A 53,942-nucleotide genomic window follows, 5' to 3' on the forward strand; every position below is an offset into this window, starting at 1 on the left:
GCACGGCGCGGCAAGAGCGGAGTCGTTCTGGAGCCCTCGACGAACACCGATAGCTTTGGCCCAACTCCCGACCCCGAGCCGCCCGCGCTGTATTCGGTCCGTTGCTGAAGGTGACGGAGACGCGCAGCGGCGGCGGGTGTCCGGCGCACTGCGCCGGCGCGCAAAGGTGTCTGAGCATCGCGAAAGCGATGTGAGTTTTTTGCGCGTGCCGTCGACGTGAGCATCGGAGTGCACCCGCGAAGCGGGCGCCGAGGACGGTGTCTTTTGTTTTGGCTACTTTTATTTGGACAAGCAAATAAAAGTGGCTCGCACATCAGTGCGAAAACGCCCGGTTAAAGCTGCTCGTAGACGTTTCAACTCAGAAACTTAGCGCCCCTCGACGAGCTAGAAGACAATCCTTGTAAGGCTGTCGACGGACATGAACACGGGTAACGCTTCGGAATAAAGCTGACTAACCTCGTATTCGGCGACTCGCGCGGTAGGGCCAAACTGGCATCTAATCCATTCTCGAAAGCCGCCCGAGCCACAAACAACAAGCACAAAAAAGGCGGCCCGAAGGCCGCCTCTTCAATCAAGCAAAGCTGATGAATCAGCTGCCATCGGGCACGGTCTGTGCCTCGACGAATTCCATCAGGCCTTCTTCGCCGCCTTCACGGCCGACGCCAGAGTGCAGCATGCCGCCGAACGGGGCGTGGGCGGCAGGGCCGGTGCCGGTGTTGTAACCGCAGTGGCCGAAGTGGAGGTTGCTGATGATTTTGTGGGCGCGTTTTTCGTCCTTGCCGAAGATGTAGGACGCCAGGCCGAAGACGGTGTCGTTGCCCATTTTGAGGGCGTCTTCGTCGGTCTCGAACTTGATCATCGGGACGAGCGGGCCGAAGGTTTCTTCCTGGCAGCACTTCATGTCGTGCGTGACGCCGGTGATGACGGTCGGCGGGTAGAAGAGGTTCTTGTCGGAATCCAGCTCGTCCGGATGCTTGCCGGCAACGAGTTCGGCGCCCTTGGACAAGGCATCCTTGACGTGGTCGTGGACCTTGTCAAAGCCGGCCTTGTTGATCAGCGGGCCGACGTCGATGTCTTCGTCCATGCCGTCGCCGACTTTCAGCGCCTTGACCTTGTCCACGACCATCTTCGAGAACTTGTCGTAGATCTTGGACTGCACGAAGATCCGGTTGGCACAGACACAGGTCTGGCCGCCGCCGCGGAACTTGTTGGCGATGAGGTTTTCGGCCGCGGATTCCAGATCGGCGTCGTCCAGCACGATGAACGGCGCGTTGCCGCCGAGCTCGAGGCTGAGTTTCTTGACGTGGTCCTTGGACTGCTCGACGAGTAGCTGGCCGACGCCGGTGGAGCCGGTGAACGAGATCACGGGCACGTCGAAGTTGGACATGAGCTCGCCGCCGATGTCCTTGGAGCTGCCCATGACCAGGTTGATCATGCCCTTGGGCAGGTCCAGGCGCTCGTGCATGATCTGGAACATGGCGATCATGGTCAGCGGCGTTTCCGTGGCCGGTTTGATGACCACGGGGCAGCCGGCCGCAAGTGCGGGGGCGATCTTCTTGGCGATCATGCCGATCGGGAAGTTCCAGGGCGTGATCAACCCGGCCACGCCGATGGAGCGCTTGTAGATCGTCCACTTGCAGTTCTTGGCTTCTTCTTCGAGCTTCTGCGGGGCCAGCGCGTCTTCCATCGTCTCGGCGTAGTAGCGGAAGAAGCTGGCGGCGTAGTCGACCTCGCCCTGGGCTTCTTTCCACGGCTTGCCGTGCTCCAGGCAGAGGATACGGCCGATTTCCTCTTTTTCTTCCGTCAGTGCTTCAACACAGTCTTCGAGCCATTCGCGGCGGGTCTTGACGTCCGGCACGTTAGCGCGCGCGGCCTTGGCGGCGTCGATGGCACGACGGGTTTCGTCGGCGGCCATATAGGGGATTTCGGCGAGTGTCTTGCCGTTGGCCGGGTTGAACACCTCGGTGGTTTCGCCGGAATCGGCCTTGTCGACCCATTGACCGTCGATATAACCGGCAATGTTCTTGAGCAGATATGATTCGATCATGAGATGCGGGTCCTTTCGACGCGATGCACGCTCGGGCTCAGGCGTCTTTCAAATGACATGCGTAGAGCATCGAGGCACATGGCGCGGGTTTCAAATCAAACAGACGATGCAGATAACGAGACAGCTTTACCTTACTGCGAACTCGGTGCATAGCCGAAACGCTTGCTGACCGGGTTGAACAGCGTCTCGCCGCGCTGCCAGCGCGCCAGATTGGCGGCGAACTGCTCGATGAGCGCATCGCGCCAGCCGACGAAATCCCCGGCCATGTGGGCCGAGATCAAGACATTGTCGTAACCCCACAGGGCATGGTCGGCCGGCAGCGGCTCGGTTTCGAAGACATCGAGTGCCGCGCCCGCGATTTCGCCGGCGTCCAGGGCCGCGACCAGATCATCGGTGACGACGATCGGCCCGCGACCGATATTGATCAGGCGCGCATGGGGCGACATGGCCTTGAAGCGGCCCGCGTCGAACAAGCCTTGTGTGTCGTCGGTCAGCGGGGCGGCGATGATCACGTAGTCGGCCGCCGGGAGCAGGGTGTCGAGATCGCTCTGGGCGTGGATGGCTGAAAACGTCTCGTCGCCCGGTTTTTCGCGTCGGGCCACGCCGACGACATCCATGCCTACCGCGCGACACAGCGTGCCGATACGCCGGCCGATGGAGCCTGCGCCCACCACCAACGCCTGTTTGTGTTCGATGGTTTCGGTATCGCGATGCACCCAGCGCCTGTCCTGCTGGTAGCGCACGTTTTGTTTCGTGTCCTTGGCAAAGGCCAGAATCATGCCCAGCACGTACTCGGCGATATTACGATCAAAAATGCCCTGGGCGTTGGTGACCGGGATATCGGATTCAACAAGTGCATCGAACATGAGCTGATCCACGCCCGCACTGGCGGCATGAATCCAGGCCAGCGAATCCGCGGCATCCCAGGCGGCTTCGAGCGCGGCGGTACGAAAATCGGTGACCAGTAGCACCTGGCTGCCGGGCAGCGCCTTGCGCAGGCTGGCCTCGTCGTGGGCCAGCACGACATCAGCCTCGGCTTCGATACGTTCCAGGCCCGGCGGCCGGGTGTCGCCGTCGGTGAGTACGGTGATGCGCAGGGGCTGCGACGGGGCGTCTGGCCCGGGTTGGGACATCGATCCTCGATTGGCGCGTGGGGTGCGCGGTGACGAATGATCAGACGACGTTATCCGCCCGTCTGACAAGGCGTCAACACGGATCGTGCGATCGCGGCGCGCGGATGCTTGACCGGCGCGATCCGCGGTGCCTACGCTCGCCAGAATGAGCCCGTGGCCGGTGTCCGGCTGCCCGCTCGTTGTCCCCGCCTATCGATGAGAAGAGGTCAGCCATGGCTGTGAATATGGATGCCAGCGCCAACGTGCTGCCGCCGGAGCCGGACAAGCGCTATGTGCGCGACAAGATGGTCTGGAACCCGGCGATGCACGCGATCCCGATTTCGGGGATTCGTCGCATGGTCAACCGCGCGGCCGAGCTCGATGATGTGGTGCATCTGTCGATCGGCCAGCCGGATTTCGGCACGCCCAAGCACATCATCGATGCGCATATCCATGCGCTACAGGCCGGCCAGACCGGCTACACCATGGATGCGGGCCTGCCGGAGCTGCTGACCGCGCTCAAGGAGTACTACAACGCCAAGTACCGCTCCACGCTGGATGAAGACAACTTTCTGGTCACCACGGGCGCGACCGAGGGCATCTATCTGTTGCTCACCGCCATGGCCGCCCCCGGGCGCGAGTTCATCATCGCCGACCCGACGTTTTTGCTCTATGCGCCGCTGATCCGCATGAACGGCGGCCAGGTGCGCACCGTGCCGACCAAGGCCAGCGAAGGTCATCAGATTGATGCCGAGCGCATCATCAACATGATCGGGCCGAACACGCATTGCATTGTGCTCAACTCGCCCTCCAACCCGACCGGCACGGTCTATCCGCGCGAGACCATCGAATGGCTGTGCCAGGAAGCGGCTTATCGCGGCGTCGAGATTCTGTCGGACGAGGTTTATGACAACCTCATCCTTGACGATATCGATTTTCCCAGCGTGCTGTCCTGTGCCACGGATATGGACGGGATCTCGGTCGTTTCGAGTTTTTCCAAGACCTATGCCATGCCGGGCCTGCGCGTGGGCTGGATCGTGGCCGACCAGAACACGATTCGCACGTTGCGCCGTTATCACATGTTCACGACCACGGTCGCCAGCACGCCGGCGCAGTGGGCCGGTGTGGCCGCACTCTACGGCGACCAGTCGTGTATCACCGACATGGTCACCGAATATGCCCGGCGGCGGGATCGCGTGGTCGAGCTGATCGGCGACACGCCGGGGCTGACCGGCTACTGGCCGCAGGGGGCGTTCTATATCGCCCCGTCGTTGCCCGACGGTGTGGACGGGGGCCGGCTTGCCATGCGCATGCTCGAAGAGACCGGTGTCTGCGTGATTCCGGGCGATGCCTTTGGCGAGCACTCCTCCAACCTGCTGCGCATCAGCTACTCGACCTCGATGGAGAATATCGAGGAAGCCTTTGCCCGGATGATGCCGTGGCTGGATCGTCAGCCGGAGCTGGCCCGTTATAAATAAGACGACGGCCTGATGTGAAAAAAGCCCGCTCGGTTCATCCGGCGGGCTTTTTTTGTTGGGGCCTGTTGCCGTTTCATACGAGTCCGCGCCAAGCGCTCCATAAAATCGACTATGGGCGGCAAGACGAGGCGTAGCCCACGCCGCGCAGTCATTCTGCGCTAGTGGGCTAGAACACTGTATTGCCGCAAAACAGCGCTTGTCCCGAAGGGTTGGGCCGCAAATCGCGGCCTGCCGCTGGCAAGTCTTGATTGTGGCACGCCACGATGCGGCGACTCGCGCCTTGCAGGACACGATTTGCGGTCTCCAACGCGGTGCTCGTATGAAGCGGTAACAGGCCCGAGCGTATTACGAGGCGCTTATCGAGCCACAGGCGGGCGCCGGTGCGCCGTTGTCGGCGGCCACGGCCGGCATCTTGTCGTAATAGCTCACCCGCACGGGATAGACCTCGCCAGCATCGTTATGGATGTTGCCGATGCCTTCGTACTGCACGAGGCGTTGGGTGTCCGGGTCATAGGTCAGCTTGAGCGACTGGACCAGATGATTGACGAGAAACATATCCAGCTTGGCGGTGAAAACCACGGCCGGTTGATCCTCGAACGTGGTGGTGCCGGTCTTGGAGGCCTTCAGGTCGATCACGCTCTGGCGCCCGGCGGCCGCGAACTTGAACTTGACGGTCTGACCGCTTTGTAGCGCGTCGAAGCGGTTGCGCACGAGCTGGTTGAAGCCCGAATCCGCGGCCATGGGCGGATCGATCGTGAAGGTCTCGGTCTGGCGCTCGGCGTTTGCGCTATCGCGCTTGTACATGGTCCAGGTGCCATCGTCGTGCGAGATGCCCTCGAGATAGCCGGACTCCGGCATTTTCATCTCGTAAACCGGCACGGTCTGGCTGGCCGAAAAATCCATGTGCTTGGTCGCCACGACCTGACCGTCGCGCCCGACATAGGTGACGTCCCAGTCGGTGATTTTGCCAGCCTGGCGGCTGAGTTCGTGATGCTCGGTGTAGCGATAATCGCCGCCGTCCAGCGTATAGGCATAGCCGTTGAAGCAGCTTTGGCCACTGTCGCCTCCGGCTTCGTTTTCCGGTTGGGCAAAGCCTGCTACGGGCAGGCTGGCTGCCAGCGTCGCCAGCAGGGCAGCGGTGTATCGCGTCTTGTTATACGGCATGGGATGACTCCTCAATCAGCGGCGGGGCGGCGCGGCGTGAACAGATAATGAGCAATGCCCCATTCGTTGCCTCTGGCGTAGCCGAACAATTCGGCCACTGCCATGAAGAACATACGCCATCGGTTGAACCAGCGCTCGGCATCAGCTTGGCCGTAAGTTTCGACCATGAGCGGCATCAAGTCCTCGCGGGCGGCGTCCATCTTGGCCAGCCAGGCGTTGGAGGTCGTCTCGTAGTGCTGGCCCGACAGCCACCAGCTTTCGCGCAGAATCAGATCATCCTGAAACCGCGCGAACAGGTTCTCGCTGGGCATGATGCCGCCGGTGAAGAAATAGCGCGCCATCCAGTCGTTGTCGGCGTCATCCACGAACGGATAGGCATGAAACTTGTGCGCAAAGACATGCACGAACAGCCGGCCGTGATCGTCCAGCCACTTGGCACACTGGGCGAACAATGCGCGGTAGTTGCGCATGTGTTCGAACATCTCGATCGAGACGATCCGGTCAAAGCGCTTTTCGCCCGGCTCGAAGGTGTTGATGTCACAGGTCTGGACGGTGAGATTGGTCAGCCCGCGCTCGGCCGCGGTCGTCTCGATCCATTCGCGCTGGCCGTTGGAATTGGACACGGCCAGGATCTCGGCGTGCGGGTAACGCTTGGCCGCCCAGAGCGAGAACGAGCCCCAGCCGCAGCCCAGATCGAGGATACGATGGCCGTCGCGGATCCGCGCCCGGTCGGCGGTCAGCGCCAGCATGGCGTGCTCGGCGGTATCCAGATCGGTGACGCCCGCCTCGAACAGACAGCCGCTGTATTTCAGATGCGCACCCAGCACGGTCTTGAAGAACGCCGGCGGCACTTCGTAGTGCTGGGCGTTGGCATCGGCGGTGTGCTGGGCGATCGGCCCGGACGAGGCCCGGTCGAGAAACGCACGCATGTGATCGTTGCGCTTGACCGGGTCCGTGGCCTCGGGGGCGTCGAGCCGGGAGGCGATCAGCCGGCGCATGCCGGCACGGGCGACGCCGTCGGGCACCCAGCCACGCTCGCAGGCTTCTATGGGTAGGCTATCCAAGCGAAGAGCTCCTTGTTCGGCAATTCAGCAGGCTGATGGGGTTATCGTTTCGGCGGCCAGGGAATGAAGGCATTGGTGGTGCGCACGTATTCGTCATGGCCTTCGCGTTTGTCCGCGGCGTCCTCGTTCTCCACCGTGGGCACGCCCGAAACCTTGAGCAACAGAAACGCCATGACGATGGGGCTGATCAGCGTGGCCAGCCAGTACGTCGCCCCGATGGCCAGTACCACGTAGGCCACCCAGTGCAGTGATTCGAAGAAATAGTTCGGGTGGCGCGAGTAGTACCACAGCCCCTGGCGACAGACCTTGCCCTTGTTCTCCGGTTTGGCCTTGAAGGCTTTCAACTGGGCATCGGCGGTGCCTTCACCGATCACCGAGATGAGCCAGACGACAATGGCCAGCGCGCCGGTGATCAGCGACGGGCCCTCGTCCATGTAGGCGATGACCAGAAACGGTATGGCCAGCACCACGGCGGCGACTGCCTGAAAGATGAAAAAGCCCAGCAGATAGAGATCGGCCTTCTTGCCCCAGCGCTCGCGGGCCGCGGCATAGCGCGAGTCCTCGCCGTGGTCCTTCATGCGCTTGCCCAGATACCCCGCCAGGCGCAGCGACCAGGCCAGCGCCAGCACGGCCATGATGAAACGCGCGGTGGTGGGGGCATCGCCGGCCAACGCGTATTCCAGGCCGATGACGCCGATCGAGGCCGACCAGAAGACATCCACCCAGCCCGCCTGACGATTGAACAGCTGGATGACCCACACCAGAACCAGAAGCCCCGTGGCCGTGGCCAGGGCCAGCCCGAAGGCAGAAAACGCACCCATAACAGTGCCGAAAAGCGATGAATCAATGCGCTGAGCTTATCAGCCCCTAGCCCATTCGATGATCGGTGATACCGACGAGCGGCAGGCCGACGTGGCCGGATAGATCCACGTGGCCGGGAATACCGGAAAAGCTGGCCAGAAACTGTGGGTGGTAGCCATAGACGAGCAGCCCCACTTGATCACCGGCCTGGAGCCGTGTCGCGATACCGTTGAGATCAAGCGCATGCGTGCCGGTATCGCGCACCGGGCGAAGCTGGTCGTTGACCAGAAGGGTCACCGCCTGTCGTTCGCGTTTGATGCCGATGCCGATGAACACCACCGGCGCCGGGCCGCCGCCGGTCAGTGTCAGCTCGATGGTGGGAATGCCGGCCAGCGCGTGGTCATCGTCCTCGATATCGACCAGCGGGAAGAACGTGCCGCCGCTTGCCAGCTCGTCCAGATGCGCCGCAGGCAGGGCGTTGACGAGGCGGGCCAGGAGCCCGGTGCCGTGCGCATCGCGGGCATCCGGATCACGGTCGAACCAGTCGCGGATCTGGGTCTGCATGTTGGTGGCCGTGTATTTGGCCAGGCGGGCGACCCCGCCGAGCGTATTTCCCGAAAGCGTGTTCTTGAGCAGGTCCAGCCCGCCGGTGGCGGCCCGGCCAGTGAAGGCGTGGTTGCGCTTGTGTGCCTCGGGCAGGGTGTCGAAGGCCAGCACCGTATCGTCGTCGAGCGCGACAGCCACCCGGGGTAACGCCGCCGGCGCCGGCCCGCCCTTGAGCTTCCAGTCGAGATAGGCCAGTTCCACGGCGGCCATCTCCACTGGCTGATCGCCAGCGCTCAGATGGGCATCGGTCTCGTAGGCGATACGGTTGATGTCTTCGAGAAACGGCAGGCTATGGCCGTGGCGCATCACCACCAGATGCACGTCGCGCCCGGCCGCCGTGAGCGCCTTGGCATTGGCCAGCGCTTCGTTGAGATTGAACAACGTATCGCCCACGCCCTGGATCAGCAGCGCATCCGCTGCCAGGCCGGCCAGCGCCTCGTCGTCGTCGCGATCGAACACCGCGGCCGGGCTGTTGGCATAAAGCTGGTTGGCGACCTTGTCGGACACGCCGCGCCCGGTGATGGGCGAGGCCATCGCCTGGCCCAGGGCGGCATACATGACCGGATCGAGTTTGACGCCCGACGTGGGCAGGCCAAGAGCCACCAGGGCGGCCCCCCAGACGGTTTTGACAACGTTGGCCGGGGCCAGGCTATAGCGCAGATCGTGCCAGGTGGCGGTCGGAATGATCGCAGCGAAGCGATCATCACGCAGGGCGCCGGCCAACTGGAAGGCGCCGCCATAGGACAGGCCCAGCGCGCCCACCAGGGGCCGGCCGTCGCGGTGCGCCAAGCGGTGATGATTGGGCATCTCGGTCTCGGCCCAGTCGAGCAGGGCGACGATATCCCGGCCCTCGATATCCGGATCCATGATATGGACATGGCCGCCGGAATCGCCAAAGCCACGCTGATCGAAACTGATGACGAAATAACCGGCATCAGCGGCACGCCGGGCGGCATCAGTGGAGGGCAGCGCGCCGCCGGACAACGACTCGTACAAAGAGGTCTCGCCACGCGCGGTCAGGCGTGAACCGCCAAACCCGTGGCCGTGCAGAATCAGCGGGGCACTTTCCCCGGCGGCCAGGGCCGGCTGCATGAGCGTGACCGCGATCTCAACATCGTCGTGTGGCATGACCACGACCGTTTGATGATCACGAGCAGGCAGGGCGGGAAAAGAATCGGGTTCAGGCACGACAACCGAAGGACATTGCGAACAATCGCACCAGCCTATGCGATCTGGCGGCCCGTGTAAGCGCAGACGATGCACCAGACGCTTTCAGCAGAGCGCACGATCCCGTGTGTCGTCCCAGGTGTGATCCCAAGCCGGCGGATCGCCGATTTCGGCCAGCACATGGTCGATGAAGGCCGCGATCTTGGGCGGCGGCTCTCGCCCGGCGGCATGCAGCAGGTGGATGGCTCGTCGCCGATCGGTGACCTCCCATTCGTGGTTGGTCAACACGGGAACGAGCGTGGCGTTGGCCAGTTCCTGCTCGATCAGCCAGCTCGGAAAGAGTACGAAGCCCTGGCCCAGAACAGCGGCCGCGCGCAGGCTGGCCGCATCGTCGCTGACCAGCGAGCCGGCCACGGCCAGCGGCGCAAGCGTGGCCTCGTCGGGCGCACGACAATACCAGCGCTGGCGGCCGTACTCGCCCTGATAACGCAGGCAGTCGTGATCGGCCAGATCGGCTGGCGTGGCGGGTTGGCCGTGCCGGGCCAGATAACTCGGGGCCGCGGCGAGCACATACCGCATGGGCGCCAGCCGATATGCGATGAACGAGGAATCCGACAGCTGGCCGACACGAAACGTCACGTCACAGCCGGCACGAACCGGATCGATGGTCTCGTCGGTCAGCCGCAGTTCGGCGGCGACCGCCGGGTAGCGGCGTTGAAAACTGTTGAGCAGATGCACGACCTGGCGCTGGCCGAAGGCGACCGGCGCGTTGATGGTCAAGGTGCCGGCCGGGCCGTCGCTATTGCCGAACAGTGCCTCGGTACGCTCATCGAGCGCGCTGAGCCAGGGCCGCACCTGGTCGATATAGCGCTTGCCCTGTTCGGTCAGCGTGACCGCGCGAGTATGGCGATAGAACAACGCCTGGCCGAGCGCCGTCTCCAGCGCTGCGATCTGGCGCGATATCGAAGACACCGCGCGTTGGCTCTGATGGGCCGCCCCGGAAAAGCCGCCGGCATCCACCACGGCCTTGAAGGTGCGTAGCGCGTTGAGGTCAATGTTGCGATTCATGCAAATATCATTTGTCTTTCGAGCGCTTGATGCAATAGGCAGAGCGCGCATAATCAAACGCGTTGACACCACGGGTTGGTAATGCCAACCGCTTTGGACTAATCGATATGCAAAAAGGCAACGCACTCGTCGTTGGCGCCACCGGCATCACCGGCGGCAATCTCGCTCAATATCTGGCCGCCAGCGGATGGACCGTCTATGGCCTGTCCCGCCGCCCGGCCAAGACGGCCGGCGTGATTCCGGTATCCGCCGATCTGCTGGACGCCGATGCCACGAAGACCGCACTCGACGGCTTGGCGATCACGCACGTGTTCTATTGCACCTGGACCGCGCGCGACTCGGAAGAGGAAAATGAAAAAGCCAACGGCGCGATGATGAACAATCTGTTCGCCGCGCTGGATCCGTCGCGCCTCAAGCACACCTCGTTGGTCACGGGCACCAAGCAGTATCTGGGCTCGTTCCATGACTATGGCAGCGGCAAGGTCGAAACTCCGTTTCGTGAATCCGCCGAGCGCGTACCCGGCCCGAACTTCTATTACACGCTCGAAGACATCATGCGTGATGTGGCCGAGCGTTATGGCATCGCCTGGAACGTACACCGCCCGCATACCGTGATCGGCTATGCCCCGGGCAACGCCATGAACATGGGCACCACGATCGCGGTCTATGCCTCGATCTGCCGCGAAACCGGCCGCGCCTTCACCTTCCCCGGCAGCCAGGAGCAGTGGAACTTTCTCACTGACATGACCGAGGCACTGCTCTTGGCGCGTCAGATGGAGTGGGCGGCCCTGGCACCGGGTGCTGAAAACGAGGCCTTCAACACGGTCAACGGTGATGTCTTTCGCTGGCGCCGGATGTGGACCGAGATCGGTGAATACTTCGGTCTGGAAGTCGCCGACTGCCCGGAAACGCCGCAGCCGCTGGAAACCCAGATGGAAGGTATCGAAGACACCTGGCGCGAAATCGCGTCCAAGTACGACCTGGTCGAGTCTGACGTCAACGAGATCGCCTCGTGGTGGCATACCGACGGTGATCTGGCCCGTACCCAGGAGTGCGTGAACGACATCAACAAGACGCGGGACTACGGCTTCACCGAGCATCGTGAAACCCGTGCCGCGTTCTTCGACCTGTTCGACCGGTTGGCGGCCGAGAAAATCATCCCGCCCCTGCACGGCGCCAGCAGCTGATACGGCGGTTCAGGACAAAACAAAGCGGGCTTCGGCCCGCTTTTTTTACGTCAAGTCATCCAGAGCTGTTCGGATGGAATCGGGAATAGCCACTGCCTTGCCGCTGGCACGCTCGACGAAGACATGCGTGAAGCTTGCCGTGGCGGCAGCGGTATCCTCGTCGTTACGAAACACGCCAAAACCATAGGTCACCGATCTTGTGCCCAGCTTGTCCACCCGCAGGCCGATCGAGACGGTATCGGGAAACGCGACCGGCGCGTGGTAGTCGCAGTGGGAGGTAACGACGAAACCCACTACAGGCGCGTTCTGGATATCCAGCCCGCCGTGTTCGATGAGATAACGATTGGCCGCGGTATCGAAATACGAGTAGTAGGTCACGTTGTTCACGTGGCCATAGATATCGTTGTCCATCCAGCGCGTGAGCAACACGCAGTGCCAGGGATAGTCGCGGCGGGTCGGGTGATCAGCCATGCGTCATGCTCGAAAGGATACGGCGGCCAAGCATACAAAAAAGCCGGCACGAGATGCGCCGGCTCTTATGACGACACGCCCAAGGGCTTGTCCGGGTGACTACCCGCGTGGATCAGCGGTTGACCACACGCCAGCTGCCGTCGCTCTGGCGACAGGCGGTGCCCGTGACCTTGTCGTTGTTGCCTTCCACGTTGGCGTTCATCGTGAACTCGCGACACGGCTGGTCACCGTCACGATAGGTATTGGTGGGCGTGACCGCGTAGGTGCCGTTGGTATCCGGGTTGCTCCAGCGCGAGGTATTGCCTGTCTGGTTGGATTCCAGGGCGCTGCCGAATTGACGACGATCGTCTTGATCGAACCGGCCGCCGACATAATTACCCAGCGCGCCACCGGCCAGCGTGCCCACGACCGTGGCGATCGTGGAGCCGGTGCCGCTGCCGATCTGGCTGCCCAGCGCGCCACCGGCCACGCCGCCCAGCACCGTGCCGGTATCGGAATTGTTCCAGCCCGAGCCGGCACAGCCGCCCAGCATGGCAACCGATACCGCGGCCGCGGCCATGATAGAAAGCGTCTTTTTCATGTGAGACTCCCTGGTATATCTGCAAAAGAGGGATGACGACGACAGGCAGGGCGCGCGCCGTCTGTTGGATGATCGTCATTGAGCATACCGCCGGCTTGACCTTCGATGAATAGAGCGCCCGTCGTTCATTTTCGAGTGCTGGATGTGTATCGTCGCGCTCAAACGATATGCCTGCGTGAGCAGGTTCATGCCAAGTGAGGATCCCCGATGCGTGCATGGCTGATCGACGACGCCGAAAACTCCGACACCATGAGTCTGGAAGAGATCAAGACGCCGCGCCCCGGCGCCGACGAGATTCTGGTGGATGTGCGGGCCGTGGGGCTGAATCGCGCTGATCTGATGCAGCGCAAGGGCGCTTATCCGCCGCCGCCCGGCTTCGACCCGCGGCGCCCGGGGCTGGAATACGCCGGTGAAGTCGCGGCCGTGGGCAAGCGGGTGACGCTGCACAAGGTGGGTGACCCGGTCATGGGCCTGATCGGCGGTGGGGCCTATGCCGAAAAGATCGTCGTGCACGAGCGCGATACGATTCGTCCGCCGGCCTATTACGATCATGCCCAGGCTGCGGCCATGCCCGAGGCGTTTCTCACCGCCTATCGCGGCTTGTTCCTCGAGGGTGGGCTGGCGCCCGGCCAGTGGGCGCTGGTGCGCGGGGCGACCTCCGGTGTCGGCCTGGCGGCCCTGCAGCTGATCCACGCGCTGGGGGCGCGCTCGATCGCTACCAGCCGCAGCCCGGAGCGCCTGGATGAGATAGCGGCCCGCTTCAAGGCCCAGGGCATGCCCCAGGCCTATGATCTGGGGCTGGTCGACGGCGACGAAGGCGTGTCCGAGGCGGTTCAGGCACAGGCCGGGGGCTCGCATCTGGTTCTGGATTTCGTGGGCGCGCCGGTATTGGCCGACAACCTGGCCAGTCTTCGTCCCGAAGGCCGACAGGTACAGATCGGCATACTGGGCGGGGCCAAGACCGAACTCAACATGGGCCAGCTGCTCATGCGTCGGCTGTCTATCGTGGCCATGACGATGCGTAGTCTGCCCATCGAGCGCAAGATCGAGCTGGCGCGCCTATTCGATGACCGGCTGCGCCCGTTGTTCGAGGCCGGGCGCCTGCGTCCCATCGTCGATCGCACCTTCGATTTCGCGGATGCCATGGCAGCACAGAGCGCGATGGAGAACGGCCATCACATGGGCAAGATCGTGCTGGTGCGCGACTGATCGGCGCCGTTGGCCGGGCGATCAGCCCGGCTGTGGCTTGGCTTCGGCTGCTTTGAGAGCCTGTTGCCGTTTCATGCGAGCGCCGCTTTTGTCGAGAGTCCGCAGTGTGCCCTGCAAGGCGCGAGTCGCCGCGTCGTGGCGTGCCACGATCAAGACTCGCCAGCGGCAGGGCGCCCATCTTTAATTTTTATGGGCGGCCCAAGCCTTCGGGACAAGAGCCCCAAAATTAACGATACGTCGGCAATACAGCGTTCTAGCCCACTGCGCGACAATGACACGCCAAGCGGGCTACGCCTCGTCTTGCCGCCCATAGTCGATTTTATGGAGCGCTCGGCGCGGGCCCGCATGAAACGGCAACAGGCTCTAGCGCCCGCCACATGAACCAGCTGCCCACCGAGCGATAAGGCCGCCAGATTTCACAGGCGGCCTCCATCTGTTTCGGTTTGGGCAGCTCGTCCCAGCCATAGACATGGGCAAAACCCTTGCGCACGCCCAGGTCATGAATCGGCATGACGTCCGGCCGACCCAGGTGGAACAGCAGCAGCATTTCGACCGTCCAGCGGCCGATACCCCGGATCGCCGAATAAGCTGCGATCAGATCGTCGTCGCTGTAATCGGCCAGCCGTGTCTCGTCGGGCAGCGCCCCGGCGACGGCGGCCGCCGCCAACGCGCGCAGGCTGGCTTCCTTGTTGGCCGACAGCCCCGCGCTGCGCAGGGTGTCGGTGTCAGTCGCCAGAATCGCGTGCGGGCCGGGAGCTTCGGTCGCGCCGAGGGCGGTCAGCACGCGGGCATGGATGGTGCCCGCCGCCTTGCCGGAGAGCTGCTGATAGACGATGGCGCGCATCAGCGAATGGAAAACATCCGGTGCGGCCGCCGAGCTCGGCGCATACGGCCCGCGTTCGGCCATCACCCGGCCAAGCCGCGGATCCACGCGGGCCAGATGTGCCTCGGCCGCCGCGGCGTCGAAGGCCAGCCGGGTGGGGCGTTCTGGCCGGCTCGTCATCAAACGCCCAGTAATGCCTTGGCGATCGGCGTATCGCCGGCCAGCAGCTCGAAGTGGCGGCCGATGGTGTTGGGCGAGTCCAGCGTCAGGACCAGCACATCGGCCACATCGTCGCGCGTGACCTCGCCGTAGCGGCCGAGGTCCTTGGCGATATCGACCTGTCCGGTGCCGCTGTCGTCGGTCAGCTTGCCCGGGCGCACGATCGTGTATTCCAGCTCCGACTCGCGCAGGTGATTATCGGCTGCCCCCTTGGCCCGGAAATAATGCTGCATGTGCTCGGCGCCGTTCTCGGGCGAGTCGGCGTTCATCGAAGACACGATCACGAAGCGGCGCACGCCGCCGGCCGCGGCCTGATCGATGATCGAGATCGCGCCGTTACGATCCACATCCTTGGTTTTTTCGGCCGAGGTATGGCCGCCGGAGCCTGCGGTGAATACCACGGCATCGCAGCCGGCAAGCGCTTCACTGCAGTCGTCCTCAAGATCCGCCACGACAACCTCGTTGGCGCCCAGCGTTTGTAACGTATCGCGCTGGCTGTCATCGCGAATCATCGCGCGCGAGGTGTGTTCCGACGTGGCCAAAGCGCGAATGAGGCGCTGGCCAATCTGGCCGTGTGAGCCGACAACAAGTACATGCATTCAAATATCTCCGGGTCGCATCGTACGAACGTACTAAAGATGCGGGTATGTGTGCTTGTCAAACATTACATACGAACGGTCGTTTGTTAATCCATCATTACGGGCAATGTCATGCAGACGCCTCAAAACCGGCTGGCGATCGCCTGACGGGCACAAAAAAAGACCGGCACGTGGCCGGTCTCTATTGGATCAGAACATCTCCGAGGGCCCGACCTCGGTATCACCGGCATCGTCGGCGTAGCGATTGTTGATCCAGTCGCCGGTGATCATCTGTTTGTAGGTCTTGCCGGGCCCAACCATCGGGTAAACGCCGGCCTCCGGGTCGACGATCACTTCCAGGAACGCCGGGCCCTTGAAGGCCAGGAAATCAGCCACGACGGCGTCGAGCTCGGCCGGGTCACTCACGCGCTTGGCAAACTCGAAGCCGTCAGCTTCGGCGGCCTTGATGAAGTCCTTCTTGTGCAGCGACTTGTCCGAGGCCGACAGGCGGCCCTTGAAGAACAGCTTCTGCCACTGTTTGACCATGCCGTCGCCGTTGTTGTTCAGCACGACCACTTTCACCGGCAGATCATAGGTGGTGGCGGTTTCCAGCTCGCCGATGTTCATACGGATCGAGGCATCGCCGTCAATATCGATGACGAGCTTGTCGCGCCGGGCACAGGCAGCACCAATGGCGGCCGGCAGGCCAAAGCCCATGGTGCCCATTGAGCCGGAGGTCAGCCACAGGCGTGGTTCGCGGAAATCGAAGTATTGGGCGGCCCACATCTGATGCTGGCCCACGCCGGTGGCGATGACCGCGCGGCCCTCGGTGATGGCGTTGATGGATTCGATGACCGCATAGGGCTGAATCACCGCGTTGTTGCGGTCATAGTTCATGGCGTAATCACGCTTCAGGGCCGCGACATGCTGGTGCCAGTCGGCCAGATCGCGAGAGAACCCGTGTTCGCGGCCATAGGCCAGCATCCGCGACAGGCTGGGCGCCAGCAGGCCCACGTGATGCCAGGCCACCTGTTTGACCTTGTTGATCTCCGAGGCATCGGCATCGAAATGCGCGATGGCGCGGGCGTTGGGCGCAAAGGCATGGGCCACACCGGCCACGCGATCATCAAAGCGTGCGCCGACGGCGATCAGGAAGTCACAGTCCTCGACCGCGTAGTTGGCAAAGGCCGTGCCGTGCATGCCGAGCATGTGCATGGCCAGTGCATCGGTCGTGTCGAAGGCGCCGATACCCATCAGCGTGGTGACCACGGGAATGCCGAACGCCTGGGCCAGGGCCGCCATTTCCGAGGCGGATTCCGAGTTGATCACGCCGCCACCGGCATAGATCAACGGCCGCTTGGCCTCGCCCAGCAGATCAAAGAATGCCTGGCACTTGGCGTCAGTCAGCTGACTGGCGCGCAGGTCATGCATGCGCTGGCGATAGCCGGGTACGGGCAACAGGCCCTCGCTTTCGAACGTGCCTTCCCAGTTCTGTACGTCTTTGGGCACGTCGATGACGACCGGGCCCGGCCGGCCCGAGCGCGCGATCTCGAACGCTGTGCGCACGGTTGATTCCAGCTTGGCCGGATCGGTGACCATGAACACGTGCTTGGCCGCACTCGACATGATGTTGGATACCGGTGCCTCCTGGAAGGCATCGGTGCCGATGGCGGCGGTGGCGACTTGGCCGCACACGAGCACCATCGGCACGGAGTCGGCCATGGAGTCACGCACCGGGGTCACGCAGTTGGTGGCCCCGGGCCCGGAGGTCACCATGGCCACGCCCACCTTGCCCGAGGCCCGGGCATAGCCGGCGGCCATGAAGCCTGCGCCCTGCTCGTTGGCCGGCACGATCAGCGGCATGGCGTCGTGATGCTCGGCGTTGAAGCGAAAGATCGCGTCGTAGGTGGGCAGGATCGCACCGCCGGAATAGCCGAATACGGTATCCACGCCCTCGTCGGCGAGTACCTGCACGATCATGTCGGCACCGCTCATGACGGTGCCAGCCAGCGGATGGCGGTCTGACATATCGGCGTTGTGTTCGGCTTGGGTCATGGCAGTGGTCCTGCGGCCGGGTGGAAAAAAGCGAATTGTAACCGAAAACACGGCTTTCCCATGAAATAAACATCGCCGTGTTTGCGTCGATTTGTCGATGGGCGTATTTTGCGCGCTCTGCCGATACGGCCCGCCTGGCCGATGTCTACCGGGGGCTTCATGCGACACGTCATCTCTATTCTCATGGCCAACGAAGCCGGTGCGCTGGTGCGTGTGGCCGGTCTGTTCTCGCAGCGCGGGTTCAATATCGAAACCCTGAACGTCGGGCCGACAGAAGACCCGACGATGTCGCGCCTGACGCTGGTTACCGAAGGGACGGAAGACGTGGTCGACCAGATCAATCGTCAGCTGTTGAAGCTGGTGGATGTGATCGATGTGCTCGACATGACCGGGGACGAACACACCGAAGCCGAGCTGGCACTGGTGAAAGTGCGGCGCGACACCGCTGATACATCGCTTGAAACCCTGGCCGAAGGCTACGATACGACGATCCTGAGCGAGGCCGATGGCCTGACGCTGCTTCGGTTCATCGGAACCGGCGATGCGCTCAATGCGTTCGTGGCCCGTATCGAAGACGCCGGCCTGCTCGTCGAGCTGGCGCGCAGCGGCGCGGTCACCATGACGCCGGGCGCGGCGGTACTGCGTTATCGCAGCGCCGACATGATGGCCGTGGCCGGACAGGGCTGAACGACGCCGGCGCGCCGATTCGCCACACCCCAATATTTCACAACATCGAGGCCGTGACGTGCCCTCGAACGATATCCAGCAGGAGAAGCCCATGAGCATGAACGTGTATTACGACAAGGACGGCGACCTGTCCCTGATCCAGGGCAAGAAAGTCGCGGTCATCGGTTACGGCTCGCAGGGCCATGCCCATGCCAATAACCTGAAGGACTCGGGCGTGGATGTCGTCGTGGGCCTGCGTGAGGGCTCGTCCTCGGCCAAGAAGGCCAAGGATGCCGGTCTGGCTGTGGCCAGCATCGAAGACGCCACGGCCGCCGCCGATGTGGTCATGCTGCTGGCCCCCGACGAGCACCAGGTGACGATCTACAACGAGCAGATCGCACCGCATATCAAAGACGGCGCCACGCTGGCCTTTGCTCACGGCTTCAACGTGCATTACCAGCTGATCGAGCCGCGGGCCGATCTCGATGTGATCATGATCGCGCCCAAGGGCCCGGGCCATCTCGTGCGCACCACCTACGAAAAAGGCGGCGGCGTGCCGAGCCTGATCGCGATCTTCCAGGACGCCTCGGGCAACGCCAAGAACGTGGCCCTGTCCTATGCCGTGGCCAACGGCGGCGGGCGTGCCGGCATCATCGAAACCTCGTTCCAGGCCGAGACCGAAACCGATCTGTTCGGCGAGCAGGCCGTGCTGTGCGGCGGCGTGGTGTCGTTGATTCAGGCTGGCTTCGACACGCTGGTCGAAGGCGGCTATGAGCCGGAGATGGCGTACTTCGAGTGCCTGCACGAGGTCAAGCTCATCGTGGATCTGATCTACGAGGGCGGTATCGCCAACATGCGTTACTCGATCTCCAATACCGCCGAATACGGCGATATCTCGCGCGGCCCGCGTCTGATCACCGACGACACCCGTGCCGAGATGAAGAAAATGCTCACCGAGATCCAGAACGGCGCGTTCGCACGTGAGTTCATCGGCGAGCACCAGGCCGGTAGCCCCATGCTGAAAGCCGGGCGTCGCAACGCCGCCAACTCGGAGATCGAGCGCACGGGCGAGAAGCTGCGGGCCATGATGCCGTGGATCGCCGCCGACAAGATCGTGGACAAGTCGCGCAACTAGGCGACGAGGCCAGAGAGGACCTCCATGCAGCGTAAAACGCTGTTACATATCGTCCGCGAAGGCTGGTATGTGCTCACGGCGTTGGCGGGGCTACTGCTCCTCGTCAACGCCGTTTTCGGTTTCTGGGCCGCGCTGCCCGTGGCCGGCCTGATCGCGCTGGCCATCGTGTTCTTTCGCGATGCCCCGCGCGATGTCCCGGCCGAGCCGCTGGCCGTCATCGCCCCGATCGATGGCACCATCCGCCACCGCCGCGAATGCTATGACCCCTACCTCGATCGCGAGGCGATCAAGCTCTCGATCGATGTGAACCTGCTGGGCGCCTATCTGCTGCGCTCGCCGGCCGAGGGCACCGTGCTCGAGTTGCCCCACGAGACCCTGACCCGGCTGGGTGCCGCGGCGACGTGGATCCGCACCGACGAGGGCGACGAGCTGATCATGGCCGTGCGCGAAGGCTCGTTGTTCGGCGAGCGGCCGTGTCGAAGCAGCTACGGCGAGCGTGTGGGCCAGGGGCGTTGCTGCGGCAGCCGTCGACTGGCGCGGCGCGTAGATGTGTTTCTGCCGATGAATGCCCGGGTCGAGGTCGAGCTGGGCGACCGGGTACGTGCCGGGGCCAGCGTGCTGGCCAAGCTCGTGCACAAGCAGAACGGGCGTTGTCGTTCGGCCCTGCCGGTCAACGAGCCGATCCCGGAATAAGCCGATGACATATCGATTGCGTTAGGCTGAACATAGCGCAGAATCACGGGTGCTTTCCGGTTTCGCGTTTTTCCATTTCCTCAAAGCCAACTCTATGCGCCAATCCTCGGACACCCCCGAGCGGCCTCGTCGCAAGCGGGGAATCTACCTGCTGCCGAATCTGTTCACCACGGGCACGATCTTCGCCGGCTTCTTTTCGATCATTGCAGCCACACAGGGTCGTTTCGCCGTGGCCGGTATCGCGATCTTCGCGGCCATGCTCACCGATATGCTCGATGGGCGCGTGGCACGCCTGACCAACGCCGAGTCGGATTTCGGTATCCAGTACGACTCCCTGGCGGATCTGGTGTCGTTCGGCCTGGCCTCGGGGCTGCTGGCTTATCTGTATAGCCTGCACACGCTGGCTGATCTGTCGGATACGCTCGGCAAGCTGGGCTGGCTGGCCGCGTTCTTCTATACCGCGGCGGCCGCGCTGCGCCTGGCGCGCTTCAATATCACGCGGGGCGGCACGGTCGAGAAAAAGATATTTCTTGGGCTGCCCAGCCCGGCCGCGGCGGGCGTGCTGGTCGGTTTCATCTGGGTCGGGGCAGATTTCGGCATCGACGGGGCCAGCCTGGTCATCCCGGTGCTGGCCCTGACCGTTGGCGCCGGGGCGCTCATGGTGTCGAATGTCCGCTACAACAGCTTCAAGGACATCAACCTGGGCGGACGGGTGCCGTTTCGCTATATCCTGCTCGTGGTCGTGGCCTTCGTGCTGATCGTGATCGACCCGCCGCGGGTGCTGTTCGGCGCTTTCTTCGCCTATGCGTTGTCAGGGCCGATCATGGCGTTACAGCGCAAGCGACGGCGCGCGCGTAGGGCCAAGCGCTAGCCTCGAGTGACGCGGGCGTGATCCAGGCCGGGCACCGCATCGCCGCGCTCGCCGTGGCGGCGGCCTTGATGGGGCTGGCGCTACGCCAGCCATTCGGGGCGAGTGAGGCCGATACGCTGGCCTGGCTGCACAGCCTGCTGGCCCCGGGCAGCGATCTCGTCGCGGTTGTACACCGTGGCTTTGTAGCGGGCGTGGCGGTGGTCAACCTCGCGCTGGCGGGCCTGCTTAACGGCTGCGGGATTCCTGATCGGCTGGCCCTGCGTGGGCCCGATGCGGCCGCGCTGTTCGGCCTGGCCGCGTACGTGCTGGCCCGGCCGGGCCGCTCGGGGCGAGGGCCCCTATTCGCCGCGCTGCTCGTGGCCAGCCCGTTGTATTGGGCCGCCCCCATCGTGATGACCGGGCTGGGTATGAACACGCTGGGCGTGTTCATGTTTTATCGTGCGGCCACCAGAGGCGATCGCGAAACGCCTGCCATGCTGGTGGCGCTGGCCGGCCTCGTGCTGCTGGTGGTCAACGGGGCCACACTCGCGCCCATCGGCCTGCTGGCCGGGTTCTGGCTGCACCGCGGGCTAAGCGCGGGCGACTGGCGGCTGTTTGGCAACACGCGGCTGACGCTGCTCGGCCTGGCGGGTCTGGCCGCGCTCACGCTGACCGACCGGCTTGTTCTACCGGATATCGCCCGGCTCGGCTCGAGTATCGAGACGCCGGGCCATGGTCTGGGCATTGCCGGGCCGAATGCATCGTGGGTGATGATTGCCGCGCTTGCGATCAGTATCGCGTTACCGGTCGCGCTGGCGCTGGCAGTCACGATACGTGACGGCGGCGGACGGATCGCGCTGATCCTGGGGTTGTCATTGCTCGTGGCGGCATCCGCCCCGGCGCATGCCGCCGCCTTGATCGTCTTGCCGTCGGTGCTGTTGCTCTGGGGGCTGGCCGATGCGCTTGTCGGTGGTCAGCGGCGTTGGTTGGCGGGCGTGTGTGCTGCGTGCCTGATGGCGTTGTTATGTCTATGTGCCGCGGTGTGGCTGGGTTGGGCCTGGCCGGTGCTGGTTGTCGGCGCGGCAGCGCTGGCGATCGCCAGCGCGGGCTTGCTGAGCAATCGCGGTGCCCAGGGCGTGGCCGCACTGGCCTTGATGCTTGCCTTGGGTGTGGCCGGTGCGCTGTACGACAACACCGGTCTGTTTGAAAAACGCAGCGAGCGCGCCGCGCTGACCGATGCATTGGCCGCGCCAGGCGCCCAGCCGATCGCCGTACTGGCGCCGCTGTCGGCGCGGTATTGGGCCGAAGTGCTCGGCCGGCCGGTGTTTGCGGCAGACGATATCCCGGCCCTATGTGCCTGGGCCCTTGCGAAGCCCGACCAGCCGGTGCCGTGGCTGATCGGCGTGCCCGCCGCACTATCGGCGCCAATCGATATGCACTTGCTGCAACAATCACCCGGCACCGTCAAAACCTCGGTGATCGTGGCCGAGTTGCGGGGCTGTGCGGCTGGCAAACCCACCACGAGCCGGTAGGCTAGGCACATGAACGATACATCTGATCGCGCCCAGCGCCTGGCCACTCTCGGGCTGACTGACTGGCAGATTCGTACCGGCGGCGCTCTTGATGGCGCCCGGGCATCGTCTGTCAAAACGACCGTCGTCACCGCGCACGACGACGCGCCGCCCGAGCCGATCGAGCACGATCTGCTGGGGGCGGGCGTGCCTGAAACGAATGCCGAGACCGAAGGCGATAAGCAGCCTGTGGCACAAGACACATCCGAGCTGTCGGGCCTGGACTGGGACGGCCTGGCCGACTGGCTGGCGGGCCAGGATCATCGCGGGGCCACGCAGCCGGTTTTCGGTATCGGCGCGCGCGCGGCCGACGTGCTGATCGTGGGCGAGGCGCCCGGCGCCAACGAGGATGAACAGGGCGTGCCCTTCGTGGGCCGGGCCGGGCAGCTGCTGGACCGGATGCTCTTTGCCATCGGCTGTTCGCGCGATACCAACGTCTATATCACCAATATCTGCAAGTTTCGCCCGCCGGACAATCGTGACCCGAGCGCCGCCGAGATCGCCGCCGACTGGCCGGTGCTGGAACGACAGATCGATCTCATGCAGCCACGGCTCGTGGTGGCGGTCGGGCGGATCGCGGCCCAGACGCTGCTGGGCTGCAAGACACCGCTGGGCAAGCTGCGGGGCCAGCTGCATCCATACCCGCAGCGGGATCTGGGCGTGCTGGTGACTTATCACCCGGCCTATCTGCTGCGCAGTCCCGATCAGAAACACAAGGCCTGGGCAGATCTTAAAATCATCGCCCGCCAGATCGGCTCGCTGGCCTCGGAGGCGGCATGAGCGCTCGCGTGGAGTCGGCCTGGGCCATCCGACGCATGCGCCCGCGCGATATCGATGACGTGCTGGCCATCGAAACAACCGCCTATGGCTATCCCTGGAGCGAGCGGATCTTTCGTGACTGCCTGCGCGTGGGCTATCGCGCCTGGGTGATCGGCTGCCCGGGGCTGACCGTGGCCGGCTACATGCTGGCCACGATCGCCGCCGGCGAAGCCCACGTGCTGAATCTGTGTATCGACGACTGTGCCCGCGGCCAGCGCCTGGGCGAGCAGCTGCTGGATACGCTCGTTGCCCAGGCCCGCTCGGAACAGGCTGACACCATTCTGCTCGAGGTGCGCCCGTCCAATACGTCGGCGCGTCGGCTCTACGCGCGTTATGGCTTCGTGCATCAAGGCACGCGGCCGAACTACTATCCGGGTGATCCCAAGCGCGAAGACGCGCTGCTACTGGCCTATACGGTGCCCGCATGACCGACAACTCGACCTCAAAGGCCGGTTTCACACGCCGGGCCCAGATCGGCTGGGCGCTCTATGACTGGGCCAATTCGGCGTTTGCCACCACCGTGGTTGCCGGGTTTTTCCCGATCTTTTTCAAGACCTACTGGAGCGCGGACTACGCCGCCGAAACGAGCACGCTGCAGCTTGGCCTGGGCAGTGCCCTGGCCAGCCTGATCGTGTTGTTCGCCGCCCCCATCGGCGGGGCGATCGCCGATCGCGGGCATCACAAGAAAGCCGCGCTGGCTCTGGCCACGGCACTTGCCGTGGCCGCCACGTTTGCGCTGTTCTTCGTTGGCGCTGGCCACTGGCTGGCGGCGATGGGCCTGTTCGTGATCGCCTCGATCGCTTTCTTCATGGCCATGGTCTTCTACGACAGCCTCTTGGTGAACGTCGCCGCACCGGCGGATTATGACCGGGTCTCGGCGCTGGGCTATGGGCTGGGCTATCTCGGCGGCGGCGTGCTGCTGGCCGTCAACGTGGCCATGACCCTCAAGCCGGATTGGTTCGGGCTGGCCGACCGGACCGAAGCCGTGCGCTGGGCGTTTCTGAGCGTGGCCGTGTGGTGGGGCGTCTTTTCCTGGCCGCTGTTCGCCACCGTGACCGAGACAGGCAAGGCGCGCGGTGAGCCGATCGGCAAGGCCGTGAGCGGCGGGCTCAAGGATCTGGCGGTCACCATCCGCGAGATCATGGGCCGGCGCGAGGTCTGGCTGTTCCTGCTGGCCTACTGGCTGTATATCGACGGCGTGCACACCATCATCCGCATGGCCGTGGATTTCGGGCTGAGCCTGGGTTTTGGTCAGCAAAGCCTGATCGCCGCGCTGTTGCTCGTGCAATTCATCGGCTTTCCCGCGGCCATCGGTTTCGGCTGGCTGGCCTCGCGCTGGGAGACCAAGAAAGCGATCTATCTCGGCCTGGTGGTCTATGGGGCCATCAGCGCCTGGGGCTATTTCCTCACCGCCGTCTGGCAGTTCTATGTCATGGCGGCCGCGATTGGCCTGGTCCAGGGCGGCGTGCAATCGCTGTCACGCTCGTATTTCGCCCGGCTCATTCCAGAGGCCAAATCCGGCGAGTATTTCGGCATCTACAACATGATGGGCAAGTTCGCCGCCGTGCTGGGCCCGATACTGGTGGGCGTGACCGCGGCGGCCACCGGCAGTGCCCGCGCCTCGATCCTGTCGGTGGTGGTGCTGTTCATCGCCGGCGGCGTGTTGCTGACCCGTGTGGATGCACGACAGGCCAAGGCCAACACCTGAGATTCAATCCATATCCGGCGGTGCCGAAAGCCAGGCCTTGACCTGGGACGGCAGCTCGCGCGGCTGTGGATCATAGCCCTGGGTGCGCAGCCAGTCGCGCACGGCCAGCCCGGTGCCGCCCGGCCAGTATTCGGCCTGGTCTTTATCGACATGAAACGCCTCGGCCAGTTCGCCGTCGGGCAGGGTGATCTCGCCGTGGCCGGTCAGATGATAGGCCAGCAGAATCTGGTTCTTGCGGGCAAAGCCGTAGACGCCGATGAACTCGGTCACCTCGGCGACAAGGCCCAGTTCTTCGGCGACCTCGCGCACCACGGCCTCGGCCGGCTCCTCGCGCGGCTCCAGAAAGCCCGTGACCAGGCCATACATGCCTTGTGGCCAGGCGGCGTTGCGCGCAAAGACAAGTTGGCCAGCATGTTCGACCACGCCGGCCACGACCGGGATCGGGTTATCCCAGAAGATATGCCCGCAGCGCCGATCCGGGCAGGCCAGCCGATCGATATCGGCAATCCGGCGGGTCTCCAGGGGCGTGGCACAGACAGGGCAGAAACGACGACGATCCATGACGGGCAAAGCGCGGGGCGGGCACCGAGTGTGCCATGCAACGAGCCGGCGGTCAGAGCCGCCGACGCCGAAAACGACGCGCCTTGCGTTGGAAATTGCGTCTCTCGGCGGCCCCGGTGCGCGGGTCATAGCGCAGGGCTTCGTAGTCGGCGGCCAGTGCGATGAGTTCGGGGCCGTTGCGGGGCATCGTGGGGGCGAGGCGGGCGGCCCATTGGCTTGCCGGTTCGTGGCGCGCGCGGGGGCGACCGGTGCGAGCCATACGGCGTTCGACGCCGTGCCAGGCTCGTAGAACCGGATCGTGTGTTCGGGCCGGGCGCATACGCCAGAGCATGAACAGCGAGGCCAGCGCCAACAGCCCGACGCCCGCCAGCGTCAGCACGACCACGCCCGCCCCCTGGCTGTTCAAACCCAGGCGCTGCATCAAGCCTTTTTGAAGCGTGGGCCCATAGGCCAGAAACCATTGATTCCAGGCTGCGTTCATGCCGTCCCAGGCCATGCGCCCGCGATAGAACAGGCCTGTGAGCGGCCCGTTGGCACGAGTGTTGCCGCCCGCGTCGACGCTATCGCGGCCGTTCTCGGGCAGATGATCGATACGCGCCGGGGCCACGGCCCGGGTCGGGTCCACGCGAACCCAGCCGGTACCGGGCTGCCAGATTTCGGCCCAGGCATGGGCATTGGCATCCCGCACGATCCAGTAGTCGCCGTAGAGCGCGGGCTCGGCGCCCAGATAGCCTGTAACCACGCGGGCCGGCACGCCGGCCGCGCGCATGAGATAAACCATGGCCCCGGCATAGTGTTCGCAAAAGCCGGCGCGGGTACGAAACAGAAAATCATCGACCGCGTTCCGGGGCGATGTCTCGGGCGGGCGCAAGGTATAAACAAAATCGTGGGCTGCGAGCCATTTCATGGCGCGATCGGCCAGGGCGCCGTGTGAGTCGGTATCAACAGCCAGCCGGCGTGCCAGGGCGCGCGTGCGCGGGTTGCCCGCAGGCGGCAAGGCCAGCGCGCGGGCACGGGCCGCGCGTGACAGATCCGGATCCAGGCGGCGCTGGAGCGCCGACCGGGTGCGATAACGAATCCGCTCGTTGATCGGCGTATCCGCGATCAGCGTTGCCCCCGCACCCAGGCGGTAATCACGATCTGCGGACAGTGGCGTATCCAGCGCGATCAGCCAGGGCTGATCGCGCGCCTCAAGCGTGATGGTCACAGACTGCGTCGGGCCCTGGGCCATCACGTTGGCGCTGGCCAAATCGGGGCCGTCGGCGCGGTTATACCAGGTGTTGTCGGCAAAATCCCAAAGCACCGGGCCGCGCCAGTAGCGCGCGCGCGGCGGCGGCGCCGGCCCGTCGAAGCGCGCCCGCAAGGCCACACGCTGTGAGCGTGCCAGCTGGCTGATCGCGCCCGGCGACATGCGATCGCTCAGGCCGGTGACGGCCGCTGAATCCTCGCCGCCGCCCAGATGCCACAACGGCCCCGGCAGGCGCGGAAACAAGACAAAACACAGCCCGGCCAGCGGTATGGCCAAAACGGTCAGTGTGGTGGCCTCGCCGATGGCATGGCGCAGACGCCCCGGGCCGGCCAGCGTATGGACATAGACGAACACCGTGATGATCGCCAAAAGCCCCACGACCAGATACAACGCCATCGCCAGCGACTGCGAGAATAGAAACTCGGTCGCCAGTACGAAACAACACAGCAACAGCACGATTTCGGCGTCGCGCTGGCGCTGCAACTCGCTGAGTTTCAGCGTGGTCATCAGGGCCAGCAGCGCCACGCCCGCGGTCTGGCCGGTGAGCTGGCCGATGCCAAAGAATACACAGGCGAATACGCCAAGCGTGGCCCCGCCGCGCAGCCAGCCGGGCGGTGAGGGCCGGCCCTGCCAATGGGCCCAGCCTTGCCAGATGAAAAGCAGCAGCGCGAGGCCCGACAGCCAGGCCGGCAGGTGGGCGATATGCCCGGCACTGACGAACAGCGCCAGCCCGACCAGTGCCAGGCGTTCTTTGCGTGACGCCGGGCCGGCGAGCGGGGCCGTCACGGCTGGCGCGCCAGCGCGTCCAGGCAGGCTGTGCGATGCGCACGGCCGCTGGCCGGCCCGATATCGATGTCCGGCAGGATCAGACGATAATCGCCGGGAAGAGCAGCGGCCTCGATCACCCAGCGGGCCAACTGCGACAGACGGGCTTCATGGGGCCGGTCGCCAAGCGAGTGATAGGCGAACACCGCCGGGGGCGGGGTGACGGGCGGCTCGCTCTCGCGCACCAGCCAATGATCGCGACGCGCGCTGTGTTTCCAGTCGATCTGGGCCCAGGTATCGCCGTCGCGATAGCGGCGATGGCCGCGAAAGAACTCGCCGGGCATGACGCTGGCCGGGCGGGTGCGCTCGCGCCCGGCGTCGGCCGTGTCGTGAGCCGTCGTGGTGCCGGCCACCGAGGGATAGACGAGCGCGCTATGGCGCGGTGCCAGATAAGCCCAGCAGCGGAACAGGCCCAGCGGGTAACGCGACTCGATATGGATTCGCGCCATGGCCTGCTCGCCGCGGCGCCCGGCCGACTGCTTGGCCGTAACGGTCGCGCTCGCCCCGATATCACAGACCACCGGCCGGGCGTCGGCCAGGGCGATCGCCAGGCGACGACGCGGGCGGCTTGCCTTCGAGGCCCAGGTCAGCCGCCAGGTGAGCTGATCCCCGGCGTGCGCCGGTTCGGCGTGAATATCGGCCAATGACAGGCCCGACAGGTTGCGATGCGCGCGATGCATGGAGACCAGCGCAATCGCACCCAGCCAGAACGCCAGGGCAAAGGCCAGATTGTTGCCATAGTTGGTGGCGCCGACGAGCAGGCCGATCATCAACAGCGCGAACACACCGCCAAAGCGTGTGGGCAGAATATAAAGACGACGCGGAGACACCCGTAGCGGCAATGCGCCTCGCGGCGCCCGGCGCGCGATGCTGGCCGCCCCCCGTGCCACGAGCCGATCGACAACACGACGAGCCAAGCGCACGCGGACTCAGTCGAGGCGCACTTGGGCGGCCAGCACGGCGCTGGGCGCGCGTTTTTCAGTAGCCTGTGCGAGCGTCAGACGATGATCGACCACCGGGCCGAGCACGGCCTGTACGTCGGCCGGGCGAACATGATCGCGCCCGGCCAGCCAGGCCTGGGCCTGGGCGGCCCGCCGAAGCGCGATGCCGGCCCGCGGCGACAGCCCGGTGATGAAATCTCGCGGCTCGCGCGAGGCCGCGATCAAGGCCAGCAGATAATCGATCAGCGGCGGGGTCACCGCGACTCGGGCCACCTCGGCCTGGCAGGCCGCCAGATCCAGGCTGGCCGCGGGCCGGGCCGCATCGCCGACCGGCATATCGCCGCCGAGCAGTCGGCGCTCGGCCTCGGGCGGCGGGTAGCCGATGGACAGGCACATCAGAAACCGGTCGAGCTGGGAGTCCGGCAGGGCGAACGTGCCGCCCTGATCGGCCGGGTTCTGGGTGGCGATGACGTGGAAAGGCCGGGGCAGGGCCCGCGTGGCGCCGTCGATGCTGACATAGCCCTCGGCCATGGCTTCCAGCAGCGCGCTCTGGGTCCGCGGGTTGGCGCGATTGATCTCGTCGGCCATGACCAGGGCATGAAAGATCGGGCCCGGCCGAAAGACAAAGTTCGTACGCGCCGGATCATAGACCGACAAACCCAGAATATCGCCGGGCAACAGATCGCTGGTGAATTGGATACGCGAGAAATCCAGGCCCAGCACGCGCGCCAGGCCCGTGGCCAGTGTGGTCTTGCCCATGCCGGGCGCATCCTCGATCAGCAGATGCCCGCCGGCCAGCAGACACACCAGGGCATGATCGATGACGTGCTGCTTGCCATACAGCCGGGCCGCCAGATCAGCGCGCAGCTCGGCCAGTCGGGCCTCGGGCTCGGCTGGGCCGGTGATGGCGACGCGTTGGTGCATGGCGCTATCGATCGAAAAGCCGATACCGCCCACTCTACGTGTTATCGATCGTCGCGCGTGATCCGGTCGGCGTCGCGCCGGGCGTTCTCGGGCTTGCGCTGATACTCGCCTTCGATGGTGTCGTCGTTGTCAGCAAAGCCGCCGCGTGTGGAAAACCCGGCCGGGCCCATGTTCGGTGCCATGACGACCACGCGCGAAATCAGTGCCCGGGCCACGCGTTGACGCAGCTTGGGCACCAGCAACACAAAGCCCAGCGCATCCGAGAGAAAGCCCGGCGTGAGCAGGAAGAAACCCGCCAACAGCAGGGCCGCACCGTCGATCATGGCCAGTGCCGGGGCTTCCCCGCGGGCCTGGGCGGCCCGGATACGCGACATCACCTCGATGCCCTGTCGGCGCACGAGCTGGCTGCCGATGATCGCCGTGAGAATGACCAGCGCGATGGTCGGGAACAGCCCGATCAGCCCGCCGATCTTGATCAGCAGAAACAGCTCGATGATCGGGATGATGATGAACAGCAGTAACAGTCGGCCGGCCATGCGTTGGCTCCAGAATCCTTGTTCGGACTCGGTGGTTGTTCTTTGAAAGTAGTCCGCGAATCAACGCGAATGAATACAGGCATTTATCCGCAGATGAACGCCGATGTAACGCAGATGGATCGAGATATGGGCTGAGGCTCAGCGTCGTAGCGTATTCAATCAAAACCTCGGGTTTATTGAAATCAAATCGAGCGATTTCGTGTGCTCGACTTAAAAATCATCGTGGCTTCTGTCTTCTCATCTGCGGCAATCGGCGTCGATCGGCGGATTGCCTTTTTGTTTTTATTCGCGGCCATTCGCGCTTATTTGCGGACAGTTCAATCGTTTTTGAACCCACCGATTAACGCAGATTGACCGCCGATGGGCCGAGAGATGCCCGAAGCGAACGATCTGGTCGCTCGACAAAAAATCATCGTTTTCATCTACGGCAATCGGCGTCCATCGGCGGATTGTCTTCTTGTCTTCATTAGCCCTTGTTCGCGTCTATTGGCGGCCTAATCGGTCTGTTCAAATTCCCGAACCCGGTCTCAAAGTGCGGCGATACGCGCACGTTGATCGGTGAGTTCGGCCTGTTCGCGGGTCAGGTCGTCGGCCTGGGCACGGGTCTTGTCGACCACGTCGGCCGGGGCCTTGTTGACGAAATCGCTGCCCAGGCGCTTGTTCAGCCCGGTGAGGTCCTTGTCGATCTTGGCCAGGCGCTTGTCCAGACGGGCCAGTTCGGCCTCGGTATCGATCAGGCCGGCCAGGGGCACGCGCAGCTGCATGTCGCCAACGAGTGCCACGGCCGATTCGGGGATGGCATCCGCGGCCATTTCATCGATGGACTCGACCCCGGCCAGGAAATCGATGGCACGCCGATGGCGGGTCAGCCGGTCGCGGTCGGTGGTGGCGGCACCGGCGACCATCAGCGGAATCTTTTGTTTGGGCGCGATATCCATCTCGCCGCGGATGGTACGTAGCCCGCCGATGACTTTTTTCAGCCACTCGATCTCGGCCTCGGCGTGTTCATCGATACGCGCGGCATCGCTGACCGGATAAGCTTGGAGCGAAATGCTTTCGCCTTCCTTGGTCAGGGCCCTACCGCGCGCCAACGGAGCCACGCGTTGCCAGATCTCTTCGGTGATGAAGGGCATCAACGGGTGTAACAGGCGTAGCGTGGTTTCCAGCACGCGCACCAGGGTACGCCGCGTGCCGGCCTTGGCCGCCTCGCTTGCATCGCCGGCCAGCACCGGCTTGATCAGTTCGAGATACCAATCACATAAGTGATGCCAGACAAAGTCATGCGCGGCGTTGGCGGCCAGATCAAACCGATAGGTGGCAAAATGCGTGGCCATATCGGCTTCCACGCGTTGCAGGCGCGAGATGATCCAGCGATCGGCCGCCGATAGCTCGACGTCGCCATCCGCCGCCGGCACGAAGTCCTCGGGTACCTGCATCAGCGCAAAACGGGCCGCGTTCCAGAGCTTGTTGCAAAAATTGCGATAGCCCTCGACCCGGCCCAGATCGAAACGGATATCCCGCCCGTAAGACGCCAGGGCAGCAAACGTGAAACGCAGCGCATCGGTGCCGTAGGCGGCGATGCCGTTGGGAAACTCGGCGCGGGTGGCTTTTTCGACCTTGGCGGCTTTCTGCGGCTGCATCATGCCCGAGGTGCGCTTGGCCACCAGGGCTTCGAGATCGATGCCGTCGATCAGATCGATCGGGTCCAGGGCGTTGCCCTTGGATTTGGACATCTTCGCGCCGTCGGCGTCGCGCACCAGGCCGTGGATATAGATATCCCGGAAGGGGACATCGCCCATGAACTCCAGGCCCATCATGATCATCCGGGCCACCCAGAAGAAGATGATGTCGAAGCCGGTGACCAACACGCTCGTGGGGTAGAAGGTCTTGAGTGCCGCGGTGTCGTCCGGCCAACCCAGCGTGGAGAACGGCCACAGCGCGGAGGAGAACCAGGTATCCAGAACGTCTTCGTCCTGGGTCAGCGCCACGTTGTCGGCCAGGTTATTGGCCTGGCGGACCGACGCTTCATCGGCGCCGACATAAACGTTGCCGGACTCGTCGTACCAGGCCGGAATGCGATGGCCCCACCAGAGCTGGCGGCTGATGCACCAGTCCTGGATATTGCGCATCCATTCGAAATAGGTCTTGGACCAGTTCTCCGGAATGAAGCGGATACGCCCATCCTCGACCGCCTCGATGGCCGGCGCGGCCAGGCGCTTGGCATCGACAAACCATTGGCGGGTCAGCATCGGCTCGATGACATCGTTCGAGCGATCACCGAAGGGCTGCATGATCGTCTTGTCTTCGATCACGATGAGCAGGCCGTCGGCTTCGATATCAGCCACGATCCGGCGCCGGGCCTCGAAGCGGTTCAAGCCGCGATAGGCCTCGGGCACGAGGTTGATTGCATCCACGGCCATGGCATCGGGCGTTTCACCGGTGGCCACGATCTCGGCGGCCCGCATCGCGGCCGCGTCGTAGGCCATGCCGTCGACGCGCAGGGCCGCCGCGTCGTCCATCAGCCGGTACATCGGCAGATCGTTGCGCTTGGCAACCTCGTAGTCGTTGAAGTCGTGCGCGCCGGTGATCTTGACCGCCCCCGAGCCGAACGCCGGATCCGGGTATTCGTCGGTGATGATCGGAATCAGGCGGCGCTGGGCCTTCGGGCCGACCGGAATCTCGCATTTCAGACCCACGATGGGCGCGTAGCGCGCATCGTCCGGATGCACGGCGATCGCACCGTCACCCAGCATGGTTTCCGGGCGCGTGGTGGCGATCGAGATATAGTCGCGGGTTTCCCGAAACGTCTCATGGCCCTCGGCGTCGCGCTCGACGTATTCATACGTGGCGCCGTCTTCAAGCGGATACTTGAAGTGCCACATATGCCCGGCGGTCTCCACGCTTTCGACCTCGAGATCCGAGATCGCGGTCTTGAGCACCGGGTCCCAGTTGACCAGGCGCTGGCCGCGATAGATCAGGCCGCGCTGGTAGAGATCGACAAAGACATGCTGCACGGCCGCCGACAGACCGTCGTCCATGGTGAAGCGCTCGCGCGACCAGTCCACGGATGCCCCCAGTCGGCGCATCTGGGTGGTGATATGCCCGCCGGATTCGGCCTTCCATTGCCAGATCCGGTCAACAAAGGTTTCCCGGCCCATGGCGTGGCGTGAGCTGCCCTCGGCCTCGACCTGGCGCTCGACGAGCATCTGGGTGGCGATACCGGCGTGATCGGTGCCGGGCTGCCAGAGCGTGGGCACGCCCGTCATGCGGTGATAACGGGTCAGTGCGTCCTGAAGCGTGTCGTCCAGGGCATGGCCCATATGCAGCCGCCCGGTGACGTTGGGCGGCGGCAGCATGACGGCGAACGGCTCGCCTTCGGCGCCCATGTCCGGCTTGAAATAACCGCGTTTCTCCCACACGGGATACCAGCGGGCTTCGATGGCATGCGGGTCGAAGGTCTTGTCCAGCTCGGCCATGGGGCTCTCTGCGATATGAATACGGGGCACGCCCGGGTATGACGTTGACTCAGCGTGCCGGGATCTTGTGTGTGGTCAGGGCATAGCCCCGATCCTTGAAGTAGCGATACTGCGTGCGGGCCTGGGCGACACGCGCCGCCCCCGCGATTTCGTTGTGGCGAGCAAAGCGGGAGAAGAAAGCCCCGACATCGCCGCCGACGTTGACCAGCACGTCGTTGAAACCGTCGGGTGGCTCGCCCGCGCCGATCACGATCGGGGTGAGATCGTCATCGGCGTCTAGATCGGCGGCCGCGACATGCGGCACGAAGCTGCCCTGGCGAAACGTCCAGAGCAGCTTGTCGAGAGCGGCCACCGCGTCGGCGTCGGCGACGTGGACATAGACACGATGGCCTTCGCCGTGGGCTTTCTCGATCAGTCGAGCCGCAAAACGATCCGGCGCGTCGGCTGCCGTATCTTCCAGAATATAGAAGAATACCTCGGTCACGCGGTGGGCCCGATCACTCGCTGTCGGTGCGATCGACCAGGTACTGGGTCAACAAGCCCACCGGACGGCCGGTCGCGCCCTTGTCCTTGCCCGACTTCCAGGCCACACCGGCAATATCCAGATGCGCCCAGCGCATCTTGCGCGCGAAGCGATGCAGGAAGCTGGCCGCGGTGATCGAGCCACCGGCGCGCCCGCCGACGTTGGCCATGTCGGCGAAGTTGGATTCCAGATCCGTCTGGTAATCCTCCCACAGCGGCATCGGCCAGGCACGATCGCCCACGACATCACCCGCATCACGCAGCGCACGCCGCAGCGGGCTGTTGTTGCCGTAGAGGGCTGCCGCGTGATGGCCCAGGGCCACGACGGCCGCGCCGGTCAGCGTGGCCATGTCGATCACGGCATCGGCGTCGTAGTTGTGCTCGACGTAGGTCAGCGCATCGGCCAGAGCCAGCCGGCCTTCGGCGTCGGTGTTCAGAATCTCGATCGTCTGGCCGGACATGCTGGTCAGGATATCGCCCGGCTTGAACGCGTTGCCATCGGGCAGGTTCTCGGTGGCGGCGACCACGCCGACGAGGTTGGTGGTCAGGCCCATTTCCGCGGCGGCCTGCATGGCGCCGAAGACACTGGCCGCGCCGCCCATGTCGTATTTCATCTCGTCCATGGCGGCGCCCGGCTTCAGGCTGATGCCGCCGGCATCGAACGTCACGCCCTTGCCGACCAGCACGGTCGGTTTGTCGGCCTTGGCACCCGCCATGTATTCCATGACGATGAACTTGGCCGGCTGGGACGAGCCTTGAGAAACACCCAGCAGCGCGCCCATCCCCAGCTCGGCCATCTGGGCCTCATCGAGCACCGTGGTCTTGATCTGCGACTCGCGCTCGGACAAGGCCGTTGCCTGGTCGGCCAGATAGCTCGGCGTGCAGATATTGCCCGGCATGTTGCCGAGATCCTTGGCGAACTTCACACCGTTGGCCGTGGCCACGCCTTCGGTCACGCCGCGCTCGGCGGCCGGCAGATCGGAGCGACGCGGCACCTGGAAGGTCAGGCGCGAGAGCTTGCGGGTATAGCGCTCGTGCTTGCTGCCCTTGCAGGCTTCGAAGCGATAGAACACGTCCTCGAAGGTCAGCAGGGCCTGTTTGACGCTCCAGCCGAAATCATCGCGCCCGCGCACGTTGAGTTCGGTGAGATAGCACGCCGCGTCCACGCCGCCCATCACGTCCAGCTCGGCCGCGGCGGCACGACAGGCTTTCTGATACGAGCGCACGTTGAAGTCGCGTTCCTTGCCGCAGCCCACCAGCAGGATACGATCACAGAACATGTGATCCAGGCCGTGCAGCAACGTGGTCTGGCCCAATTTGCCGTCCATATCGCCACGGCGCATGACCGAGGCGATGAGTCCGCCGCTGGCTTCATCCAGCGACTCGGCTTGCGTGGAGGGCTTGCGACGATCGAAGATACCGACAATCACGCATCCAACGCGCTGTTTTTCCGGACTGCCGCTCTTAACGAGATATTCCATGCTTGCTCCTGCGGGGCCTTGATCCTGATGCCGATCGACCGTGTCATGATCGTCTGGGGCGATGTCGAAACCATTGCCGTGTGGCCATGGACACGAACGAAAGCGCGAAGTTTACATAGTTGTCGGAAAAAATCATCCCCCGGCGGTCTTTGGGTCATTTAAATATCTAATTCTCGTCATTGCGAGAACGTGAGCGTTCATGCAGCAAGTGATTTTTCGATATCTGTTCGGAGAGACGGCCAAGACCTGGCTGATCATTACATCGGTTTTCGTGCTGCTCACGCTGGGCATCGGACTATCGCGCTTCATCGGCGATGCGGCCGCGGGCCAGGTGCCGGTGGATACGGTGATTACCCTGGCTTTTCTGTCGGTCATCGGCAACATGGAAATCGTGATGCCGCTATCGATTCTGCTGGCGATCATGCTGGTGGTGGGGCGGCTGTGCCGGGACAACGAGATGGCCGCGCTCATGGCCGGCGGCGCTGGGCTTGGCACGATCTATCGGCCGTTTCTGGGCGTTGCACTGCTGGTGGCGCTGTTCGCCGGCACGCTTTCGCTGGTGGTTTCACCCTACGCCGAGCGCTCGATGAACCAGCTCGGGGCAGAAACGGCGGCCAATGCGGTCAAGTCGATTACCCCGGAGCGCTTCGCCAGCTTCGATGACGGGCGCGTGGCGTTCTATGCCCAGCGCCGGGGGGCTGACGGCCACCTGCACGACGTATTCATTCGCGTGGTGCGCGAGAACCGTGACGATCAGGATGTGCAAACCATCGTGACCGCCGAAACCGCGCGTCAACAGGTCGGTGATCAAAGTGCGGTAACTCTGATTCTTGAAAATGGCTGGCGCTATGAAGGCAATCCCGGCCAGGCCGATTATCGGATGGTCCGGTTCGCCGAACACGGCGTGCGCCTGTTGCCGCCACAGCAGGTCGATGACGGTGATGAAGACAGCATGTCGACGTGGGCGCTGATGCAAAGCGATCGCGGCGAAGAAATCGCGGTATGGCAGACCCGTGTGTCCGTGCCGTTATCCATCATCATCCTGGCGCTGATCGCCTTGCCCATCGGACGGGTGCCGCCACGGGCCGGGCGCTATGGGCGCATCGTGGTCGGGATTCTGTTTTTCGTGGTCTATTTGAATTTGGTCCGCCTGTCGGGTGAAGCAATCGAAAGCGATCTACTCCTGCCGATTATCGGTGAGTGGTGGGTCCATATCGTTGTGCTGGGTATTGCGATCTATCTGATCGCCCGCGAAAGCGGTTTCGGCCAGACGCCCAAGCGAGGTGCACGATGAATATTCTGGATCGCTACATCGCGCGCTCGGTACTGGCAGCGATCGGCGTCGTCATTCTGGTCATCGGGGCGCTGCTGACGCTGATGCTGTTCATCAGCGAGGTCGACAATCTGGGCGACGGCAACTACACCTTCGCCAAGATCCTGATCTGGATGGCGCTGATGCTGCCCGCGCGGCTGTATCTCGTGTTGCCGGTGGTTGCGTTGCTGGGCTCGTTGCTGGCGCTGGGCGCGCTGGCGGCGGGCAGCGAGCTGGTGGTCATTCGGAGTGCCGGTGTCTCGATGAAGCGCCTGGCGATATCGGTCAGTCTGGCCGGGATCGCCATGGCGCTGATCACCTCGCTTCTGGGCGAATACGTGGCCCCGGGCGGCGTGCGACACGCCACCGATCTGCGCGACAAGGCCCGTCACGGCGAAGCTCGGCGCTCGGTCGATGACGGGCTATGGCTGCGCCAGTCCGGCTGGTTTCTGCGCGTGGATTCCACGCTGCCGGGCGGGCGTATCGACGGGCTCTATGCCTATCGTGTGAACGACGACGGCCAGGTCGTGGAAAGTGTCGCCGGCGAGACCGCGCGCACCGACGGTGAGAAGCTCATCGTCGATCAACCCGAGATCACGCACCTATCGCCGACCGAGTCACGCGTGGAGCAGCCCAAGCGCCTGGCCCTGCCGATTCGTATTGCCCCCGACGTGCTCGATATCGCGGTGACCAAGCCCGACGAGCTGTCCTCGGCCGGTTTATGGCAATACATCAACTATCTGAAAGCCAACGATATCGACGCCGACGATTATCAGTTGGCACTCTGGCGCAATATCGTCACGCCGTTCACAGTCTGGGCGCTGGTGGTTTTCGCCTTGCCGTTCGCCTTTGGGTCATTGCGTAGCGCCAGTGCCGGTCAACGCCTGTTCGTGGGCGGTTTGATCGGGCTGTTGTTCTTCCTGATCAATGAAATCGTGGCCTCGACCGGGCCGGTCTATGGCATCCCGCCCTGGATCGCGGCCAGCCTGCCGACCGTGCTGCTTGCGCTGGGGACGGGCTACTGGATGCGACGGCTGAACTGACTTGGCGGCGCGCCAGGTCTGGAACCACCTCGGCTTCGTAGCGCCGCAGGCCAATAGCAGACGCTGACTCACTTCGGGACATCAATCGGCGGCCATCGGCGGATTGTTTTGTCTCAGATGTCGATACCGGCAATCTGTGGCCGGCGATCGAACCAGGGCGCGGCGCGTTCGAGCTGGCCGGCCAGCTGAAACAGCAGGGCCTCGCCACCGGGCGGGGCGACGAACTGGCTGCCCAGCGGCAGGCCGGCCTGGGTCCAGTGCAGCGGCACCGACATGGCCGGCACCCCGGCCAGATTGGCCAGCTGGGTAAACGGCACGGGCGCCAGATTGTCCTCGGCCAGCCGGTCCACGATGCCGCTTGCCACCAGTAGCCGGCTCGTCGGCAGGCGCAGCACGAGCGGCAGGAGCATGCGCAGCGTTTTCGGCGTATCCATGGCGCCGACGGCCACCGGCGGTGCGCCCAGGCTCGGGGTGAGCAACAAATCATAGCGCTCGTGAAACAGGGCCAGGGCGCGTCGATAATCGCGCCAGCGTTCGTGCATCTGTGCGTATTCCACGGCCGTGAAGGCACGGCCCACATGCGCCATGGCGCGTGTATCCAGCTCGAAATCGCGCCAGGCACAACCGGTCTGGCCGCGCAGTTCAGACAAGGCGCCGCCCATGCGGACATACCAGGTCATCAAGAAGTCGCGTGCGACCTGGCGCCCGTCCATATCAGGGGTCGCACGCTCGACGTGATGGCCCAGATCGGTGAGCTGTCTGGCCGCCGTATCCAGGCTGGCCTGTGCCTCGGCGTGGAGCGGCGTGCCCAGCGGTGAGTGATCCTGCAGGCCGATGCGCAGGGGCTTGGGATCGCGTTCGGCGGCCTGGCGATAAGTCATCTCGGGCGCGGCCAGCCGGGCTATCGCGCCGGGCTCGTAGCCGGCGGTGATATCCAGCATGGCCGCGCTGTCGCGTACCGAGCGGGTCAGCACATGATCCACCGCGATGCCGTGAGCCTGATCGGTGAAGTGCGGGCCGGCCGGTACGCGGGCACGCCCCGGTTTCAGGCCGAACAAGCCACAACAGGCCGCGGGGATACGGATCGAGCCGCCGCCGTCGTTGGCCCCGGCCAGCGGTACGATACCCGCGGCCACGGCGGCCGCGGAGCCGCCCGACGAGCCGCCCGGAGTGTGATCGGTGTGCCAGGGGTTGCGGGTCGCGCCGTTGGCGATCGGTTCGGTCACGCCCTTGGCGCCCAGCTCCGGCGTATTGCTCTTGCCGATCACGTTCACGCCGGCGGCCAAGAAGCGCTTGACGATCTCGGCGTGCTCGGCCGGGCGAAAATCCGCACGTGCCAGGGCGCGGCTGCCATAGGTGGTGCGCACGCTCTGATAATCCTGAAACAGATCCTTGAGCAGGAAAGGCACGCCAGCGAATGGCCCGGCCGGTGTTTCATGGGCTCGTGCCTGGGCGATGTCATCCATGCGCGTCACAATGCTGTTGATCGCGGGCTCGACCTGTTCGGCGCGCGCAAGCGCGGCGGCCAACACCGAGGTGCTGTCGGTCTTACCGTCGCGAATCGCCCGGGCCAGGCTGATCCCGTCGTGGCGGGCATACTCGTTGAAATCCATGACGGGGCAGCGATCCGTTGCAAAGCGGTGGGTCAGATTAGCCCAAATGAGCGAGAACGCGGGCACCGTGCGAGACGTCGAAAGACGCGCGGGGCTCGACAACATGTAAACTTGTCGCGATTTTCCCAGTCACGAGCCATCGGGGCAGATTCATTAACGAACTCAAGGTCATCGAGGCGCGCGAGCACGGCATCACGCGCGATCATCTATCCGAGGCCGCACTCGCGGTGCTCGACGGTCTACACGACGCCGGTTATCGGGCCTGCCTGGTCGGCGGGGCGGTACGCGACATGCTGCTGGGCGTCGCTCCCAAGGATTTCGATGTCTCGACCGACGCCGAACCCGAAGCCGTGGTCGAGGTGTTCGGGCGCAAGGCGCGCCTGATCGGGCGGCGTTTTCAGATCTGTCACGTGCGTTTCGGGCGCGAGATCATCGAGGTCTCGACGTTCCGGGCTGATCCCGGCACCGCCGAGGACGAGGACGACACGCGCGAGATCGACGATGCCGGCCGTGTACTGCGCGACAACGTCTTTGGCTCGATCGCCGAGGACGCGCGCCGGCGTGATTTCGCCATCAACGGCCTGTACTGGGACGTGGCCGATGAATGCGTCTATGACTATGTCGGCGCCAGTGCGGATGTCGCGGCGCGCAATCTGTGCCTGATCGGCGATGCCCGGGTGCGCTATCGAGAAGATCCGGTGCGCATGATCCGTGCGGTGCGCATCGCCACCAAGCTGGGCCTGACGATCGACCCGTCGGCCGAGCCGCCGGCCGATATGGTCGATCTGCTGGCCGATGTGCCCTCGGCACGCCTGTTCGACGAGGTGCTGAAACTGCTCATGCACCCGGCCGGGCCGGAGGTCTTTGCCGCGCTTCGTCACTATGATCTGCTGCGCCCGATGTTCCCGCAGACACACGCCGTGCTGGAATCCGATGCGGGCGCGGCCAGCGAAGTGCTCATCAAGACCGCGATCGCCAACACCGCTGCCCGTATCGAGGCGGGTAAGCCGGTCACGCCGGCTTTCATCTTTGCCGCACTTCTATGGCCGGCGGTACGGGAGCGCGCGGCTGATCTCGAACGCGAGGGCATGCCGGCCTCACCGGCGTTATCCAGCGCGCAGTCGCATGTGGTTTCGCAACAGGTTCAGCGCGTGGCGATTCCCAAGCGGTTTTCGATCCCGATGCGCGAGATCTGGCAGCTCCAGCCGCGTTTTCACAAGCGCCGTGGCCGCGCGCCCAATCGCTTGATCCCGCATCCACGTTTCCGTGCGGCCTATGATTTTCTATTGCTGCGCGCCACCGCCGGTGAGGTCGAACAAGAGCTGGCCGACTGGTGGACCCTGGTTCAGGACGACCCGACCACGCCCAAACCGGCCTCCGGCACCGGCATGAAAAAACGCAAGCGTCGCGGCGGTCGTCGGCGTCGTTTGCACGAAGACAACGAGTCGCCCGCCAACGACGAATGAGTGCCGGCGTGATCGGTGACCCGCGTGTGGCGTGGCTGTCGCTGGGCAGTAATCTCGAGCGCCCGGCCCGCCAGGTCGAGGCGGGCGTTGCCGCACTGCGCACCGCCGCGGATATCGACGTGCTGGCCGTGTCCTCGTTGTATCGCACCACGCCGGTGGGCGGGCCGCCCGACCAGCCGATGTTCTGTAACGCCGCGGCGGCAATCAACACGCGCTTGATGCCGTATGCGCTGCTGGCCGCGCTACAGGCGATCGAAGCCGGCCAGGGGCGGGTGCGCGACGTGCGTTGGGGCCCGCGGACACTGGATCTGGATATCATCGCCCTCGATACCCGGTACTCGGCCGATCCGCGCCTGACGCTGCCCCACCCACGCGCGGCCGAACGTGCCTTCGTACTGGTGCCGCTGGCCGAGATCGCGCCGGCGCTCATGCTGGGCGATGCCGGCCGCGTGATCGATTGTCTGGCTCGCGTGGCGCACGACGATATCGAGGCCTGGGCCGCCCCATGAGCGCGGGCTATATCGCTATCGAGGGTCCGATCGGCGTCGGCAAGACCACGCTGGCTGATCGTCTGGCGGCTGACCTGGGCGCGGCCCGGCTGGTTGAGGCGCCGGACGACAACCCGTTTCTGGGGGACTTCTACGACAACCCCACCGGGCATGCGCTTTCGGCCCAGCTGTTCTTTCTGCTCCAACGCGCGCGCCAGATCGACGGGCTGCGCCAGGCCGATCTGTTCGAGCGCGGCGGCTGTATCGCCGATTTCATGTTCGAAAAAGACCCGCTGTTCGCGCGTCTCACGCTGGACGGCCACGAGTGGACGCTCTACGAGGATATCTACACGCGGCTGTCCTGGCAGGCGCCCACGCCCGACCGTGTGATCTTTCTCGAAGCCTCGCTGGATACGCTGATGGCCCGTATCGCGAAACGCGCCCGCCCGGCCGAGCGCGGGTTGACACGAGACTATCTGGCCCGCGTGATCGCGGCTTATGACGCGCTGTTTGCGCGGGCCTGGGATTGCCCGGTCATTCGAGTCGATGCCGAGCGTCTCGATCTCGTGCATGATGCAAACGATTATGCCCGTGTGCGCACGGCGCTGGCCGGCAGCGAGCGTTTTCAGCGCCTGGCCTGAGCGGGCCGGTTTTCTTACGAATGCTATAGTTTTGTCATGAACACGAGCCCTTATCCCCACCTGCAGACAATCGACGACAAGCCGGTGACCATCGCCGGTTTGAAGACGATGAAGGCCCGCGGTGAAAAGATCGCCTGCCTGACGGCTTACGACGCCAGTTTCGCCGCGCTCGAGGATCGGGCCGGTGTCGATGTGGTGCTGGTTGGCGACAGCCTGGGCATGGTGGTCCAGGGCCAGAGCAGCACCACCGGCGTGACGCTGGACGACATGGTCTATCACAGCCGTATCACGGCGGCCGGGCTCTCGCGGGCCTTTCTGATGACCGATCTGTCGTTTCTGACCTATGCCACGCCCGACATGGCACTGGCAGCCGCGCATCGTTTGATGGCCGAGGGCGCGGCGCATATGGTCAAGATCGAAGGCGGGGGCGAGCTCGAGCCCACGATTCGACACTTGGCGACCTATGGCGTGCCGGTGTGCGCGCATCTGGGCCTGCGCCCGCAGATGGTGCACAAGCTGGGGGGGTTCAAGGTGCAGGGCCGTGATGAAGCCGCGGCCGCGCAAATGATCGAAGACGCCGCCGCCCTGGAGGCGGCCGGTGCCGACATGCTGCTGCTGGAGTGTGTGCCCTCGCACCTGGGCAAGACCATCGCCGAGCGCGCGACGGTGCCGGTGATCGGCATCGGTGCCGGGCCCGATACGGATGGTCAGATCCTGGTGATCTACGACATTCTTGGCCTGTCCCCCGGCAAGAAGCCACGCTTCGTGAAAAACTTTCTCGACGGCGCCGACTCGCTCGAAGCCGCAACGACCGACTATGTCGCCGCGGTCAAGGAAAGCACCTATCCCGGCCCGGAACACGGCTTCAAATAAGTGTCTATGCAGCTACTGAAAACGGTCGCCGAGGCACGTGCCTGGCGCAGCACCCGCTCGCGCGTGGCGCTCGTGCCCACGATGGGCAATCTGCACGCCGGGCATCTGGCGCTGGTCAGCGCGGCCCGTGGCCAAGCCGATGATGTGATTGTCAGCATCTTCGTCAATCCGCTGCAGTTCGGGCCGAACGAGGATCTGGCCAACTATCCGCGTACCTTCGAGGCTGATATCGCCGCGCTGGAACACGCGGGGGTGACGGCCGTGTTCGCGCCCGGCGTGGATGAAATGTATTCCGCCGGTGGGCGCTCGGCCACCACCGTGCACGTGGCCGGCATCACCGAGATGCTTTGCGGGGCCAGCCGGCCCGGGCACTTCGACGGCGTGGCTACGGTAGTGGCCAAACTGTTCAATATGCTTACTCCGGATATCGCGCTGTTCGGTGAGAAGGATTACCAGCAGTTGGCTGTTATCCGGCAGATGGCCGAGGATCTGGCGCTACCGGTCGAGGTGGCCGGCGTCCCCACGGTGCGCGAGGACGATGGGCTGGCCTATTCCTCGCGCAACGGCTATCTCACGCCGGACGAACGCCGCCGGGCGGTGGCTCTGTCGGCCGCGATCGACGATGTGACGACGCGGCTGGCGGCCGGCCAGCGTGATTATCGCGCCCTGGAGGCCCGCGGCTGGGCCCAGCTCACCGACGCCGGCTTTGATCCGGACTATTTCGATATTCGCGATGCACGTCTGGCGCCGCCCACCGAACAGACCCCGGTTTTTCGTGTGCTGGCCGCCGGCCGGCTGGGGCGCACGCGTCTGATCGATAACAAGGGTGTGGCCGCACCGCGGTAACAGCACGCTATTGAAACCGGTTCCATCGATCGGTTGTCAGGTCTGGCTGTCGAGCCGGGTTCTGGGCTAGGCTCGGGCCTTGTGTTTCAACGCGCTGCAACGCGCTCGGCGCGAAAGGCTGACCGTCATGTCCGATCCTCTGGCCACGCAAAGCTGGCCCCGTCTTGAAGCGCTTGCCCGTGCCCGGGGCGGGCGTCATCTCACCGATCTCTTCGCCAACGACGATACGCGGGCACAGCGATACACGGCCACGGCCTGTGGCCTGACGCTGGACTACGCCAAGCAGCGTATCGACGATGACACCCGCATGGCCTTGCTCGAGCTGTTTGACGAGCAGGGCGTGGCCGCGGCCCGCGAGGCCATGTTTGCCGGTGAGCCGATCAATACCAGCGAAGATCGAGCGGTCTGGCACGTTGCCCTGCGCGCCCCGGATGCGGATCCCATGTATGCCCCGGTGCACGAGGTGCGCCAGGCCATGGCGGCCTTTGCCGAGGAGGTGCGCAGCGGCGCGTGGACCGGCTTTGACGGCCAGACCATCACCGACGTGGTCAATATCGGCATCGGCGGTTCTGATCTTGGCCCCAGATTCGTATGTGAATCACTGGCCAGACACGAGATCCCGCGTGCGCATTTCGTGGCCAACGTCGACCCGCACGATCTGGATGACACGCTGGCCGGCCTGGACCCGGCGCGCACGCTGGTCATCGTGACCTCGAAATCCTTCGGTACGGCAGAAACGCTGGCCAACGCCCGCGTTGCACGCCGGTGGCTGATCGCGGCCGGTGCGTCAGAAGCCGATATCGCCCGGCATTTCGTGGCCGTGTCGACCAACGAGGACAAGGTCAAGGCTTTCGGCATCGAGCGCATGTTCGGTTTCTGGGACTGGGTCGGCGGGCGTTACTCGCTGTGGTCGGCGGTCGGTCTGTCGATCATGGTGGCACTCGGCAGCGAACGCTTTGCCGCACTGTTGGCCGGTGCCCACGCGATGGACCAGCATTTTCGGGATACGCCGGCCGCCGACAATCTGCCGGTCTGGCTGGCCCTGACGGGGATCTGGAACAACAACTTTCTGGGGCTTGCCAGCCACTGCGTGGTGCCTTATGCCCAGCGCATGGCCAATCTGCCATCGTTCTTGCAGCAGCTCGAGATGGAATCCAACGGTAAGTCGGTGACGCGTGAGGGCGCGCCGACCACGGTGGCCACCGTGCCCACGATCTGGGGCAGCGTGGGCACCAACGCCCAGCACGCGTATTTCCAGATGCTGCACCAGGGCGAGCTGGCCGTGGATCTGGATTTCATCCTCCCGCTGTCCGCGCCCGAAGACGCCGGCGGCGAGCGTGAGATCGAGCGCGTGGCCAATTGCCTGGCCCAGGCCGAGGCCCTGATGTGCGGGCGTGACAGACAGGCCCTGCGCGGCGAGCTCGAGGCCGAAGGCTTGTCCGGCCAGGCACTGGAACATCGCCTGGCTGCGCGACAGTTCGCCGGCAACCGGCCGAGCAACACGCTGGTCATGGACGCACTCGATGCCCATCATCTGGGCGCGCTGATCGCGGCCTATGAGCACAAGGCGTTCGTTCAGGGCATGATCTGGAACATCAACAGCTTCGATCAGTGGGGCGTTGAGCTGGGCAAGGCAATGGCCGGCCAACTGGTCAAGGATCTGGCCGCCGACAACACGCCGAGCGCGCATGATGGCTCGACGGATCGCCTGCTCGCACAGGTTCGCGCACACTGGGGGCGCTAATGCACGCGACACACGATTATCTGCCACCGCGGGTCTATGACGGCGATCAGGTCGCCGCGCTCGATCGACGCTTCATCGACGAGTTCGGGGCAACCAGCCAGTCATTGATGCAGCGCGCCGCGCGCGCGGTTTATGCCGAGCTGGCCGAAGCCTGGCCCATGCCGGGGCGCATGGTCATCTTCGCCGGCCCCGGCAACAACGGTGCGGATGCGGCGCTGATCGGCGAGATCGCCCACACCGGGGGCTGGGATGTCAGGCTGGTGGCTCCGCTGGGGCTGGACGGTATCAGCGCGGCTGCGCGTACCGCCTTTGATCGGTATCGCGATGCCGTGGGCGAGATCGTGGGCTTTGACGATATTCCCGTGACCTGTGATCTGATCATCGACGGGTTGTTCGGTATCGGCGTCAACCGAGAGGTCACCGGGGACGGCGCGCGGGCCATTGCGCGCATCAACGAGGCAAGCGCCCGCGGTACCGGCGTGCTCTCGGTCGATATCCCGTCGGGTCTGGATGCCACGACCGGGCGTGTGCACGGTACCGCGGTCAAGGCCAGCCGAACCGTGACCTTCATCGGCTTGAAGATCGGCCTGATGAGCGCCGACGGCCCGGCCCATAGCGGCGAGCTGGCCTTCCATGACCTGGACGCGCCCGACGAGCTGTACGCCGACCAGCCTTATCGGGCACGACGTATCGCCCATCGTGACCTGCGCCATGTGCTGCCGGCCCGTGCCCGCAGTGCGCACAAGGGCGATAACGGGCATGTCCTGTGTCTGGGCGGCGATCGCGGGCTCGGCGGGGCGATTCGCATGACCGCCGAGGCGGCTCTGCGCAGCGGGGCGGGGCTGACCAGCGTGGTCTGTCATCCCGATCATGCCGGGGCGATGAGTCAGGCACGGCCCGAGCTGATGTGTCTGGGCCTAGAGGCCGGCAACGGCTCTGACACGCGCCTGGAGACGATGATGGGCGCGGCATCGGTGATCGCGATCGGCCCGGGGCTTGGCGCGGCGGCCGATGACCCCGAGGCCGCACCGGCTTTTGGCGATACGCTCTATGAGCACGCGCTACAGGCGGACGCCACGCTCGTGGTCGATGCCGATGCCCTGAACCGCCTGGCGCGCGCGCCGCAGCAGCGCGGCAACTGGATTCTGACCCCGCATCCCGGGGAGGCCGCCCGGCTGCTGGAGTGTGACGTCGCCGATATCCTGGCGGATCGTATTGGGTCGGCGCGGCGCCTGGCCGAGCGCTATACGGCGGTGGTCGTGCTCAAGGGCGCGGGCAGCCTGGTGGCGACCCCGGGCGAGATGTGGCTGTGCAGCCAGGGCAATCCGGGCATGGCCGTCGGCGGTATGGGCGACGTGCTCACCGGCGTGATCGCCGCGCTCGTCGCGCAGGGGCTCTCGCTGGCCGATGCGGCCATGGCCGGCACCTATGTCCATGCCCTGGCCGGCGATGCCACGGCCGATCTGATCGGCGAGCGCGGCATGTTGCCGAGTGACGTGATCGCGCGCCTGCCCGGCGAGCTGAACCCGGTTGCCCGGTGAATCGTCTACTGGCGGACGTCGAAGCCACGCGTGTCATGGGGCATGTGCTGGCCGAGACGCTGCAAGAGACGCCCCACGGCGTGGTGATCAGCCTGTCGGGCGAGCTTGGGGCCGGCAAGACCGAGCTGGTGCGCGCCACGATCCAGGCGCTGGGCCACGACGGGCCGGTGGTATCGCCAAGCTATACCCTGATCGAGCCTTACGAGCTGTGTCATCGCACGGCTCGACACATGGATCTCTATCGCCTGGGTGATCCGGAGGAACTGGAATATCTGGGTATTCGTGATATCGAGGCCATGGATCTGGTTTTCATCGAGTGGGCCGAGCGTGGTGCCGGTTACCTGCCGCCGATCGATCTCGAGCTGAGGCTCGATTACGAACACACGGCCCGCCGGTTTCAGGCCCGGGCAGCAACGCAGCGCGGCACGGCCTTGCTCGATCGACTGATAGAGACAAACAACAAGCGGTGACAGACACCGGGCGTTCAGGCGTCCGTGAGCATTCTGTTGCCCGTTCTCGGGCCAGGCGCTAGGATCGGCAGGGCTTTCGACACCGCGGGGGCAGGGCATTCACAACATGCGGATATACCACGCTATCGGTGCGCTCATCACGCTTGCCTGTCTTGCGGCGACGAGCGCGCTGGCCGCACCCGCGTCGCAGGCCGAGATCAAGGATGCGCGTCTCTGGGCCTCGCCGGAAAAGACCCGTGTGGTCTTCGATCTGTCCAGTGATACCCAACCGGATATCTTCATGCTGGCCGATCCCTACCGGTTGGTGGTGGACTTGCCGCAAACGAAAAGCACCGGACATACCGATCGGTCACAGGCGGATACGGCCCTGATCCGGCGTATCCGTACCGGTATTCGCCACGGCACGGACGTACGTATCGTCATGGATCTGACGCGCGCGGTTCGTGCCAAAAGCTTCATGCTGGAACCCGACGCTGATCATGGCTATCGCCTCGTGGTGGATCTATACAGTGGCAGCGGGGGTGACCAGGCGCCGGGGCAACGCATCGCCCAACGCGCGCCCGAGGCCGCGCCCGACAAGCCCGAAGTAGCCGCGCAAGCCGACTCGGACCGGGCCAATGTCTCACCCACCAGTGAGCAGGCGGATCGCACCGCCACGGCGCTCGCCGAATCGGCCAGCGGGGCGCCGGATGCCGCGGTCAAGCAGCGCGACGGTGATGACCGTGCCCGGGCAGCCGCCGCCGCCGGGCGCGATATCGTGGTGGCCGTGGATGCCGGCCACGGCGGGCGCGATCCCGGTGCCCACGGGCCGAACGGCCTGCAGGAGAAGACCGTAACGCTGGCGATCGCCCGGCGCCTGAAGGCCCTGATCGACGAGCAGCCGCACATGCGCGCCGTGCTCACCCGCAAGACCGATCGCTACGTGGGTCTGCGCGAGCGCATGGTCATCGCCCGCAAGGACACGGCTGATTTGTTCATCTCGATCCATTGTGATGCCTCGCCGGCCGGTGCCGCCGCCACCGGGGCTTCGGTCTATGCGCTGTCCGGCCACGGGGCCACGAGCGAACACGCCCGCTGGTTGGCCCGGCGCGAGAACGCCGCCGATCTGGTGGGCGGCACCAGCCTGAAGGACAAGAATTCGAGCCTGGCCTCGTTCGTGCTGGATCTGTCCCAGAGTGCCAGCATCGAGGCCAGCATGGATGCCGCCACGCGCGTGCTGGCCGAGCTGGATCAGCTGGGCGATCTGCACAAGCACAAGGTGCAGCAGGCCGGTTTCATGGTGCTCAAATCACCCGATATCCCCTCGATTCTGGTCGAGACGAACTTCATCTCGAACCCGGCGGCCGAGCAGAAGCTGGCCACCGAGCGGTATCAGACACAGCTCGCCGAGGCGATGCTGTTGGGCATCAAGGGCTATTTCGCGCGTTATCGACCGGCGACCTTCGTCACCGATGCCCAGACCTATCGCGTCAAGCCGGGTGATACGCTTTCCGAGATCGCGGCACGGTTCGGCACCACGGCCAAGCGCTTGAAACAGCGCAACGAGCTGGCGGGCACCGAGCTGCGCGTTGGCCAGACGCTCACGATACAGACCGCCACCGCCCAGCAACTCGCCAGCCGCGAGTGACGGCACAAGCGAGCGGGCGGCCGCGCTTGCTGCTGGTGGGTTGGGGGGCCGTGCACCGCCATCTGCTGGCCGAGCCCCAATCGCTGGCAGAAACCTTTGATATCACCATTGTCGCGCCCGAGCGCATCGGTGGCGGTATCGCGCCGGATGCGGCGCTGGATGGCCGGGTGCCACACCCGCTAGGCCACGCGCCGCCGGCGCTGGTCTGGCACCGCGGCCGCCTGGCCGGCCTTCAGCACGTGCACCAACGCGCGATACTGGCCGGTGGCGGGCGACTTGATTATGACCTGATCAGCCTGGCAATCGGCACGCAAAGAGCGCCAGCGCTGGTTGGCTCGAGCGCGACGCGTGTCTGGTCGGGCCATTCGCCGGCCGATCTGCGGGATATGGCCCGAGGGCTGGGCCCGGCACGCGCCGCGCGGCGAATGCTCATCGTCGGCGGTAGCCCGCAGGCGTTGTCGGTGGCCGAAGCCTTGATGGCCCGGCCCGATCTGCGAGACAGCCACAGACTGACCCTGCTTTGGCCCGATGATCCGCTGGATCGCCGAGCCTATCGGCGTCGGTTCAAGCGCCTGGTTGAAAGCGATATCGCGCTGGTTCGTCACGTCGTGCCGGCCGACTACGCCGGGCGCAAGCTCACGGCCGAGGACGGGCGACGCTTCGCCGGGGATCATGTGCTCTGGACCGGGCCCGCTGCGCCTGCTGTGGCTATTGAGTCGATCGCCGGGCGTTGCGGGCTGGCTGTGGATCGACACCTGCGGGTACGTGGCATAAAAAACATGTTCGCCAGTGGGGCAATGGCCGCGCTTGGCCAGGCAGGCGCCGTGCTGTCCGGCCAACACGCCGCGGCGCACGCCAGAGTGCTGCGACACAATCTGTTGGCCACGATTCACCGAAACGGCATGCAGCGTATTCCACCGCTGCCACGGTCGACATAGGCCATGCGCGGGCCTCTCGCATCACGACAGGCCCACGACAGGCCATGGTCGTGATCGGACGGGTGTCAGCCGGTCTGCTGGCCCGCCCAGTCACGGGCAAACTGCTCGGCCGTACGCCCGCTGCGGTTGCCGCGAGCCAGAGCCCATTGCAGCGCGGCACGCTCCCACGGCGCATCGTGGCCGACATCGATGTCCAGGCCCAGGGCGGACAGATGGCGGGCGGCGATCTCCAGATAATGGGCCTGGTCGAACGGATAGAACGACAGCCACAGGCCGAAACGCTCGGATAGCGAGATCTTTTCCTCGACCGCCTCGCCGTGATGGATCTCGCCGTCGACGTGGGTCGCGGCCTGATTGTCGGACTGATACTCCGGCAATAGATGACGCCGGTTGGAGGTGGCATAGATCAGCACGTTGTCGGGTGCGGCGGCCAGGGAGCCGTCGAGCACGGCCTTCAGCGCCTTGTAGCTGCCGTCGCCGGTTTCAAACGACAGATCGTCTGAAAACACGATGAAGTGCTCGCTGCGCCCGGCCAAACGGGCGACCAGATCAGGCAGATCCACCAGCCGATGCGCCGGCACCTCGACGATGCGCAGGCCCGCGTCGGCAAACTCGTGTAACAGGGCACGGACCAACGACGACTTGCCGGTACCCCGCGCGCCCCAGAGCAACGCATTGTTGGCCGGGCGATCAGCCAGGAACTGGGCGGTATTGGCGATCAGCCGTTCTTTTTGACGCGCCACCCCCTGCAGGCGGTCAAGCGGCAAAAGCCTGGGCGCGGCGATCGGCTGTAGCGTACCGTCGTCGCGCCAGCGATAAGCCAGAGCATCGTCGGTCAGGCCGTCATCGGTGGCGGGGGGCTCGGCGGCATGACGTGCTTCAGCTATATCCGCCAGGCGCGTGAGCTGTGCGGCGATCTGTTCCAGCGTTTCCTGTTGCATACAACGAGTTTATCCTAGGATCAGTCGCGCCAGACAGAGGCCGGGCATAAAAAAGCCCGCGATGATGGCCATCGCGGGCGTCCTTCAAGCCGTAATGAAAACGACGATCAGGTCGAGCCTTTGTCGTTACTGGCTTCGGCGGCCCAGTTCTGCAGGGCATCGTTGAAACTACGTACCGATGCCGGCACCGGACGATCGGCCAGCAGAATGTTCGACGGCTGGGTGCCCGGGCTGTAAAGCGCGCTGTTGGCCCGGTTATCGGCGCTGAGTTTGCCACCCTGTAGGTTCAAGCCGGCATACAGCCCGCCGGTGCTCTGGCTATAGACATAGACCGGTGCCTGACGGCTGGCCCCGACGCGACGATCCCAGCCGGAGGGCCCGGCCGTGGCGCTCAACGTGCCGTTCAGGGCGAACTGACCGTCGATTACGGCACGAACCGCTTCCTGTGATTCAAACAGCATGATCACGTTGGCCCGTTGCGCGCCGGCCTGTAGCCCGAGGCTTGCCGCGCTCAGGTCGTAGGCCGCTGGCGGTGCCTTGGCGAAATCGCCCGAGCGATCACGACAGGAGACAAACCCGTCGCCGTGGGTGCCGCCCACCACGAGCCCGGCCTTGGTGACGGCCGGCAAGACAGCCACACATCGCGCGTTGCGAATCAGATCGCGCGGGATGCGCTGATTGTTCGGGCGCTCCTGTTGCGCGGCCAGCACCTGGGCCGCATCGGCGGCGCGGTCACGCTGCTGGTTAAGCAGCTTGGTCTTCTGCTGGGCACTCATATCGCCCGAGCTGGCACAGCCAGCCAGAACAAGGGTAGCGGCCGCGGCAGCAGCGGTGAGCGTTGATCGTGACGTTATGCCCATTCGGCATCTCTTGATTGTTTGTTTCTGATGACCAGTATGGCCGGCGACGTCAACTCGGGGCATCCGCAAGTCTGCGGAGCCCATGAAAAAACCCTGCCGGAGCAGGGTCTTTCCACGCGGGCCAGGGTAGTGGCGATCAGGCCAACTTGCGGTGCTTGGCCTTGGCCGAGCCTTCGGCGGCACTGCCCAGGCGGCGTTTGCGATCCGCCTCGAAGTCCTGGTAGTTGCCCTCGATGAATACGACGTCGGCGTCTTCGAAGGCCAGGATATGCGTGGCGATGCGGTCGAGGAACCAGCGATCATGCGAGATCACCAGCACCGCGCCCGGAAACTCCAGCAGGGCTTCTTCCAGGGCACGCAGGGTTTCCACGTCCAGGTCGTTGGTGGGCTCGTCGAGTAGCAGCGTGTTGCCGCCTTTCTGCAACAGTTTGGCCAGCTGCAGACGATTACGCTCACCGCCGGACAGCTCGGAGACACGTTTCTGCTGGTCGCCGCCCTTGAAGTTGAAGCGGCCGATGTAAGCCCGCGAGGGCACCTCGTAGCTGCCGATCTGCAAGATGTCCTGGCCGTTGGACACCTCTTCCCAGACTGTTTTTTCCGAGTTCAGCTCCTCGCGCGACTGGGTGACATAAGCCAGATCGACCGTATCGCCCACGCGGATCTCGCCGGAATCCGGCTTCTCCTCGCCGTTGAGCATTTTGAACAGGGTGGTCTTGCCGGCGCCGTTGGGGCCGATGATGCCCACGATCGCGCCTTGGGGGACTTTCAACGAGACGTTTTCATACAGCGTGCGATCGCCATAAGATTTGGTGACGTCGTTCATCTCGAAGACCAGATCGCCCAGGCGCGGGCCCGGCGGGATATAGATCTCGTTGGTTTCCGAGCGCTTCTGGTACTCCTTGGACTGGAGCTCCTCGAACTGTTTCAGGCGTGCCTTGGACTTCGACTGGCGGCCCTTGGCGTTGGAGCGCACCCATTCCAGCTCGGACTTGATGGCTTTCTTGTGGGCATCCTCGGCCTTGGCTTCTTTTTCCAGCCGGTTTTCTTTCTGTTCCAGCCAAGAGGTGTAGTTGCCCTCCCACGGAATACCGTGGCCACGATCCAGCTCGAGAATCCAGCCGGCGACGTTGTCCAGGAAATAGCGGTCATGCGTCACGGCCACGACCGTGCCCGGGAAATCCTTCAGAAAGCGCTCGAGCCAGGACACCGATTCGGCATCCAGATGGTTGGTGGGCTCGTCGAGCAGCAGCATGTCCGGCTTGGACAGCAGCAGACGGCAGAGTGCGACACGACGGCGCTCACCGCCGGACAGCTTGGCGACATCGGCATCCCAGGCCGGCAGATTCAGCGCTTCGCCGGCACGATCCAGGGTGTTATTGATATCCCAGCCGTCGGCGGCATCGATGGCTTCTTGAAGCTCGGCCTGTTCGGCCAGCAGCGCCTCGAAGTCGGCGTCGGGATCGGCGAACGCTTCGCTGATCTCGTTGAAACGGGTCAGCTTTTCGGCCAGATCGCCCAGCCCTTCCATGACGTTGGCCCGTACATCCTTGGCCTCGTCCAGCTGCGGTTCCTGCGGCAGGTAGCCGATATTGATGCCGGGCATGGGCCGGGCCTCGCCCTCGATCTCTTTATCGATGCCGGCCATGATGCGCAGCAGGGTGGACTTGCCCGCGCCGTTGTAGCCCAGCACGCCGATCTTGGCACCGGGATAGAACGAGAGATAGATATCCCGAAGGATATGTTTTTTCGGCGGGACGACTTTGCCCACGCCGTTCATGGTGTAGATGTATTGAGCCATAACGATGCGCGCAGCGAGAAATACGGGCCGCAAGTCTAGGGCCTGTTGCCGTTTCATGCGAGCCCGCGTTGGAGACCGCAAATCGTGTCCTGCTAGGCGCGAGTCGCAGCGTCGTGGTGTGCCACGATCAAGACTCGCAACGCCGCAGGGCGCGA

At 64.6% G+C, this 53,942-nt stretch carries 47 protein-coding genes; 23 read left to right on the plus strand and 24 right to left on the minus strand.

The features are described from left to right. Window positions 1-589: 589 nt before the first annotated feature. Together SAJA_RS06630 and SAJA_RS06635 are read right to left on the minus strand one after the other, a co-directional pair. Window positions 590-2,047 (minus strand): NAD-dependent succinate-semialdehyde dehydrogenase, encoded by a 1,458-nt coding sequence (locus SAJA_RS06630; RefSeq protein WP_123657882.1) that lies wholly within the window; start codon window positions 2,045-2,047, stop codon window positions 590-592. 131 nt (window positions 2,048-2,178) lie between these two features. After that, a complete protein-coding gene (locus SAJA_RS06635) occupies window positions 2,179-3,180 on the minus strand; it encodes a D-2-hydroxyacid dehydrogenase (RefSeq protein WP_123657883.1) in 1,002 nt (333 codons plus the stop codon). Window positions 3,181-3,392: 212 nt separating this feature from the next. Here SAJA_RS06635 and SAJA_RS06640 point away from each other — a divergent pair, with 212 nt between their 5' ends. Continuing rightward, complete coding sequence (locus SAJA_RS06640; protein WP_123657884.1) at window positions 3,393-4,637, plus strand: pyridoxal phosphate-dependent aminotransferase; 1,245 nt, start codon at window positions 3,393-3,395, stop codon at window positions 4,635-4,637. A gap of 345 nt (window positions 4,638-4,982) precedes the next feature. On the opposite strand, the gene SAJA_RS06645 is transcribed toward SAJA_RS06640, so the two are convergent. The 5 genes from SAJA_RS06645 to SAJA_RS06665 all read right to left on the minus strand — a co-directional run bounded on the left by SAJA_RS06645 (window position 4,983) and on the right by SAJA_RS06665 (window position 10,507). Then, window positions 4,983-5,801: a hypothetical protein gene (locus SAJA_RS06645; protein ID WP_123657885.1), complete on the minus strand. Its 819-nt coding sequence runs from the start codon at window positions 5,799-5,801 to the stop codon at window positions 4,983-4,985. 11 nt (window positions 5,802-5,812) lie between these two features. Further along, window positions 5,813-6,865, minus strand: a complete 1,053-nt coding sequence (locus SAJA_RS06650) for an SAM-dependent methyltransferase (protein ID WP_123657886.1) — start codon at window positions 6,863-6,865, stop codon at window positions 5,813-5,815. A 41-nt stretch (window positions 6,866-6,906) separates the two neighbouring features. After that, window positions 6,907-7,686, minus strand: coding sequence for a DUF1295 domain-containing protein (locus SAJA_RS06655; protein ID WP_123657887.1), 780 nt, complete (start codon window positions 7,684-7,686; stop codon window positions 6,907-6,909). A 46-nt stretch (window positions 7,687-7,732) separates the two neighbouring features. Further along, window positions 7,733-9,460 carry a CocE/NonD family hydrolase gene (locus tag SAJA_RS06660; protein WP_245963247.1) on the minus strand — a complete coding sequence of 576 codons (1,728 nt, stop codon included), beginning with the start codon at window positions 9,458-9,460 and terminating at the stop codon, window positions 7,733-7,735. 84 nt (window positions 9,461-9,544) lie between these two features. Beyond that, window positions 9,545-10,507 carry a LysR family transcriptional regulator gene (locus tag SAJA_RS06665; RefSeq protein ID WP_221180152.1) on the minus strand — a complete coding sequence of 321 codons (963 nt, stop codon included), beginning with the start codon at window positions 10,505-10,507 and terminating at the stop codon, window positions 9,545-9,547. A gap of 107 nt (window positions 10,508-10,614) precedes the next feature. Between SAJA_RS06665 and SAJA_RS06670 the strand changes: the two genes are divergently transcribed. Further along, window positions 10,615-11,694 carry an SDR family oxidoreductase gene (locus tag SAJA_RS06670; protein ID WP_123657889.1) on the plus strand — a complete coding sequence of 360 codons (1,080 nt, stop codon included), beginning with the start codon at window positions 10,615-10,617 and terminating at the stop codon, window positions 11,692-11,694. 45 nt (window positions 11,695-11,739) lie between these two features. Here the strand turns inward: SAJA_RS06670 and SAJA_RS06675 are convergent, their stop codons facing one another. After that, a complete protein-coding gene (locus SAJA_RS06675) occupies window positions 11,740-12,165 on the minus strand; it encodes an acyl-CoA thioesterase (RefSeq protein ID WP_123657890.1) in 426 nt (141 codons plus the stop codon). Window positions 12,166-12,277: 112 nt separating this feature from the next. Next, window positions 12,278-12,745: an RT0821/Lpp0805 family surface protein gene (locus tag SAJA_RS06680; protein ID WP_123657891.1), complete on the minus strand. Its 468-nt coding sequence runs from the start codon at window positions 12,743-12,745 to the stop codon at window positions 12,278-12,280. A gap of 207 nt (window positions 12,746-12,952) precedes the next feature. Here SAJA_RS06680 and SAJA_RS06685 point away from each other — a divergent pair, with 207 nt between their 5' ends. Continuing rightward, a complete protein-coding gene (locus SAJA_RS06685) occupies window positions 12,953-13,954 on the plus strand; it encodes an NAD(P)H-quinone oxidoreductase (RefSeq protein WP_123657892.1) in 1,002 nt (333 codons plus the stop codon). Window positions 13,955-14,273: 319 nt separating this feature from the next. Here SAJA_RS06685 and SAJA_RS06690 read toward each other — a convergent pair whose 3' ends face one another. From SAJA_RS06690 to ilvB, 3 genes are all read right to left on the minus strand, one after another. Then, window positions 14,274-14,957 carry a DNA-3-methyladenine glycosylase family protein gene (locus SAJA_RS06690; RefSeq protein WP_123657893.1) on the minus strand — a complete coding sequence of 228 codons (684 nt, stop codon included), beginning with the start codon at window positions 14,955-14,957 and terminating at the stop codon, window positions 14,274-14,276. Further along, window positions 14,957-15,595 (minus strand): SDR family oxidoreductase, encoded by a 639-nt coding sequence (locus tag SAJA_RS06695; RefSeq protein WP_123657894.1) that lies wholly within the window; start codon window positions 15,593-15,595, stop codon window positions 14,957-14,959. The genes SAJA_RS06690 and SAJA_RS06695 overlap by 1 nt, the downstream gene beginning before the upstream one ends. Before the next feature lie 189 nt (window positions 15,596-15,784). Continuing rightward, window positions 15,785-17,629 (minus strand): biosynthetic-type acetolactate synthase large subunit, encoded by a 1,845-nt coding sequence (gene ilvB, locus SAJA_RS06700; RefSeq protein WP_221180153.1) that lies wholly within the window; start codon window positions 17,627-17,629, stop codon window positions 15,785-15,787. 159 nt (window positions 17,630-17,788) lie between these two features. Here ilvB and ilvN point away from each other — a divergent pair, with 159 nt between their 5' ends. From ilvN to SAJA_RS06740, 8 genes are all read left to right on the plus strand, one after another. Beyond that, window positions 17,789-18,316, plus strand: coding sequence for an acetolactate synthase small subunit (gene ilvN / locus SAJA_RS06705; protein WP_123657895.1), 528 nt, complete (start codon window positions 17,789-17,791; stop codon window positions 18,314-18,316). A 97-nt stretch (window positions 18,317-18,413) separates the two neighbouring features. Beyond that, entirely contained in the window at window positions 18,414-19,430 is a 1,017-nt protein-coding gene (ilvC, locus tag SAJA_RS06710) for a ketol-acid reductoisomerase (RefSeq protein WP_184999784.1), read from the plus strand. A gap of 24 nt (window positions 19,431-19,454) precedes the next feature. After that, on the plus strand, window positions 19,455-20,123 hold the full coding sequence (locus SAJA_RS06715) for a phosphatidylserine decarboxylase (RefSeq protein WP_123657897.1): 669 nt from the start codon (window positions 19,455-19,457) through the stop codon (window positions 20,121-20,123). Between the two features lie 94 nt (window positions 20,124-20,217). Further along, window positions 20,218-20,994, plus strand: a complete 777-nt coding sequence (locus tag SAJA_RS06720) for a CDP-alcohol phosphatidyltransferase family protein (protein ID WP_123657898.1) — start codon at window positions 20,218-20,220, stop codon at window positions 20,992-20,994. Between the two features lie 17 nt (window positions 20,995-21,011). Beyond that, the gene (locus SAJA_RS06725) at window positions 21,012-22,505 is read left to right on the plus strand and encodes a hypothetical protein (protein ID WP_123657899.1); all 1,494 of its coding nucleotides are present in this window, start codon (window positions 21,012-21,014) and stop codon (window positions 22,503-22,505) included. A 9-nt stretch (window positions 22,506-22,514) separates the two neighbouring features. Beyond that, window positions 22,515-23,324, plus strand: coding sequence for a uracil-DNA glycosylase (locus SAJA_RS06730; protein ID WP_123657900.1), 810 nt, complete (start codon window positions 22,515-22,517; stop codon window positions 23,322-23,324). Beyond that, on the plus strand, window positions 23,321-23,791 hold the full coding sequence (gene rimI, locus SAJA_RS06735) for a ribosomal protein S18-alanine N-acetyltransferase (protein ID WP_123657901.1): 471 nt from the start codon (window positions 23,321-23,323) through the stop codon (window positions 23,789-23,791). Before SAJA_RS06730 ends, rimI begins: the two co-directional genes overlap by 4 nt. Beyond that, the gene (locus SAJA_RS06740) at window positions 23,788-25,071 is read left to right on the plus strand and encodes an MFS transporter (protein WP_123657902.1); all 1,284 of its coding nucleotides are present in this window, start codon (window positions 23,788-23,790) and stop codon (window positions 25,069-25,071) included. The genes rimI and SAJA_RS06740 overlap by 4 nt, the downstream gene beginning before the upstream one ends. Before the next feature lie 3 nt (window positions 25,072-25,074). On the opposite strand, the gene SAJA_RS06745 is transcribed toward SAJA_RS06740, so the two are convergent. The 8 genes from SAJA_RS06745 to SAJA_RS06780 form a co-directional block, all read right to left on the minus strand. Beyond that, window positions 25,075-25,632 (minus strand): NUDIX domain-containing protein, encoded by a 558-nt coding sequence (locus tag SAJA_RS06745; RefSeq protein WP_123657903.1) that lies wholly within the window; start codon window positions 25,630-25,632, stop codon window positions 25,075-25,077. A 52-nt stretch (window positions 25,633-25,684) separates the two neighbouring features. Then, a complete protein-coding gene (locus SAJA_RS06750; protein WP_123657904.1) occupies window positions 25,685-27,667 on the minus strand; it encodes a transglutaminase TgpA family protein in 1,983 nt (660 codons plus the stop codon). Beyond that, window positions 27,664-28,623: a DUF58 domain-containing protein gene (locus tag SAJA_RS06755; RefSeq protein WP_123657905.1), complete on the minus strand. Its 960-nt coding sequence runs from the start codon at window positions 28,621-28,623 to the stop codon at window positions 27,664-27,666. Before SAJA_RS06755 ends, SAJA_RS06750 begins: the two co-directional genes overlap by 4 nt. A gap of 12 nt (window positions 28,624-28,635) precedes the next feature. Beyond that, the gene (locus tag SAJA_RS06760) at window positions 28,636-29,571 is read right to left on the minus strand and encodes an AAA family ATPase (protein ID WP_123657906.1); all 936 of its coding nucleotides are present in this window, start codon (window positions 29,569-29,571) and stop codon (window positions 28,636-28,638) included. A 41-nt stretch (window positions 29,572-29,612) separates the two neighbouring features. After that, window positions 29,613-30,107, minus strand: coding sequence for an FxsA family protein (locus SAJA_RS06765; RefSeq protein ID WP_123657907.1), 495 nt, complete (start codon window positions 30,105-30,107; stop codon window positions 29,613-29,615). Window positions 30,108-30,634: 527 nt separating this feature from the next. Continuing rightward, complete coding sequence (locus SAJA_RS06770) at window positions 30,635-33,583, minus strand: valine--tRNA ligase (protein WP_123657908.1); 2,949 nt, start codon at window positions 33,581-33,583, stop codon at window positions 30,635-30,637. Window positions 33,584-33,632: 49 nt separating this feature from the next. Beyond that, entirely contained in the window at window positions 33,633-34,067 is a 435-nt protein-coding gene (locus SAJA_RS06775; protein ID WP_184999781.1) for a DNA polymerase III subunit chi, read from the minus strand. A 13-nt stretch (window positions 34,068-34,080) separates the two neighbouring features. Next, window positions 34,081-35,586, minus strand: a complete 1,506-nt coding sequence (locus SAJA_RS06780; protein ID WP_123657910.1) for a leucyl aminopeptidase — start codon at window positions 35,584-35,586, stop codon at window positions 34,081-34,083. Between the two features lie 199 nt (window positions 35,587-35,785). On the opposite strand from SAJA_RS06780, the gene lptF reads away from it, so the two are divergent. Together lptF and lptG are read left to right on the plus strand one after the other, a co-directional pair. Next, window positions 35,786-36,880 (plus strand): LPS export ABC transporter permease LptF, encoded by a 1,095-nt coding sequence (gene lptF, locus SAJA_RS06785; protein WP_123657911.1) that lies wholly within the window; start codon window positions 35,786-35,788, stop codon window positions 36,878-36,880. Beyond that, window positions 36,877-37,941 (plus strand): LPS export ABC transporter permease LptG, encoded by a 1,065-nt coding sequence (gene lptG, locus SAJA_RS06790; RefSeq protein WP_123657912.1) that lies wholly within the window; start codon window positions 36,877-36,879, stop codon window positions 37,939-37,941. Before lptF ends, lptG begins: the two co-directional genes overlap by 4 nt. A 113-nt stretch (window positions 37,942-38,054) precedes the next feature. Here the strand turns inward: lptG and SAJA_RS06795 are convergent, their stop codons facing one another. Then, a complete protein-coding gene (locus tag SAJA_RS06795; RefSeq protein WP_123657913.1) occupies window positions 38,055-39,554 on the minus strand; it encodes an amidase in 1,500 nt (499 codons plus the stop codon). 170 nt (window positions 39,555-39,724) lie between these two features. Between SAJA_RS06795 and pcnB the strand changes: the two genes are divergently transcribed. The 10 genes from pcnB to SAJA_RS06845 all read left to right on the plus strand — a co-directional run bounded on the left by pcnB (window position 39,725) and on the right by SAJA_RS06845 (window position 50,188). Then, entirely contained in the window at window positions 39,725-41,020 is a 1,296-nt protein-coding gene (gene pcnB / locus SAJA_RS06800) for a polynucleotide adenylyltransferase PcnB (RefSeq protein ID WP_123657914.1), read from the plus strand. Next, window positions 41,017-41,529 (plus strand): 2-amino-4-hydroxy-6-hydroxymethyldihydropteridine diphosphokinase, encoded by a 513-nt coding sequence (gene folK, locus SAJA_RS06805; protein WP_123657915.1) that lies wholly within the window; start codon window positions 41,017-41,019, stop codon window positions 41,527-41,529. The genes pcnB and folK overlap by 4 nt, the downstream gene beginning before the upstream one ends. After that, on the plus strand, window positions 41,526-42,149 hold the full coding sequence (locus SAJA_RS06810; protein ID WP_123657916.1) for a deoxynucleoside kinase: 624 nt from the start codon (window positions 41,526-41,528) through the stop codon (window positions 42,147-42,149). The genes folK and SAJA_RS06810 overlap by 4 nt, the downstream gene beginning before the upstream one ends. A gap of 36 nt (window positions 42,150-42,185) precedes the next feature. Continuing rightward, entirely contained in the window at window positions 42,186-43,022 is an 837-nt protein-coding gene (gene panB / locus SAJA_RS06815; RefSeq protein WP_123657917.1) for a 3-methyl-2-oxobutanoate hydroxymethyltransferase, read from the plus strand. 6 nt (window positions 43,023-43,028) lie between these two features. Next, the gene (panC, locus tag SAJA_RS06820) at window positions 43,029-43,868 is read left to right on the plus strand and encodes a pantoate--beta-alanine ligase (protein ID WP_123657918.1); all 840 of its coding nucleotides are present in this window, start codon (window positions 43,029-43,031) and stop codon (window positions 43,866-43,868) included. A 127-nt stretch (window positions 43,869-43,995) separates the two neighbouring features. Continuing rightward, window positions 43,996-45,612 (plus strand): glucose-6-phosphate isomerase, encoded by a 1,617-nt coding sequence (pgi, locus tag SAJA_RS06825; protein WP_123657919.1) that lies wholly within the window; start codon window positions 43,996-43,998, stop codon window positions 45,610-45,612. Further along, window positions 45,612-47,153: an NAD(P)H-hydrate dehydratase gene (locus tag SAJA_RS06830; RefSeq protein ID WP_123657920.1), complete on the plus strand. Its 1,542-nt coding sequence runs from the start codon at window positions 45,612-45,614 to the stop codon at window positions 47,151-47,153. The genes pgi and SAJA_RS06830 overlap by 1 nt, the downstream gene beginning before the upstream one ends. Continuing rightward, complete coding sequence (gene tsaE, locus SAJA_RS06835; RefSeq protein ID WP_245963249.1) at window positions 47,150-47,623, plus strand: tRNA (adenosine(37)-N6)-threonylcarbamoyltransferase complex ATPase subunit type 1 TsaE; 474 nt, start codon at window positions 47,150-47,152, stop codon at window positions 47,621-47,623. Before SAJA_RS06830 ends, tsaE begins: the two co-directional genes overlap by 4 nt. A gap of 106 nt (window positions 47,624-47,729) precedes the next feature. Beyond that, the gene (locus tag SAJA_RS06840; RefSeq protein WP_123657921.1) at window positions 47,730-49,250 is read left to right on the plus strand and encodes an N-acetylmuramoyl-L-alanine amidase; all 1,521 of its coding nucleotides are present in this window, start codon (window positions 47,730-47,732) and stop codon (window positions 49,248-49,250) included. Next, a complete protein-coding gene (locus tag SAJA_RS06845; RefSeq protein ID WP_123657922.1) occupies window positions 49,247-50,188 on the plus strand; it encodes an FAD-dependent oxidoreductase in 942 nt (313 codons plus the stop codon). The genes SAJA_RS06840 and SAJA_RS06845 overlap by 4 nt, the downstream gene beginning before the upstream one ends. Window positions 50,189-50,253: 65 nt before the next feature. On the opposite strand, the gene SAJA_RS06850 is transcribed toward SAJA_RS06845, so the two are convergent. From SAJA_RS06850 to ettA, 3 genes are all read right to left on the minus strand, one after another. Beyond that, window positions 50,254-51,129, minus strand: coding sequence for an ATP-binding protein (locus SAJA_RS06850; RefSeq protein ID WP_123657923.1), 876 nt, complete (start codon window positions 51,127-51,129; stop codon window positions 50,254-50,256). A 107-nt stretch (window positions 51,130-51,236) separates the two neighbouring features. Next, a complete protein-coding gene (locus tag SAJA_RS06855) occupies window positions 51,237-51,989 on the minus strand; it encodes a lipid-binding SYLF domain-containing protein (protein ID WP_184999782.1) in 753 nt (250 codons plus the stop codon). Window positions 51,990-52,125: 136 nt separating this feature from the next. Continuing rightward, complete coding sequence (gene ettA, locus SAJA_RS06860; RefSeq protein WP_123657925.1) at window positions 52,126-53,787, minus strand: energy-dependent translational throttle protein EttA; 1,662 nt, start codon at window positions 53,785-53,787, stop codon at window positions 52,126-52,128. Window positions 53,788-53,942: the final 155 nt, after the last annotated feature.

The organism is Salinisphaera japonica YTM-1 (assembly GCF_003788585.1).
In the GTDB taxonomy this organism is placed as follows: Bacteria; Pseudomonadota; Gammaproteobacteria; order Nevskiales; family Salinisphaeraceae; genus Salinisphaera; species Salinisphaera japonica.

Excerpts from the sequence above, each read along its gene's own strand:
- lptF (WP_123657911.1), top strand. The coding sequence starts at position 35,786 with ATGCAGCAAGTGATTTTTCGATATCTGTTCGGAGAGACGGCCAAGACC.
- SAJA_RS06695 (WP_123657894.1), bottom strand. The coding sequence starts at position 15,595 with ATGCATGTACTTGTTGTCGGCTCACACGGCCAGATTGGCCAGCGCCTC.
- SAJA_RS06850 (WP_123657923.1), bottom strand. The coding sequence starts at position 51,129 with ATGCAACAGGAAACGCTGGAACAGATCGCCGCACAGCTCACGCGCCTG.
- ettA (WP_123657925.1), bottom strand. The coding sequence starts at position 53,787 with ATGGCTCAATACATCTACACCATGAACGGCGTGGGCAAAGTCGTCCCG.
- SAJA_RS06840 (WP_123657921.1), top strand. The coding sequence starts at position 47,730 with ATGCGGATATACCACGCTATCGGTGCGCTCATCACGCTTGCCTGTCTT.
- SAJA_RS06855 (WP_184999782.1), bottom strand. The coding sequence starts at position 51,989 with ATGGGCATAACGTCACGATCAACGCTCACCGCTGCTGCCGCGGCCGCT.
- pgi (WP_123657919.1), top strand. The coding sequence starts at position 43,996 with ATGTCCGATCCTCTGGCCACGCAAAGCTGGCCCCGTCTTGAAGCGCTT.
- SAJA_RS06795 (WP_123657913.1), bottom strand. The coding sequence starts at position 39,554 with ATGGATTTCAACGAGTATGCCCGCCACGACGGGATCAGCCTGGCCCGG.
- lptG (WP_123657912.1), top strand. The coding sequence starts at position 36,877 with ATGAATATTCTGGATCGCTACATCGCGCGCTCGGTACTGGCAGCGATC.
- SAJA_RS06670 (WP_123657889.1), top strand. The coding sequence starts at position 10,615 with ATGCAAAAAGGCAACGCACTCGTCGTTGGCGCCACCGGCATCACCGGC.
- SAJA_RS06760 (WP_123657906.1), bottom strand. The coding sequence starts at position 29,571 with ATGCACCAACGCGTCGCCATCACCGGCCCAGCCGAGCCCGAGGCCCGA.
- SAJA_RS06665 (WP_221180152.1), bottom strand. The coding sequence starts at position 10,507 with ATGAATCGCAACATTGACCTCAACGCGCTACGCACCTTCAAGGCCGTG.
- SAJA_RS06655 (WP_123657887.1), bottom strand. The coding sequence starts at position 7,686 with ATGGGTGCGTTTTCTGCCTTCGGGCTGGCCCTGGCCACGGCCACGGGG.
- SAJA_RS06640 (WP_123657884.1), top strand. The coding sequence starts at position 3,393 with ATGGCTGTGAATATGGATGCCAGCGCCAACGTGCTGCCGCCGGAGCCG.
- SAJA_RS06645 (WP_123657885.1), bottom strand. The coding sequence starts at position 5,801 with ATGCCGTATAACAAGACGCGATACACCGCTGCCCTGCTGGCGACGCTG.
- SAJA_RS06830 (WP_123657920.1), top strand. The coding sequence starts at position 45,612 with ATGCACGCGACACACGATTATCTGCCACCGCGGGTCTATGACGGCGAT.
- panC (WP_123657918.1), top strand. The coding sequence starts at position 43,029 with ATGCAGCTACTGAAAACGGTCGCCGAGGCACGTGCCTGGCGCAGCACC.
- SAJA_RS06715 (WP_123657897.1), top strand. The coding sequence starts at position 19,455 with ATGCAGCGTAAAACGCTGTTACATATCGTCCGCGAAGGCTGGTATGTG.
- ilvC (WP_184999784.1), top strand. The coding sequence starts at position 18,414 with ATGAACGTGTATTACGACAAGGACGGCGACCTGTCCCTGATCCAGGGC.
- SAJA_RS06810 (WP_123657916.1), top strand. The coding sequence starts at position 41,526 with ATGAGCGCGGGCTATATCGCTATCGAGGGTCCGATCGGCGTCGGCAAG.
- SAJA_RS06680 (WP_123657891.1), bottom strand. The coding sequence starts at position 12,745 with ATGAAAAAGACGCTTTCTATCATGGCCGCGGCCGCGGTATCGGTTGCC.
- SAJA_RS06740 (WP_123657902.1), top strand. The coding sequence starts at position 23,788 with ATGACCGACAACTCGACCTCAAAGGCCGGTTTCACACGCCGGGCCCAG.
- SAJA_RS06720 (WP_123657898.1), top strand. The coding sequence starts at position 20,218 with ATGCGCCAATCCTCGGACACCCCCGAGCGGCCTCGTCGCAAGCGGGGA.
- SAJA_RS06630 (WP_123657882.1), bottom strand. The coding sequence starts at position 2,047 with ATGATCGAATCATATCTGCTCAAGAACATTGCCGGTTATATCGACGGT.
- SAJA_RS06745 (WP_123657903.1), bottom strand. The coding sequence starts at position 25,632 with ATGGATCGTCGTCGTTTCTGCCCTGTCTGTGCCACGCCCCTGGAGACC.
- SAJA_RS06770 (WP_123657908.1), bottom strand. The coding sequence starts at position 33,583 with ATGGCCGAGCTGGACAAGACCTTCGACCCGCATGCCATCGAAGCCCGC.
- SAJA_RS06765 (WP_123657907.1), bottom strand. The coding sequence starts at position 30,107 with ATGGCCGGCCGACTGTTACTGCTGTTCATCATCATCCCGATCATCGAG.
- ilvB (WP_221180153.1), bottom strand. The coding sequence starts at position 17,629 with ATGACCCAAGCCGAACACAACGCCGATATGTCAGACCGCCATCCGCTG.
- ilvN (WP_123657895.1), top strand. The coding sequence starts at position 17,789 with ATGCGACACGTCATCTCTATTCTCATGGCCAACGAAGCCGGTGCGCTG.
- panB (WP_123657917.1), top strand. The coding sequence starts at position 42,186 with ATGAACACGAGCCCTTATCCCCACCTGCAGACAATCGACGACAAGCCG.
- SAJA_RS06685 (WP_123657892.1), top strand. The coding sequence starts at position 12,953 with ATGCGTGCATGGCTGATCGACGACGCCGAAAACTCCGACACCATGAGT.
- SAJA_RS06635 (WP_123657883.1), bottom strand. The coding sequence starts at position 3,180 with ATGTCCCAACCCGGGCCAGACGCCCCGTCGCAGCCCCTGCGCATCACC.
- SAJA_RS06690 (WP_123657893.1), bottom strand. The coding sequence starts at position 14,957 with ATGACGAGCCGGCCAGAACGCCCCACCCGGCTGGCCTTCGACGCCGCG.
- rimI (WP_123657901.1), top strand. The coding sequence starts at position 23,321 with ATGAGCGCTCGCGTGGAGTCGGCCTGGGCCATCCGACGCATGCGCCCG.
- SAJA_RS06780 (WP_123657910.1), bottom strand. The coding sequence starts at position 35,586 with ATGGAATATCTCGTTAAGAGCGGCAGTCCGGAAAAACAGCGCGTTGGA.
- SAJA_RS06675 (WP_123657890.1), bottom strand. The coding sequence starts at position 12,165 with ATGGCTGATCACCCGACCCGCCGCGACTATCCCTGGCACTGCGTGTTG.
- SAJA_RS06730 (WP_123657900.1), top strand. The coding sequence starts at position 22,515 with ATGAACGATACATCTGATCGCGCCCAGCGCCTGGCCACTCTCGGGCTG.
- folK (WP_123657915.1), top strand. The coding sequence starts at position 41,017 with ATGAGTGCCGGCGTGATCGGTGACCCGCGTGTGGCGTGGCTGTCGCTG.